Here is a 57,671-nt window from a genome sequence, read left to right as displayed (position 1 = left end):
AAGGCGGCGAAGGCATCTTCGTGCAAGCCAATGTGAGCGTTTCGGCAGACGTCCAAAATTACGTCGCCAAAGCTTTGGAGGCGTTCGGCAGCATCGACGTGTTCTTCAACAATGCCGGGATTATCCAAAAACCCAGCCTTTTGGAGGATGTAGAAGAGGCTGAATTCGAACGAGTCATGTCCGTGAATGTAAAGGGAGTATTTCTCGGTTTGAAATACGTGCTCCCGGTCATGGTCAAGCAAGGTGCAGGCTCTATTATCAACACGGCATCTACAGCCGGACTGAAAAGCGAGCACAGCATGTCAGCTTATTCCGCGAGCAAGCATGCAGTGGTGGGACTGACCAAATCGGCAGCAATCGAATACGCAAAAACGGGCGTGCGGATCAATGCCGTTTGCCCTGGCGGGGTGACTACCAGTCTGGTCGCAGGCTTGCAAAAAGACATCGAAGAAACCGGCCATGTACCTGAAATTCAATTTCCGCGCATCGGTCGCATGGCGGAAGCGGACGAAGTGGCAAACGTGGTCGCATTCCTCGCATCGCCTGGATCGAGCTATATGACAGGCTCTATCGTTACGATCGATGGCGGTTTGACTTTGTAATATGAGTCAGGTCGTGCAAGAGAGAAAGCCTCTAGCCAAAGCGGTCAGAGGCTTTTGGTTTATGCAGAGGGCGAAAGCTCCCCTATGGTTCTATTCTTGAACAGGAGCAGCAGGTACAAGTTTCACAGCTTGCGTCAACTTGCCTTCTTTTTGCAGCTTCGCAATGAGCTCATCGACAGTGATACCTTGTTCTTTTGCCATCTTCTCCAGATCAAACGTTGCTGAGAAGGTAGCGACTGCTTTCGTGATGATTCCTTTCTTCTCAAGCTTCGCAGTCAATTGATCCTCAGTAATACCTTGCTCCTTCGCCATGTCTTCGAGATTGATGATTTTCAGCATCGCCGTTTCGTTTTCATTCCCTTTCGCGTCGGCTGCCTTCAGGGGAATCGTCTTCATTACAAGTTTTCCTTCTTTCCCTTCACTGGCATCAATTGGCTTGATTTTGACAGTTTGAAGGGGCGTCAAATTTTTCAGTTCGCCGTCTTTTTTCAGCTGCGCGATCAGCTCTTCGACGGAGATGCCTTTTTCCTTTGCCATTTGCTCCAAAGAAAGGGCAGGCATAGTAACGAGTTGAGCTTTCACCGTATTCGTGCTGCTCACAGGCTTGCTTGGTACCTCTGCTGCGAAAGCAGAGCCTGCCATTGCGGATACTGCGAGTGCCATTACTGCCATTGCCATGTTTTTCATTTTCATTTCTTATTCCTCCTAAAATGGGTTGTTGTAAGTGGTGAGCCGGATTGTCCATCTCGGCTACACAACAAAGGTAACCCGGGCTTGTGTCCGTCAAATGACCGAAAAAAGAAAATAATGTGGAAGGGCTTCTTGCATTTTTGAAGGGGTCTTGTCATACTGTAAAAAAGAACCAGTTTCGATCTGAAGCAAGTCAACGCTTTCAACAAGTGAATAAACAAAAGGCAAAGGTGCCATGAACATGAGGAGAATTCCTTACGTTTTGGCGCCTTTTTTGGCGTTTTCGAGCAAGGATTGGACGGAGGGGAGTGACGCAGATGGAAAAACCCATTCGGGCAACACCATTGGCTGTTCGGACGATACCGAATGTCGACTCACAATTTGCCGAAAAGCTGAATTTGCCCGCCCGTATCCGAAGTCTAGGGCTGTTAACCTCAACCATCGATGATGTGGGCTACACCGCGATCGATGAAGCGACGAAAAAGGCAGCCGTGGAGGTCGTGTACGCCAAATCGTTTTATGCGGGCTCAGGTCACGCGTCAGGTCCGTTGTCCGGCGAGTTCATCGGAATCATCGGGGGGGCCACGCCATCAGAGGTGCAGAGCGGACTGGATGCGGCTATCGCCTTTATGGAGAGTGGAGCCTGTTTTTATTCCTTGAATGACGAGGGCACACATGCCTATTACGCCCATGTCGTCTCTCGCAGCGGCAGCTATCTCTCGCAGGTAGCGGGTGTTCCGGAGGGAGAGCCGCTCGCGTATTTGATCGCGCCTCCACTCGAAGCCGTGTACGGGATCGATGCTGCACTGAAAGCGGCGGATGTGCAGATCAAGCAATTCTTTGGACCGCCGACAGAGACGAACTTCGGGGGAGCGCTGCTCTCCGGAAGCCAGTCCGCTTGCCGGGCAGCTGCTGACGCCTTCGCTGATGCGGTGAGAAGCATAGCTGCCGCACCGGTCAAGCTATAACGTAGGGAGTATCCCTTTGGAAAGGGGGAAATGGGAAGATGCGAGCGCATGCGTATGCACTTGGCATGATTGAAACCTTGGGGCTGCCCGCGCTGATCGCTGCCGCTGACGCTGCTGCCAAAGCTGCAAATGTGAAGGTCGTCACCTACGAAGGCGCGGATGCAGGGATCGTGACGGTCTACGTGATCGGGGATGTGTCGTCCGTGCAGGCCGCCGTTGATGCAGGAGCGGATGCAGCAAGGCGTGTGGGAAGATTGCTGCATTCTCATGTCATCCCACGCCCTGACGAGAATGTGCCGAAAATGGTGAAAAACCTCATCAGTCAGGCAAAGAACCAGGAAGAGTCGGTATCTCTCCCGGAAGAAGTGCCGGAAGGGGGAGGTGAGTTAGAAACATGACGTTGGATGCGGATTTGTACGCGATACAGGAAGTGCGGAATCATCTGACGCAGGCAAAGGACGCGCAAAAAAAGTTCGCTGCGTACAGCCAGGAGCAGATCGATGCGATCGTGGCAGCGATGTCGCGGGCAGGTGTAGATGCTGCAGAAAGGCTGGCGGCACTGGCCGTTGAGGAGACCGGCTTTGGCAACATCCGGGACAAACAAATCAAAAACCAATTCGCCGCAGAGCGTGTGTACGAGTGGATCAAAAACGCACGTACAGTTGGCCTCATTCGAAAAGATGAGGGAAACAACGTCTGGGAAGTGGCTGAGCCTGTCGGAGTCGTAGCCGGAATCATACCTTCGACGAACCCGACATCCACGGTTATTTTCAAATCGCTGATCGCTCTCAAGGCACGGAATGCCATCGTTTTTTCCCCGCACCCGTCTGCTGCTGCCTGTACGCTTGCGGCTGCCAAGGTCATGGATGAGGCGGTTGTGCAAGCAGGTGCGCCTGCGGGCTTGATCCGCTGTATCAGCAAGCCCACCCTATCCGCTACGCATGAGCTGATGGTCCATAAGCTGACTGACCTGATACTCGCCACGGGCGGCTCAGCGATGGTCAAGGCAGCGTACAGCTCGGGAAAACCGGCTTATGGAGTAGGGCCGGGAAATGTGCCGGTCTATATTCATCACAGTGCGGACCTACCTGCCGCGGCCAAGCGAATTGTCCAGAGCAAATCGTTTGATTACGGAACGATATGCGCGTCTGAGCAGGCCATGGTCATCGAGGAGTCGGTCAAACGTCCGTTTCTAGCAGCATTGAAGAGGGAAGGTGCCTATTTCCTGAACGATTTCGAGCGGGAGAAGATAGCAGATCTCCTCATGGTCAATGGCTCCCTCAATCCCAAAATCGTCGGTCGATCTCCCCAAGCTATCGCCCAAATGGCAGGCATCCTGATTCCCCAGGAGACAACTGTGCTGATCGCAGAAGAGGTGAGTGTAGGGAAAGCCTATCCGCTGTCGATCGAAAAGCTTGCCCCGATCCTCGCGATGTATACGGTTCGTGATCAGCAGGAGGGCTTTGCCCGTTGCCATGAACTGCTTACCCTGGGAGGGCTCGGTCACACTGCAGGGATTCATTCGCAGGACGACGCCGTCATTGCCGCGTACGGCCTTGCGATGCCCGCATCGCGAATCACCGTGAATACAGGAACGACGTTTGGTGGGATCGGCGCGACAACCGGGATTCAGCCGTCCTTGACGCTGGGCTGTGGATCTTTTGGCAACAACATTACGTCGGACAACATCGGTCCCGAGCATCTGATGAATATCAAGAGAGTTGCTTTTGGTATCCGGGAGATGCAAAAAGCGGCGGCAGCAGAACCTAAGCCGCAAGCGCTCCGCGAGGAAACGGAGTGGGGCATTGGCCTTAGCCGCGAAGAGATCAAAACCATCATCAAGTCTGTCTTGACGGAAATGACGTCTTAAACCACGACAAATTTGTCTATACATGTAAGGAGGAATGGAAATGGCAGGAGAAATGTCCGCATTGGGAATGGTGGAAACAAAAGGGCTGGTAGGAGCAGTGGAAGCAGCTGATGCCATGGTAAAGGCAGCAAACGTGAAGCTGATCGGAAAGGTCCACGTGGGTGGCGGTCTGGTGACTGTCATGGTTCGCGGAGATGTAGGCGCTGTCAAAGCTTCCACGGACGCAGGTGCCGCTGCTGCCGAAAAAGTGGGAGAGCTCATATCCGTACACGTGATTCCGCGTCCGCATGGAGACATTGAATTGATTTTGCCAAAGCTCGAAGGATAATCCCGTATGGCAGTCATCACGGAAGCATCCCTCAGAGCCATGCATAAAACAGGAATACCGAACCCCTTTTATCTGAGGAAGGGGGACAAAATAACCCCCGCAGCGGCAGATTACTTGAAGGGAAGAGGGATACAAGTGAGTGCCTTTGAAGAACAACAGCAGCCTTCCACCGATCAAGCTGCCGAGGCGATCTCGGAGATTCCCATCGGCGTATCCAATCGTCATGTGCACTTGTCGCCGGAGGATGTAGCGAGGCTTTTCGGGGAAGGACATCAACTGACCCCGATGCGCGAGCTGTCGCAGCCTGGCCAGTTTGCCAGCCAGGAGACCGTGACGCTGGTCGGTCCAAAAGGAAGCATCCACGGGGTCCGCATTCTGGGACCAGCCCGTGGTGCGACGCAGGTAGAGATTTCCCGTACAGATGGTTTTGCTTTGGGTGTTCACGCGCCCGTGAGAATGTCTGGTGATATTGAAGGCACTCCCGGAATGGTGCTGGTAACAGCAAAAGGAACCGTCGTGTTGACGAAAGGCGTGATCGTAGCCAAAAGACACGTTCATATGTCGGAGGACGAAGCGCGGCTTTTTCAAGTAAAGGATGGGGATACGCTCATTCTGGAGACGCAGACGGATCGCCCGATTTTATATCCGGATGTCGTTGTTCGCGTCAGTCCGCGATTTGCGCTTGATTTCCACGTAGATTTGGATGAAGGCAATGCTGCCAATCTGAAGACAGGTGATCGGGTAAAAGTCATCGGAAAAAACGGTCAGCTTTACCCGGGGTATCGGAGGTGAGACTTGGTGGACGTCCGAGAGATGGTCGCATCCATTACCAAAGAAATTCTGCAATCGCTGCAGCAGGAAAAGGTCAAGCAAGCTCCACGTGTGCTGTATGTTTTTTGCGACAGCCAGGCGCACGAAGCCTTTCTGGATCATTTTATCCATTTGAAGAACAACGGAGTTTGCCACGACCTTTTGTTCCTGGATGGCGAGACGTCCTCCTGGCTGGGCATGCACAAAATCGAATGTGGAGGAGCGGGAAAAATCTTGGCGGCGGATGAGTTCGCCCCCGCTCCTCTGGAAGTGCCGAAAGATTACGACGGTATCGTCATACCGGAGCTGGATCTCGACAATGCGGCTCGTATCGCTGCAGGACGCAAAGGCACGATCAAGGCAGAAATCGTTTTTTCTGCATTGGTTCTGGGGAAATTCGTGATCGCGGGATCGGATGTGCCCGGTATCAAGCGTGCAGATCGGCGTACCTTGCAGACACTGACATTGCCACCTGCGTATGAAAGGCTGTTCCAGCGTCATGTACAAGAGCTGACGGAGCTGGGTATCGAGTTTGCCCCACAAAAACGTTTGGCAGAGCGTGTCGTCTCCAAGCTGAGGTCGCAGCTGCCAAAGGAAGGGGAGCAGGCTGGCAAGCCGACAGCGACCGCTTTGGACGAGTCGGAAGCCGTATTTTCCGGCAAGCTGTTGACCGCCGACTGGATCCGCTCACAGCCGCAGCTTCGCCATACGACGCTGCATGTGAGGCAGGGAGCGATTGTCTCCCCGTTGGCGCACGATAGCATGCGCGAACGAGGAATAACCGTCAGCTACATAGAGAGAGGGTGAGCTGCACATGTTTTTAGGGAAGGTCATAGGAAGTGTGTGGGCGACCCAGAAGGAAGCTGGCATGGAGAATCTGAAGCTGATGGTCGTTCAGCCCATCGATTGGCGCGGTACGGATGCCGGGCAGACGGTTATCGCAGCGGATCGGATTGGCGCAGGGATAGGCGAGCAGGTCATCGTCTCGCGAGGTACGCCAGCTCGCATCCTGTTTTCTAACCAGAACGTCCCGATCGATGCGGTGATTGTAGGGATCGTCGACTCGTATGAGGTACCTGGAGCCTCGGGAGGTGCAGATTAGCATGGAGCAGGAGCGTTCGCGGGTCATACAGGAATTCGTGCCGGGAAAACAGGTCACGCTGGCGCACGTGATCGCCAATCCGGATGAAATGCTTTATACCAAGCTCGGTATCAAAGAGGCGGGGGCGATCGGTATTTTGACGCTAACTCCCACCGAGACCGCTATTATTGCGGCAGATATCGCGACGAAGGCTGCCAGTGTGGAGCTGGGCTTTCTCGACCGTTTTACAGGCTCGCTCATCGTAGTCGGGGACGTCTCGGCAGTCGAGATGGCAGTAGAGGCTGTCAATACAGTGCTCAGCCAAAAGCTGAGATTTACGCCGGCGCTGGTGACCAAGTCATGAGAAAAAGAGTGATGGTGATTGGAGCGATCGAAGCGGGAAAGTCGACGCTGGTGCAAGCGCTGTTCAACGACGAGCAGCCAGCCAGAAAGACACAAGCGCTGGAATATCGGGACTGGCTGATCGATACGCCGGGAGAGTACAGCGAAAACCCGATGTTTTATCGAACGCTGATGGCCACTGCCTTGGAAGCGAGCCTGATCGTCATGGTGCAGGACGCTACTCGTGAGCGCAATGCCTTTCCGCCTGGCTTTTCGCTTGGATTTGCCCAGCCCTGCATCGGCGTCATTACCAAAACGGATCATCCGGCTGCGGATCTAAAGAGGGCAGAGGCTTGCTTGCGGCAGGCGTTGGGGGACGGGCTGATCTTTCCTACCTCCTCGCGTACAGGGGACGGGATAGGTGAACTGAAGGCTTATTTACAAGCCCATAGGAGTAAATAGGGCTCTTTTCTCTCGGGGTTTATTGTGGGAAAATTAAGATAATAAAAAGCGAGCTGGTGAAAAGAGGTACGTATGCGAACGGTATGGGAACTTTGTAGACAGGCTACCTCCATACGAGAGGAAGATATCCCGATTATTGAGGATTTGGCTTCCAAGCTCCAGATCTTTGCGGATTTGTCCCAAGCAGACATGTTCATCGATTGCCTGGCGAAGGATAAATGCACCGCGCTGGTGATCGCACAGGCGTCACCGAAGACGGCACGGTCCCTCTACAGCGGCTCCGTCGTAGGGCAGCTGGCGACGGCGGTGAACGAGCCTGCGGTCATGTATTGTCTGACGACGGGCAAGGCAGTGATTGGATCGCGCGGCGTTTCCCAGGAGCAGTTCGTCATGCGGCAGAGTGTCGTGCCGATTACCAATGGCAAGGGGGATACGATCGGCACCCTCATTACGGAACAGGATATTTCCAAGCAGGTCGAGCAGGAACGAAATGTAGAAATGCTCAAGGAAACGACGGAGCAGCTAAGTGAGACGCTGATCCAGTTTGCCGTTCCAGACATGCCGATTTCATCGCTGATGCATGAGGGGATGATTCTGTTTGACCAGAGCGGGATCATCACCTATGCCAACAGCCGTGCCGAGAAGCTGCTTTCCTTGATCGGTTTGGAGGAGCCTGCAAAAGGCGAGAGCATCGAGCGTATTTTTTCTTGGCGAGTTTCCCCGGAAAACTTTGTACGGCATGGTGGGTACATTCAGGAGGAGCTGTCGAGAGGAAAGCATTTTCTGCTCATGAAAGCTGTCTCGGCTGTACGCAAGCCCGACATTATCGGGGGAATCATCCTGCTGCGGGATATTTCCGACATACGGGAAAAGGAAAAGCAGCTGATGATCAAATCGGCTGTCATTAAAGAAATTCACCATCGCGTCAAAAACAATCTGCAGACGATTTCGAGCCTCTTGCGTCTGCAAATGAGGCGCTCGTCCTCCAGCGAGCTGGAAAAGGTGTACAGGGAGAGCATCAATCGGATCAACAGCATCGCGATCATACATGAATACCTGGCGCAGGATGGACTGGCACAGATCGATTTCCAGGAGATTTTGACCAAAGTATCGAAAATGATCGTCTCCTCCATGCGGCCCTCCGAGCAGGCCATACAGGTCGTCGTGAAGGGAGAATCCGTCTATCTGCCGTCAGATAAAGCGACCTCTTTTGCCCTGATCGTCACCGAGCTCGTCCAAAACTGCATGATTCACGGGTTTCGAGATCGGCAGGAAGGGAGAATCACGCTGACACTCGTGACCAAGGATGATTTTATCAGCCTGTCGGTCACAGACGACGGAGTGGGACTGCCGGGCGGAGAGACGGTACAGCAGAAAGGTCATTTGGGACTGAAAATCGTGGATACTTTGGTCAAGGAAGACCTGGAAGGCACGATACACTTTCGCAATACGGGAGAGGGTACCGAGGTGACGATCCTGTATCCAGTTCCAAGGGAGGGTGACGATGACACAGCCGAAGATTATGGTAGTGGATGATGAACCCATCATTCGCATGGATTTGCGGGAGATGCTCGAAAAAGAAGGGTATCTGGTAGTGGCTGAAGCGAAAAATGGGGAGGAAGCTGTCTCTCTCGCTCACCGTCACAAGCCTGATCTGATCATTATGGATGTGAAGATGCCTGTTTTGAACGGGATCAAAGCGAGTGGCATCATCCGCGGCTTTTCCGACAGCTCGATCCTGCTTTTGACGGCTTACAGCCAGAGGGAACTGGTTCAGGATGCGTGCAAAGCTGGGGTGACTGCCTATCTGGTGAAGCCCATCACGGAGGAAGACCTGATACCGGCTGTAGAAATTGCACTGAGCCAAAGGGAGCGGGTAGTTTCGCTCAAACAGGATGTTCACACGCTCAAGCAAAAAATCGAGGATCGGAAAATCATCGAAAAGGCAAAGGGCAAGCTGATGAGCACCATGTCGCTCGAGGAAGAGGCTGCGTATAAATGGCTGCAGCAAGCAAGCATGCAACGGCGCATGCCGCTTGCCAGGGTGGCAGAGGAAATCTTGTCCAAAGAGCAGCTCATCGATCATGGAGCCAAGTGAAGTGAATAGGAATGCGAGCAAAGGCGCTTGGACGAGTCGGCAGCAACATACCGACTGTTCAGGCGCTTTTTAGGTCAAGGGTCGGAGGAGGTTTTGTATGGATGAGCAATGGATCCAAAGCGTTGGAATCGACGTGGGAACCAGCACGACAAAAATGATCGTCAGCCGTCTGCGCCTGGGGCGAATGTCCAGTACGTTTTCCCTGCCCCGTTATCAGATCGTGGAGCGTCAGCTGCTCTATGCCAGTGCCGTTCATCCCACCCCTCTTATCGGCGCTGACGAAATAGACGCAGGAGGAATCGGTGCGATTCTGGCAGCGGAGTACGAGAGGGCAAGGATCAGCCTCTCCGCCATTAAATCAGGAGCGGTCATCATCACGGGAGAGACAGCTAGCAAGAAAAACGCGGAGCAGATTGTGCATCTTTTAGCAGAGCGTTCGGGAGACTTCGTCGTGGCGACAGCGGGTGCAGACCTGGAAGGCGTGCTTGCCGGGAAGGGAGCAGGTGCGCAGAAAAGGTCCCTGTCCATCCAAGGAACAGTTGTGAATGTGGATATAGGTGGGGGTACGGCGAACGCAGCTTATTTTTACCGGGGAAAAGCCATCGCTACCGTCACCTTTCACGTAGGAGGGCGCCTGATACGGCTGGATAAACGAGGAATGGTTCAGTACGTGTCACCCAACATCACGTCTTGGCTGATGGCTAAGAAGCTGCGAGTCCAGCCCGGTATACAGCTCACAATGGAGGAGATCGGGGAAATTGCCGGGGAAATGGTGCGGGATATGCTGAACTATGTAACGGGACGAGACAGGCAAGAGTCTGGGTTGCTGGTCCTTGGTCATCATCTGCGAGAAAGGATACCCATCGAGGAGTTGTCCGTATCAGGAGGGGTGGGCCAGCTGATGACGGAGCGGCCCGTTCATACGTTGGCCCAGGTCAGCGCATACGGAGATTTTGGACCCATGCTTGGGTATGTTTTGCAGCAGGAGAGGAAAAAGGGGACTTACCCGCTGCGATGGAAAGACCCGGAACAGACTGTCAGAGCCACTGTGATTGGTGCAGGCATGCAGAGTACGGAGATCAGCGGTTCTACGGTACATATCAAGCCGGAGCTTTTGCCGATCCGCAATATCCCGATTCTCAAGCTGGAGCTGACAGCTGATCATCTGCATGATTCCAGCAGGCTGCATACAGAGGTAGCGGCTGTGTACGACATGGGCCAGCGCTTGTTTGAGAGAACGACAGAGATCCCGTTTGCCCTTTCCTTATCTGGCATCCGCTATTGTTCCTATCAGCAGCTTCAACGGATCGCAGACGAGCTGGCGCTTCCATACCGTCATCAGTTTGCTGACAGTCCGACCATGGTTGTCCTCTGTGAGTCGGATATGGCAAAAGCACTCGGGCAAGCTTTGGAGCTGCGATGCAAGGGAAAGCCGCACATCATTTGTATCGATCAGGTACGCGTCGAGTACGGCGACTACATCGACTTGGGCGAACCTATCTCCGGCACGATTATCCCGGTCGTCGTCAAAACGCTAGCCTTTGATGAACGCACTTCGATAAAGGGGGGAACGAGATGATCACGAAAACAACGGTACTCGGGCAGACCTATCAATTCCGCGACCTCAAAGAAATCTTCGCCAAGGCGAACGAGGATAAATCGGGGGATCAGCTGGCGGGTATAGCCGCCGAGGACTCACGTGAGCGTGTAGCAGCCAAACAGGTGCTGGCCGATCTGACGTTGGCGGATATCCGCAACCATCCGCTGCTGCCGCCAGAGGAGGACGAGGTCTCGCGCGTGATTGAGGCTGGCATCAACGAGAAGATCTACAGCGAAATCAAGAACTGGAGCGTGTCAGAGCTTCGTGAGTACTTACTGAGCCATCAGGCGGGAGAAAGTGAGATCAGGCGAATCAGCCGAGGGCTGTCCAGCGAAATGATCGCGGCCACAACCAAGCTGATGAGCAATCTGGACCTGATTACGGCTGCGGCAAAAATACGGAACATTACGCACTGCAACACAGCGATCGGACAGCAAGGAGTGCTGGCATCGCGTGTTCAGCCCAACCATCCCTCCGACAGCATCCAAGGCATCAAGGCTGCCCTGTACGAAGGGCTCAGCTACGGGATTGGCGATGCTGTCATCGGGGTCAACCCGGTCATCGATACGTCCGATAGCGTCAAAGACATCTTGCTGATGACCAAAGAGGTGATGAACAAGTGGGAGATCCCCACCCAAAATTGTGTGCTTGCCCATGTCTCTACCCAAATGCGTGCCATCCGGCAAGGCGCGCCAGCTGATCTGATTTTCCAGAGCCTTGCGGGAAGCGAAGCGGGCAACCAGGCATTCGGGATCGACGTTGCCCTTCTGGATGAGGCCGATGAGCTGATGCGAAAGGAAGGCACCTCTACCGGTCCGAATATTTGGTATTTCGAGACGGGGCAGGGCTCCGAGCTGTCCTCTGAGGCTCACTTCGGCATCGACCAACTGACGATGGAAGCCCGCTGCTATGGGCTTGCCCGCAAGTATCAGCCTTTCATCGTCAATACGGTCGTAGGCTTTATTGGCCCTGAATATTTGTACGACAGCAGACAAGTCATCCGGGCAGGGCTGGAGGATCACTTTATGGGCAAGCTTCACGGTCTGCCGATGGGCTGTGACGTGTGCTACACCAACCATATGAAGGTCGATCAGAACGATATGGACAATTTGGGCATCCTGCTCTCGGCTGCAGGAGTAAATTTTGTCATCGGAGTAGCTATGGCAGATGATGTCATGCTTAATTATCAATCAACGAGCTTTCACGATATCGCCGCTTTCCGGGAGGTGCTCGGTTTGCGTCCGGCCCCGGCGTTTGAGAAGTGGCTGGAGAAGATGGGGATCATGGAGCATGGCAAGCTGACGGCGATCGCCGGAGATCCAACGATTTTTATGTAACCTAGGAGGGGTTCGGTTGATGGAGCAGCAGCTGGAATATTTGGTCGACAAAGTCGTCGCAGAGCTGCAGAAAAAGCTGAGTGAAAGGGCGAGGAACGGTTCGGCGAAAGCTTCGGCGAAAGCTTCGGAAGCATTCGCTGGTTCCGAGTCTCCTGTCCACGTAGTTGAAGAGGAGCGAGGGGCGAATGTCCCGAATCCGAAGTGGCAGGAAGGCATGCAGGAGCTCTTGGACAGCACGCCTGCCCGGATCGGTGTGTGGCGTACCGGTGTCCGTCCCTTGACCCGGACCATGCTTCAGCTCCGGCGTGACCATGCAGCGGCGGTCGATGCAGTGTATGGCGAAGTGCAGCAGTCGCTGCTCGACGAGTTTTCCCTGTTTACCGTGGAGACGCAGTACGACAATACCGAGAATTACTTGAAGCGTCCGGATATGGGACGAATCCTCAACGAAGAAGGAGTGCGGCTGCTCCTGGAGCGCTGCCAAAAGAAGCCGCAAGTGCAAATCGTCGTATCGGATGGGCTGAGTGCCAGTGCCGTCGATGCCAATCTGCGAGATGTCCTGCCAGCTTTGCTGGACTCGTTAACCAGCTATGGATTGAGCTGCGGCACCCCGTTTTTCGTCAAAGGAGGACGTGTCGCGAGCATGGATCACATCGGAGAACTGCTGCAGCCGGAAGTGCTGGTGCTTCTCATTGGAGAGCGCCCTGGTCTGGTGACGGCCCACTCGATGAGCGCCTACATGTGCTATCGCCCGCGCAAAGGCATGGTGGAATCGGAACGCACTGTCATTTCCAACATCCATCGTCAGGGGACATCGCCCATCGAGGCAGGCGCTCATATCGGGACTATTTTGAGCAAAATGCTGGAGCAAAAGGCGAGCGGAGTCAAGCTGGTGCTTTGATGAAAAAGGTACAAGGAGACCCAAGGGGTTTCCTTTTCTATTTGTGCAGCCCGTTTTTAAGAGGCATAATAGATTTGAGGATCAAGTCGAAAGGGATGGGACAAACATGAAACTGATTGAGAACAGCAAGGGAATCCTGACGAGCTGCATGGCTTTGAAACCGGGCGAATCTTTTCTAGTTGTCGCCGACGACGTAAAACGCGAGCTGGGGCAAGCCCTGTGGGAGGCTGGCAGAGAACTGGGTGCCGAGTCCGTCCTGATGGTGATGCAGGAGCGCGAGAAAAGTGGACAGGAACCGCCGGCAATCGTGGCAGAAGCGATGAAAAACGCTGACGTTGTCGTTTGTGTAACCGAGCATTCGTTGACGCATACCAAGGCGCGAAAAGAGGCGGCTGCCAACGGGACACGCCTTGCGACCATGCCTGGCATTACAGAGGATATGTTTTTAGAAGGGGCAATCGCTGCTGACTATTCCCAAGTGAAGAGCTTGACGGAGAAAGTAACGGAAATGCTCAGTGCAGCAAGTACCGTACGTATTGAAAAAGAAGGCAAAAGCTTGCAGTTCTCCATCGCGAGTCGGCCCGGTGTTCCAAGTACGGGAATGTATGTGAATCCAGGCGAATCCGGCAATCTTCCTTCCGGGGAAGCCTACATCGCACCTGTTGAGGGCTCGGCGCATGGCCAGATTGTGGTCGACGGCTCCATTTCCGGAATCGGAAAAGTGGACAGCCCGGCGCTGCTGACTGTGGAAAATGGCCGTATCACTTCTACAGAAGGAGCTGCCGGCGAGAGACTGCTGCAGATTTTGGGCGAGCAAGACGGGCGCATGCTGGGTGAATTCGGGATCGGTACCAATGACAAGGCCCGCATTACCGGAGTTGTTTTGGAGGACGAAAAAGTATACGGGACGATTCACGTAGCATTTGGCAGCAACAACACCTTTGGTGGCACCATCGTCGCGGGTGTTCATATCGATTGTGTCGTCAAAGAACCAGACGTGTATTTGGACGATCGTCTGATCATGAAAAAAGGTCAGCTGCTGGACTTGGTATAAAAGCAGGCAATAGAACCCCATGTATGTAAAGCAAAAACCCCTCTTGGATAGAGAGGGGTATTCGTTTTTGAGGAAAGAGATTTACTTGAACGAAGCGTAGCCTTCGTCGACCATGACCACGCTGCCGTTGATCGCGCTTGCTTCCGGAAGAGACAGCAGATAAACCGAGTCCGCGATTTGCTCGGGCTGAGTCAATTTGTTGCCCATGACTTTTGCTTTCATCGAGTCAAGCATACCGGAATCTTTGTAGCCTTGAATGATAGGCGTATCCACTGCACCAGGTGCGACCCCTACCACGCGAATGCCGCACGCAGCCAGCTCCAGAGCAGCCGATTTTGTCATCATGATCACGGCACCTTTTGTGGCGTGATAAGCAAAGGTACCTGGAGAAGCCAAGAATCCGAAAACGGAGGCCGTATTGATAATCACACCTTTGATGCCAAGCTCCCGCATTTTTTTGCCGGCTGCCATAATGCCATGAGCAACCCCGTGCTGATTGACGTTGATGACAGCATGGTAATGGCTCCATTCCCAATCAGGGACAGGCGTTTGGCGACCGATTCCTGCATTGTTGAACATGACATCAATTCGACCGAAAGTGGCAACGGCTTTTTCCACTAAAGCCTCAACGTCCTCATACTTCGAAACATCGGTTTGTACGAAGATCGCTTCGCCGCCTGCTGCTTGAATCATTTGGACGGTCTCTTCTCCAGCTGCTGCGTGAAAATCCGCTACGACGACCTGATCGCCTTTTTGGGCAAATTTCAGGGCTGTCTCTCTTCCGATTCCGCTCGCTCCACCTGTAATGACGGCTACACGTTTTTGTGCCATATACAATCCCTCCAGATCGGTGAAATCTTCTTCTCTTCAAGAGTACTACTTGTGCTTGTTAAATAAAATGTAGATATAATTAGTAGGAGTTAAGTTCTTCTTAATAAGGTGATGAAACAGTTGAACATGGAACAATTGGAGTACGTAGTCGAGGCAGCAAAAACGGGCTCGCTATCCAAAGCGGCGCAGCGTTACTATGTTTCCCTCTCAGCCGTCAGCCAAGCCATATCCATACTGGAAGCGGAGCTGGGGCTTGTCATTTTTACTCGTTCACGCGGAAAGGGCGCGACTCCGACTCCAGAGGGGAAAGTAATCATTTCCAAGGCGCAGGAAATCCTGTCAAAGGTAGAGGAGCTGCGGGCAGAGGCAACCGCCTATAGCAGTATCGTGAGCGGTGAACTGCGCATCGCGACGATTCCTGGGCCGATGCATTTACTGATTCATGACGTGTCGACTTTTAAAAAGGAATTTCCCAAGGTCAAAATCCAACTGTTTGAAAAAGGTCCTCATGAGATCTTGCAGGGGCTGGATCAAAATCAACTCGATATCGGCCTGCTCGTGCTCTCTGAGGACGTGATCGGGCAGGACTCGCAGCTTTTGTTTCAAAGGATGTTTGAAGGCAAGCTCGTGGTAGGGGTCAGCAAGTATTCGCCGCTTGCTCTGGAAAAGAAGATTTCACCGGAGCAGCTGGCGGCACAAACACTCATTTTGTATGAAGATGACCAGATCCGTGCCCACATCCAGAGACTGGAGGCAAACTATGGGCAATTCGATATCCTGTTTACCTCGAATAATGTGCAGGCGATCCAAAATGCGGTCTTGTCAGGGATAGGGGTAACCGTCGGCCTGGACTATTCCTTTTCCAAGCATGTGTCTACAGGCAGCCAGGATATCGTCGCCATAGAACTGGATTTACCTGACGAGAAACCCATCTATTATGGCTGGGCGATGCGAAGGGGAAAGCAGTCCTCGCCAATCGCCAAGAAGTTCATCCAACGACTCGACCTCGGCTGAGGTTTTGGGCTTGCTGCTCGTGCGCTGGATGGCCGAGATGAAACTTGGTTGGAAATGGTGTAAAATGGGAGAAATCATGAAGGTGGATGTGGGGTAATGCTGTTGCTCGAACAAATCGTCGCGGTCATCTCGATCGGCAATGTCATGTTGGCCGCTGTCCTGATCTTTATGGAGCGGCGCAATATCGCAGCTACCTGGGCGTGGTTGATGGTGCTGCTGTTTTTACCAGGAATCGGTTTTATCGTTTATTTGATATTCGGTCAAAAGCTGAGCAAAAAGAAGCTGTATCGTCTGAAGGAGGGGGAGTTTTCGCACTTTCGGACAGCTGTTGATAAACAGAAGTACTTGCTGGAAAACGGAAAATTGGAAGTGAACGACCCTGCGATGGAGCGGCATCGCGACATGATTTACATGAACGTGGTCAGTGATGGGGCGTACTATACGCAGGATAATGCGATTAAGGTGTTTCTGGAAGGAAACAGCCTGTTTGCCGACATGTTCGAACAGATTGAAAAAGCGCAGGAGCATATCCATTTGCTGTACTATACGATTCGCAACGATGAGCTGGGCAGCGAGCTGATGAACATCCTCGTCAAAAAGGCATCGGAAGGCGTGCAAGTCCGGCTCCTGTATGACGCAGTAGGATCAGCAGGGATTCCGTCTCGGTTTTTCAAGCCTTTGCTGGCAGCGGGAGGAGAAGCTGTCCCTTTTTTCCCGGCATCGTTTTCCTTCATCAATTTTCGGGTGAACTTTCGCAACCACAGGAAGCTGACGATCGTGGACGGGAAGATCGGATATGTGGGTGGCTTCAACATCGGAGACGAGTACGTAGGCAAGAAAAAGCTGGGGTATTGGCGAGACACGCATTTGCGGATTGAGGGAAAAGCGGTGTACATGCTGCAAGCGCGTTTTTTCCTCGACTGGAACCTGTCCTCACCCAAACGCATGGCAGAGGCTATCACCTATTTCCCGGAGACGCACGGGCCAGCAGATGGGATTGGCGTGCAGATCGTGTCCAGCGGCCCCAATTCGGAAAAGCATCAAATCCTGCATGCCTACTTGAAAATGATCTACAAGGCACGGCAGACGATTTACTTGCAAACGCCTTATTTCATACCGGATGAAAGTATTTTGACTGCGCTTAAAATGGCAGTGATGTCTGGTGTGGATGTGCGGGTGATGGTACCGGGAAAGCCGGATCACCTGATGGTTTTTTGGGCGACTCATTCTTATCTGGGAGAGCTGTTAAAAAGCGGGGTTCGCTGCTACCTGTATGAAAAGGGCTTTATGCATGCGAAGACCATTGTAGTGGACACCCAAATTTCATCGGTCGGTACAGCCAATATCGATATACGCAGCTTCAAGCTGAACTTTGAGACGAATGCCTATTTATATGACACACGGATGGCGGAAAAGCTGGAGGAGCTGTTTATCGCCGATCTGGCTGACTGCCGGGAGCTGACGATCGAGGAGTACATGAACCGTCCGATGCGCTCACGGATACAGGAATCACTGACGAGGCTGCTGTCACCTATCTTTTAAAAAAGAAGACCCACTCATTGCTTGTGGTCAAGACCCCATTTAGTGGACATTGAAAAAAGCCCTAGGCAGTAAGCTGGCGTCGGTACTCTACCGGCGTCAGCTTTTTCAGTTTTCGTTGCGGTCGACTTTCGTTATAAAATTGGATATATTCTTCAATTCGTCTTTGTGCCTCATCCAGATTTCGGATATCATAAGGGTAGAGTCCTTCCGTTTTGAGATGCGAGAAGAAGCTCTCCATAGAGGCATTATCGTAACAATTGCCTCTCCTCGACATGCTGATTTGGGCGCCAACCGTAGGCAGCATGTCGTGGTAATCGTAGGACGTGTACTGGCATCCTTGGTCGCTATGAACGATCAGTCCAGTCACGTCTTTCGTCTTTTCAAAGGCTTTCGTAAAGGTTTGAAGGACGAGTTGTCTGTCATTTTTAACGTCCATGTGATAAGCCACGATCTCGTTATTGAATAAATCTTTAATGGCCGATACGTACAGCCAAGTATCTTTCACACGGTACTGCGTGATATCGGTTACCCACTTTTGATTGGGAGCCTGTGCTCTGAAATCACGCTGCAGTACATTCTCAGCAACTCGTCCTCCTTCAGATGAAGCATAATGATTACGATGCTTGCGACGAATTCGAGAACGGAGTCCCATTTCTTGCATCAAACGCAGAACCTTCTTATGATTGATCCACACTCCATGATCGTGCAGCAAAAACAATTGGATTTGTCGATATCCATATTTCCCATCATACTTCGTATACACACTCAAGATGAGATCTCTCACCGGTCTGTCTCGATCAACATTCTGTCGCTTTACATACGCATAGTATCCACTTCTTGAAACGCCAAACAGCTTGCAAAGTTCCGTGACGCTGTACTCGCCAACTACTGCTTTTATGATGGAGTACTTCTGTGCTGCACCTCCCGCATCCAAATTTCCCAACACTTTTTTAGCATGTGATTCTCCCGCCTCAATTGTTGAACATATCGATCCTGGTCGATATACGCCTGGCGTCGACCTCGCTGATCGAGAAAGCCAAACTCTCCAAGTTGTTTATACTTTTTCATCCATTTCTTTACACGGTCTTTATCTTGAATACCAAAGTGCTCGGTGATCTGCCGATAAGTCCACTTTTCCTCGAGATGTAAACGAATCGCCTCCATTTTCATGGATTCAGGATACGACTTATACTTCTGACCTTTCATTGCCATAAAAATACACCCCCTAGAATTACATCGGATTTCCCTAGGGGTTTTTCCAATGTCTATTCTAAGGGGTGCACTTCACTTGTCCATGTGGCAAGGTGAGCGGGTCTTTTTGCTGTCCGAGAAGCTTAGGCTGTACCCAGCTTCACGCCCAGCTCGTTCAGGTACTGACGGTAGGCGATGCTGGCGCGGTCGCATTTCAATGACAGCTCTACTTGCAGATCGAGAGGGAGGTCTTCCGGCTTCTGATTTTCCACAATCGGTTTGTCCTGGGCAAAAATCATATCCTGGAAGCTGTTGATTTCCTCGTCGGTCATATTTGTTTCGTAGTTGAATGACAGAACACCATACGCCACAGATTGATTTTCATCAAGCGGCATGACAGTCAGGAGGATAGACATTTCGTTACTGGTTTCCCGGTCGCGTTTGGTGAATTTCACTGTCAAAGGGCGCAGGATTTCATAGGTGTAATAAACGTGCTTGGCTTGTCCGGTTCCGTCCGGGTCTGGCTGGAACACGGCAATTTCGTCCGTGCGTATCCCGTTTTCGTCGCGGTGGACGTGGTAGTCGCCGATCTCCATATGCGTCTCTACTCCGAGGTAGCCTGCATGCACAACAGCGAGGTGACCGACATCGAGGAAGTTTTCCACAATGCGAGGCGGCTTGGCGTTCACTGTTTGCGGACCCCAAATGACATTGCGATAGCCCGGGGCGTCAAATTCCGGCAAGGAGAAGAAGTCAGGAGCATTGTTGTTCAGATTGACCCAGACAAATCCATAGCGCTCCGCACAGCCAAAAGGAATCGCGCGGGCCTTTCCGGGAATCGCTTGATGGCTCGGCAGCTGTGGAATTTTGACACAGGCACCGGAGGCTTCATACTCCCAGCCATGGTAAGGACAGACGAGCTTGCCATCGCGTACACAGCCGAGAGACAAAGCAGCCCCTCTATGAATACAGAGGTCTTTGAAAGCATGGATGCCTTCAGCATTGCGAAACAGGACTACCCTCTCTCCCATAACAGTGACCTGGAGAGGACGGTCTTGCACGTCCACCGAGCGACAGGCAACAATCCACTCATTACGCAGCGCGGTATCTTGCACGATCATCTATGAGACACTCCTTCATGGATAGCTTGAAAGCATTAGGTCTTGAGACACTCCCCATTGTAGCGGCTCCATTTGGATTTATCAACAAAAAACCGAACGTAATTATGCTTAAGATGAATACAAAATGATTTTTGTTGCTAAAATCCAGAATGATAATTTATAATCTGCGATATAATGTTCGTTATTTGATCTAATCATTCATTCAGGGAGGCTATTTCAAAGTGGAACAACATCGCGAGAGCGCGGGACTCGTCGTAGGCGTCGATGACAAGATCAGTATCAGCAAAGCCTTTTTGCTCGGCATGCAGCATGTGCTGGCCATGGACTTGTATATTGCTCCTATTATTATTGCTGGCTTGCTGACCATGGACGCTTCGAGTACATCCTTTTTCATTCAAATGTGTTTTCTGGCAACGGGAATAGGAACGTTGATTCAGACCGGATTTGGTCTGCGCTTGCCTGTTGTGCAGGGGCCATCCTATGTACCGATTGGAGCTTTGGCCGCGATCGGTGGCAAGCTCGGCTTGAACGCGATGATCGGGAGCCTGATTCCGGGGGCTTTGCTGATGGCGCTGATGGGCTATCCGCTGAAATGGTTTGCCAAAGCTGTACGTAAGTTTATTCCGCCTCTCGTTGGAGGAACAGTGATCATCATCGTGGGTATCGCCCTCATGCCGATTGGAATGGGCAATATCTATCACGCACCTGGCGCTATTTGGACCAACGTATTCATTGCCGCTGTTTCTGCGGGTGTGCTGATGACCTGTATGCTGCTGGGTAAAAGAGCAAAAGTGGCAGGCACCTTTTTCCGCCTCGTGTCTGTTCTGATCGCGATTGCTGTCGGCACGGTCACCGCTGCGTTTTTTGGCACGGTAGACTTCAGCCCAGTAAAAGAGGCAAGCTGGTTGTCGCTGCCGAAGTTCTTCCCATACGGCGCTCCTGTGTTTGATCTCAGTGCCGTGCTGACCATGCTGTTTGTCTACATGATCATCATGATCGAAACGACTGGTACCTGGTTTGTGATATCGACGGTTACAGATAGTGAATTGACAGAAAAACGTCTGAATCGTGCGGCAGTAGGGGAAGGGCTGGGGTGTTTTATCGGTGCCTTGTTCGGAGGTACGCCTACGACCGGGTATTCCTCAAATGCTGGCTTGATCGCGGTAACAGGTGTAGGCAGCCGCATGGCAATCATGGCCGGTGGTATTATTCTGGTGGCGCTCGGTCTGGTGCCGAAGCTGTCGACGGCGATTACCTGCATCCCTGAGCCGGTTATTAACGGGATCTTCGGTATCGTTTGTGTAGCGATTGTCGCCAATGGGATTAAAGTGATCCAGCATATTTCGATCGACGACCGCAACATGATGGTCATCGGATTGCCGATCCTCTGCACCATCGCGGTAACCGTGCTGCCGAAAGAGGCGCTGAACGGTGTGCCTGATTTCGTGAACTACATTCTTTCCTCCGGGATCACCGTAGGGGCTTTGGCTACGGTCATCCTCAACGTGGTCATTCCCGAGAGCAAAGAGAAGAAGCAGGCTGTGAACCAGCAAGTGGCCTAAAGACAGCGAAAACCCGCTTCAGAGCAGGGGATTAGTCCCCATGAACCTGAAGCGGGTTTTTTTAAACTACGATTTCAAACGAATCCGTGATCTGGATACTATCCCGAACCGATTGAACCATCGGACAATTTTTATGAGAGGTTTCCATCGCCTTTTTTACTTTTTCCTCTTGCAGATGTTCTCCGCTGATTATGAAGTGAAGGTGGATTTTTTCAATTCGATTTGCCTTTTCCTCGTTTCGCACGACCTCGGCTGTCACCTTCATGTCACTGCACGGCATTCTCATTTTATCCAGAACCTTGCGCAGAACGCCGCTGCTGCATATGGCGATAGACGATACCATGAGCTGGTAGGGACGAAAGCCGTATTGCTCGTCGCCGGATACATGCAGGTCTCCATAAGACAAATGGGTCACAAATCCATTTTCCTTGGCTTCAAATTGCATAGCGATAGCCCTCCTCGTAGACGGTTTTCCCCCATTATACCCCACGCGCTACTTCAAAAGAGAGTGAATGCAACGCGGCAGCATGTCACGCAGTGTATCGAATGCGTAATCTACATCCAGGCGCTCAGTCCACTGATGGGCATCACGTCCGACCGGGCCGAGGTTCATGACAGGGACATCAAAGGCTTCCAGTGCCTGCAAAGGAATCGAATAGCCCTGATCCCACAGCGGCATGTTCGCGACAAGCGGCTGCATGGAGGCAGCTGGATACTGCAAGCCCGCGTAGCTCAAATCGGAAATGCCGCCGAAGTAGTTTTGCGGCAGCAGTGTGACCTGATGCTGCTCGGCTGCATAAGCTTCCATTTCCGCAGTCGTGCGCTGGATAAGCGGGTGACGACGTGAGCTGACCGCTGGATAGAAAGGGGGAGCGAAAAACAGGACGATCATCGGGGACAGCTCCTTGCACAAGATCGCCAGCTGATCGACGAGCTCGATGGTCATGTCCCGGTCATCCTTGTCGCCGCGGTTTGCCACGGCCTCCGCCTGTAGCTGGTTCAGGCGTTCTTCCCCATAGGTTTTGACTGCGTAGGCGTGGAGCTGCTCGTACGTCATGACCCGGATGGACAGGTCCCGCGGGGTAAATGGCGCTGTCTCGGCAAAAAGGCTCGCCTGTCGAGAATAGGTTTGGCTGATTTGGTCCGCTACCTGCCTTGCAGTTTGCAGCAGAGGCTCTACGATGTCCTCCATCTTTTTCTCCAGCAAAAACAGATTAAACAAAGTGACAGCACGGTGCGGGATTTGAACCGAATACTCTTTTTTCAGGTCCTTCTGAATCAGATTGGTAGGGGGAGGGGAGATTTCCCCTTCGACTACCTCGCAAAATGAGGTGTTGAGCTCGAGCGCGCAGGTGATCTGGGAGGCCATGAGGTTCCCGTTGAGACCCGCAAAAGGCTCGCCGACGTGCGTTTCTTTCCCGTAGCAAAGAAAGCCGGGGAGTACCTTTCCGATGGAGCCTGTGTACAAATACTTGTTTTGATCGCCAGGAAAACGGGTGAACATCGGCTCGGAGTTCAGCACGGTCTTGTAGTTCAGATCAAATTCCTCCGCGAGGGCGAGCAGGGCTGGAACAGCAGCGCGCATACCGACTGAGTTGACTTCCTCGTCTGGCACCGTCAAAAGCAGGATGTTTCCCTCAAATTCGCCCTCGCATGCCCGCTCGATCATCGACATGTGCAGAGCCAGACCGCATTTCATGTCCATCGTTCCGCGGCCGAACAGCCAGTTTCCCGACTGTAGATCTTCCTGTACCCCTGCAGGCATATCGGCGGCATTCGCATGAAACAGCGGCGTGAGCGCCTTTGGATCAAACGCATGCTTGCGCCATTCCCCGTAATCCTCTACATCGACGACGTCGAAATGGCTGACGAGAATGACGGTGTCCCGGACGCCTTCCTTTTTGACGAGCGCTGTGACGAAATGGCGCTCATCTTCCGTCGGGTTGGCACGTACGTGGTCGGGATGGGCTTGAAAATAGGGAAGGTTGCTCAGCTGCTCCACGAGATAACCAGGTACCTGTTTTTCTGCAGGAGAACCCGTGATGCTCGGGATACTGACGAGATTGCACAATAGATCGACCAACTGTTCCTTCGTTTGCCATTTGCCCATGTGAGATGCCTCCGTTTTCCATTATGTGAAATGAGTTTCCGTATCGTGGATAAAAAAATTAGGCGAGTCCGCCGATTCGATGCTGAATGTCGCTTGCTGCTTGCTTGGCCTTTTCAATCAGAAAAGCTAAGCGGTCCTCGTTGATCCGGTAGCTGGGTACGCCGATGCTGAGTGCGCCGACCACCTGGTGGTTGTAGCCGATGATCGGTACTGCGATGGAGGCTGTGCCCTCCGTTTTTTCACCGTAGCTGACGGCATAGCCATTTTGCTTGATAGCTGGCAATCGCTTCAGGAGCTCCTGCTGTGCTTCCGGCTCCGGGATGAGCTCTTCCACCATGTCCTTTGCGTCTGCAGGATCCATGTTGGCCAGAATGGTTTTGTTGGGCGCACCGATGTGCAGCGGAATTCGCTCTCCCAGATTGTCAATAATTCGTACACTGGTAGGACTCTCTACCCGTTCGAGGACGATCGAGCTCGTACCGTGAGGAAAGCTCAAATACACCGTTTCCTGCACTTCAGCAGCCAGCTTCTCCATTACCGAGCGGGCAACTGCACGTGTATCGATTTTGTCCACAAGACCCAGCCCGATCTCCATCCAGGTGTAGCCGAGCTTGTATTGCTTGGTCTCAGGAACCTGCATGATCAGTCCATGCTGCATCATGGTGCTGATCAAGCGATGAACGGTGCTGAGAGGGAGAGCTGTCTGGTCCGCGATCTCCGAAATCGACCAATGCGCCTTGCTATCGTCAGAGACCAGAACCGAAATGATGCTCATCGCCCGGTCAATCGACTGTACCAACGTATTTCCCCCTCTGATTCAACTAGAAGAATGCTTCGAATGTTTTTTATTCCCTACTATTTTCAATCTATCAGAATTTTTTGCGTATATCAACAAGAGTGATGCGAGCTATGTGCGTACGGGAACACCAAACAACTCCGACAAGTACGGATTGAGGAAAAGGCCATCGGGATCCATCTGAGTGCGAAGGGCGAGAAAATCTTCGAGGCGGGGGATGACCTGATGCAGCTGTTCCGCTTTCATGGTGTGCATTTTTCCCCAGTGCGGTCTGCCGGCATGACGCTGAAAAATGGCCTCGATCCTTTGAAAATATGGCTGATAGGGCATTCCTTTGTACATGTGAACAGCGATGTAGGCACTGTCACGCCCAAAAGCAGGGCTGAGCCAGATATCGTCGTTTTTCACATAGCGGCATTCAATGGGAAAGTGAACAGCGTATTGCTTCTCTTCGATGACCTGCAGGATTTCTTCTACGACTGCCTTCATTTTTTCGGCGGGTACGCTGTATTCCATTTCATAAAAACGGACTAGACGCGGCGTGGCAAACAGGTGGTGGCTCTGACCACTCTCATCGACTGTGGGGACGGCTTGAGCAGAGAGCTTGCTGACGGGCTTGCAGAGGGAAGGGATGAGGCGGCAGCCTTCGGACAGGAGCCAGAAGACGGCGTTTTCCATGACCATCTTTTTCATATAGCTCCAGGCCTGATTCACCTGGGAGAGCTCTGTCGTTTCATCCATGAATTTGACCTGGGCGGTATCGGAGTAGGGGAAGGCATAAAATTCGAAATGGCGATGCTCTTCCCGGAATGTATCGAGGGAAGATAGGCAATCGGCGACAGGCATGCGGATACTCCGGTAGCGCATCCGATAGGCGGGAACGACCAAAAGCCGTACGCGTACAAGAATGCCGAGCATGCCAAGCGATACTTGCAGAGCGCGCAGCAGATCGGGGTGCTCCTCCCTTGAGCACTCCAGCACTTCACCTGCCGCAGTGACGACAGTCAAACCGACGACCTGCGTAGAAATGCTGCCAAAGCGAATGCCCGTACCGTGTGTGCCTGTACTGATCGCACCGGCAATCGACTGGGCGTTGATATCGCCGAGATTTTCCTGGGAGTAGCCTTGATCAAACAAGAGCTGCCCCAAATCTTTCAGCTTGGTGCCAGCCCAGACTTCAACGGTACGTTCCGCAGGATCCACCGCGTACAGACCTGTGAGACGGTCAAGCGAAAGCAGGCAGTCGTCCGTTTGGGCGATGGGGGTAAAGGAGTGACCCGAGCCGACCACGCGGATGCTCCTCCCGCTACGTTTGCAGTCGCGAACGATGGACACGACATCCTCCAATGAGTCTGGCACAGTGACTTGCTTAGGTTGACTCTTGACGTTGCCAGCCCAGTTTGACCAGCGCTTTGCATCGGGCTTTACAGTGTACACAAACCGTCCCCCCTGTACGTAGTGACTTCTCGCACGATCTTTCCGCCTGACACGCAGTACAGTCGTGAAAAGCGTTCGCATAGCTCTCCTGCCTTCGCGTGGCGAAAAAATACCGGATCGCCCAGCTGCAAGGTTTCCGTTCCCCGATAGAGGATCGGAGTCTGGACCTCACCGGCACCTTCGTTGGGAAGCAGTTGTACCTTTTGGGGCAGGTAGGGAAGGGGGAGTCTGTCTTTTCCTGCTGCACCAGAGGCGATGTAGCCACCGCCTGCGCAGGTGTAGATATTTGCGGCAGGCTGTCGAACAATTTCCAAAGCAAACCCGGACGCGGGATGAAAGCGGAAGTCCTGATAGTAATCAAACAAAGCGGGTGAATAAAAACCGGAGCCGGCAGTCAGCTCCGTGACCGCCTCTTCCTTTCCAGTCAGGTGCAGGCTTCCGGTGCCGCCTCCATTCACAAAGCGGGGAGCTATCCCCAGCTTTTGAAGCTCGCTTGCCAGCATTGCGCGGCGCTCGGCAATTTCCCGTACGGAATGCTGCTTCAAGAGGCGGATGACGGTATTTTTGAAAAAGCGGCGAGGATATCGATCCCCGACCCCTGCAATCTGCGCTTCATAGCCCATGATACCGTCCAGGTACAGATGATCGGAGGAGGCGATACGGCGCACGACCTTTAGGGCAGCCTCGAGAGAACGGATCGGGGAGCGCCAGACGCCAAAATGCAGACCCAAAAGATCCGAAGACATGTCCACATCCAGGCAGACAGGCAGACGAACCCCAGTGCGGCGAGCGAGCTGTTCTACATGCTCCACATGCGAGAGGGAGTCGATCATCAGTGTAATGCTGCGGCCGTTTTTTACCTCGCCCGCAATCGCTTCCAGCCAGCTCTTTTCCCAAATCGGATAGCCCAGCAGCAGTTGGTCCATGCCGTGGGCGCACAAATGGAGCACTTCCGGTCCCGAGTAGCACATGATCCCGGTAAAGCACTCGTCCAATTGCAAAAGATGCTGGAGAATGGCGACGCTGCGTATCGATTTGCTCGCGATCCGGATCTGCTTTCCGTTGCTCTGAAGTCGCACTTGCTGGGCATTTTCCTCCAGCAGATCCAGATCGATAAAGGCAAAAGGCTTCGGAATTCCGGAAAACAGAGACTGATAATAGCGATAATCCCGCATGTGCTTAGCCTCACCCTTTTTATCAGCTTGTAATGACTATATGAGTGGTAAATTTCTACCTATTCCCTCTTTTTCTGTAGTTTCCTGCCGAACGGTGGAGAATGATTTGCGAGAAAAAACGAACGTTCGGAATTAATGTTCGGATTTTAGGTCTTTTATCGTGATTTTTTGTGCCTAATAGATGCTGATTTTTTGTAAACACGAATAAATGGGTGTACTCTTATTGACATGATTCACAGTAGCCGTTATGATACAAATTGTTGATAGCACATAACTGGTTTTGATGAATCTAACAATTCGTATATCCTCAGAAATATGGTTTGAGGGTCTCTACAGGGAACCGTAAATTCCCGGCTACGAATGGGGTTGTTCTTGACATACCCTATTCGTCGGCCGGGAATTTTTTGCATGCTCACAAGGGGGAAACGAACATGAAGAAGTATGATGTGATCGTGGTAGGAGCAGGTCCAGCAGGGATTTTTACCTGTTATGAGATGACTCGCAAATGGCCAAAAGCCAAGGTCTTGCTGATCGACAAAGGGCATGACATCTACAGCAGACGCTGCCCCATTTTGGAGGAAAAAATCAAGCTCTGTCCGCCGCCTGCAGGGAAAAAGGATTTTTCCGGATGCTTGCCAGCCTGTTCGATTACGAGTGGGTTCGGTGGAGCCGGTGCCTACAGCGATGGGAAATTTAATATTACGACAGAGTTCGGCGGTTGGATGACCGATTACCTGAGTCCTTCCACTGTCCTGAACCTGATTCAATACGTAGACTCGATCAACCTGGAGCACGGAGCGACAGAGATGATTACCGATCCGACGACGGAGACGATCAAAAGCATCGAGCAACGCGGCTACGCAGCGGGATTGAAGCTTTTGCGCGCTCAGGTGCGCCACTTGGGAACCGAGCAAAACCTGCAAATTCTGCAATCGATTTTTGAATACCTGAAGGACCGGATCGACATGATGTTTAAGACGGAAGTAGAAGACATCCTTACGGTCAAGGGAGAAACGGGGCATCAGGTAAAAGGAGTCGTCCTGAAAAACGGGGAGGAGTTCGAAAGCGATTTTGTCGTGATTGGACCTGGACGGGATGGCTCGGCTTGGCTGACGAGCATCCTGAAAAAGCGCCGTTTGAAAATGTACAACAATCAGGTGGACGTTGGGGTGCGCGTCGAGACCTCTGACGTCGTGATGCGCGAAATCAACGAGCATTTGTACGAAGGGAAGTTTATTTTCAATACGTCTGTAGGTACGCGTGTCCGCACGTTCTGCAGCAATCCTTCGGGGCACGTCGTAGTAGAGAACCACAGCGGAGTCATGGCGGCCAATGGGCATTCGTACAAAGACCCGGCTCTCGGCTCGACCAACACCAACTTTGCTCTCTTGGTGTCCCACACCTTTACCGAGCCGTTTGACAAGCCAAACGAATATGCTCGGGAAATCTGTAAACGGGCAAATGACCTGTCCAACGGCGGCGTGATCGTCCAAAAGTTTGGCGATATTATGCGCGGTCGCCGCTCGACAGAATCCCGCATTCGCGAAGGCTTCCTGGAACCGACGCTGAAAGAGGCTGTACCGGGTGACCTCGGACTGGTGCTGCCGTACAACACAATGAAGAGCCTGGTTGAAATGGTTGAGGCGCTGGATAAAGTGACTCCGGGGATCGCTTCTGAGCACACCTTGTTCTACGGGGTAGAAGCGAAATTCTACTCGGCTCGTCCAAAGCTCACGGAGGAATTCGAAACCGAAATCCAAGGCTTGTTCTGCGGCGGAGATGGGGCAGGGATTACCCGCGGTCTGGCGCAAGCAGGTGCCGCTGGGGTATGGATGGCGCGCAACATGATCAAGCGCATGCAATAGCAAACAGCATATTCCAATGAACAAGGCTTCCCCTCCTGCATGAACATCACTCAGGAAGGGAAGCCTTGTTGTTTTAAGAGATCGGGGAATCCTGTTCCGATTCGGATTCAGCAAGCTGCAGATTGTTGAGATTGTCGTTCATTTTTTGCAGGATGCGGTTAAACGTAGCCAGATCTTCCTCGGGAATGTCGCGCAGGGCAGCCTTTTCCAGCTGAATGGCGGCATCGAGCCACTCGGGAAACTTGGCTTGCGCCTGGGGGGAGAGGGATACGTAACGCTCCCGTTTGTCTTCCCCTTCCGCACGAATGACCCAGCCCATTTCCTCCAGGCGAGTCAACGTCCTAGTAATCGTTGGGGCTTCTACGTCCAGGTAATTGCTGATCTGTACCTGCGTCAACGTGCTCCGATAGTGCAGGCACATGAGGATTCCCCACTGGGAGCTGTAGAGCCCCATAGGGGAGAGTACATTGTTTAGTTTTTTGCTGAAAACTCTGGCAGTTTTGCTGATTTTATGTCCGTAATATTGCATGAGTATCCTTCCTCCATAAAAGCGGGTCCGATAATCCATACACTTGCTTAAGTAAATATGTACATTTTACATAGTAACAGTTCCATTCATATAAGTAAATACTTATTTGTTTAGCGGATAGAAGGATAAGCCTCGTTCGTCCACAGTTCTGCCATAAAGAAAGCTGACGACTGTTTTCCAGCGCATCAGCTCGTCTTTTCGTGTCGCTTCTTTCCTAACTCGCTGCCAAAATACTCAGAGGCCCATCCTCTTTGATGATCGGCTCCAAATCGTACACGGAGATGGGGAACATGGGGAATCCGACATAGTACGGCGTGATTTCGTAAAGCTGAAAATAGATGACCAGGGTTTTGTCCGCGAGATAAAAGTCCTGGTCGGGCTTGATCGTTGTAAAATCGCTCAGCGTCGGGATTTGTCTCTGCTTGATTTGGGCTTTGATCATGGTAGACAGGACTTTAATGTAGTCGCTGCCTGGTTTGAAGAGGTCCCGCAAGGCAAACAGCTTTCCGGTGTCGACATCTGCCGAGACGGATCCGAGGAAGGTCATCCCGTGAGCCATTTGCGGTGTGTAGGCGTAGTTGTTCATCGTGGCACTGAAGATGCCGCGCTGGTTATTCTTGATTTCGTAGCTGCCTTGCATCTGGGTGTTTCCTTGGACCTGTACTCTTTGCTGTTCGTGAATCAGGCCTTGGACGGTTTGCAGCAAGGCTCGGTTAATTTGTGTTTCAGCCTGCTGATTGGCAAGACCGGACAGCTGCGGGTAGTAGATGGATGTGCCCGGTCGCGTGATGGTGCGCGTCAAAACGGTAACGGGAAGGCGGTTCAATTCCACTTTTTTTAGTCCTTTCTTCTCTCAAATAGGTATCTGTCATAACAGCCTATTCGGATAGGGGGAAAGTGGTTTCTAGCGTTCGCATTTATTTCACATCCGCTGGAACTATCCACCATCTATAATGGAGGGGAAATACCAATCGAAAAGTAAGGAGGGACATTGATGATTCAGTTAATACGGAATACCTTGACGAACAAGGAAGGCTTTATGATCTTTGTTTTGTGGAATCATTTGTGGATGGCCGGACTGATCGCCTTCCAGGAAAACGTAAATTTCTGGATGGTCAGTTCGTTAGGCTTGCTGGTGACCTTGATCGTATCGCCCTATTATTTCATTCGTAGGAACAGCACGGTTATCCGTTATCTCGTCGCGATTGGACTCATGTTTTATGCTATTTCATTTGATCACTTTAGCTCAGAGCAGGAAGTTGCTTTTCTCGCCTTTATCGTAATGGGCTTTTTGGCTGCCTATCTGGACTGGAAGCTGGTGGTGTTTGCTGGGGTTACGCAGATCATCGCCACGCTCGTCGGCTTCTACACAGGCACCTATCAGATTTTTACCGGCGATTATACCGAAATCAACCTCGCTGTGCGGATTGTCGCTATTTTGATGATGATGGCAGCGGTGACGTACCTGTGTCTGGCTGGACAAGCATCGCTGCAGAGAGCGAACGCCGCTAGAAAGGAAGCAGAGGAGAAGGAACAGCGTTTGAAAGAAATGCTCGAACACATCGAAGTGATGACCGAGCAGCTGGATCGCACGACGGAGCACGTACATGTGCACGCAGAAGGAACCAAACGCAACACGGATGACATGATGCTCGCCTTTAAAGAGGTGGCAACGGGCATGGAGTCGCAGGCTCATTCGACGGTGAAGATCGAGGAGGAAGTCCAGTCGATCGATCAGGAAATCGTGGATGTCACGACGCAGACGAATGCTATGAAGGCAGAGTCTGACCAGAACAATCTGCGGCTGACGGAAAGTGTGAGCATGATGAATGAGCTATCCAAGCAGATGGATCAGATCGTGGAGGCTGTAAATGTGGCCGCTTCAACTATTCATCAGCTCAATCGTCAGGCCAACAAAGTCGAGGAAATCGTAGGGGCCATTAACCAGATCGCGACGCAAACCAACCTGTTGGCGCTGAATGCGGCGATCGAATCTGCCCGTGCAGGAGAGCATGGCAGAGGCTTTGCTGTAGTCGCAGATGAAGTGCGGAAGCTGGCCGAACAAAGTGCGACGGCCACACAGGAAATCACGGAGATTTTGAAGTCGCTCCATCAGGAAAGCGAGAATGCGGTCCTCCAAATTGGAAACGGGGAAACCTCTGTCTCCAAAGGAAAAGAGCTAGCCGTAAAAACGGTTGAATCAATTGAAGCCGTGCGGGCAGGAATGGTTCACTTCCTCGCAGCTGCAGAGCATGTGCGTTCCAGCATGGACCGGGTCAAGCTGCGCTCGAGTGAAGTCGCGATGGAAATGTCGACGATCACTGCCGTCACTGAAGAGTCTGTAGCCAATCTGGAGGAGCTGTTTGCCACCGCAGAGAATCAGCATCAAAGGGTACGGGAAATCACCGAAGAACTGGGTGAGCTCAATACTTTATCGCATCGGCTCCAGCAGACATTTCACAAGCAGTAAAAAGATTTGAAATAATCATTGCATTTTTAAAAAATTCTGCTAGAATATATCTGACTATAATCCTATAGATTTACTGCCTTATCTAGAGCGGCGGAGGGACTGGCCCGATGAAGCCCGGCAACCACTGTACCTTGTACAGACTGGTGCCAATTCCTACAAGACAGGGAAATGTCTTGAAAGATGAGGAAGAGGACCGTTCAGGACGCAAACTCTTCCTCAAAGGAAGAGTTTTTTTGTATTTCAAACGTTTTTTGTCTTATTTACGAACGTTAACTGTGGTTTTTGTTGAAATGTACGTAATTACTGTTGATTTTTTGGCGTAAAAACCGTACATTACATAAGTAAATAGATAAGAACGAATATAATGCTCCAGTTAGAGAGGGGAACACCATGAAGAAATTATTGTTGGCATTGACCACATTCGCCGTTTTGGCAGCAGGATGCTCGGCAGGAGGCAGCAGTGCTCCAGCAGATAAAGCAGAGGGACAAGCAGCAGGACAAGAGGGAGCGGCGAAAAAACGCATTGCCCTGATCCTGCCAGAAAAAATCGGGGTGAACCCGTTCTTCCAGCAAATGGATGAAGGCGCTAAGAAAGCCGGTCAAGAGTTTGGCGCAGAAGTAAAAAGCATCGAATCCACTGACCATGGCGCGATTGAAGAAAACCTGCGTGTAGCAGTGGCGGAAAACTACGATTTGATTATCACGTCTTCGTTTGAATCTGAAGATGCCTTGAAAAAAGTAGCCGCCGAAAATCCGGATAAAAACTTCGCGATCATCGACACCGTTGTTGATTTGCCAAATGTACGCAGCGTTACCTTCCGCGAGCAGGAAGCGGCTTACCTGATGGGAGCAGCGGCTGGACTGGCAACGAAAACAAACAAAGTGGGCATGGTTGTCGCCATGGATATTCCTCTCCTGAAAAAATGGACAGGCGGTTTCCAGGAAGGGATGAAAGCGACCAACCCGAATGCAGAATTCCTCGTAAACTACGTGGGCAGCTTCTCTGACCCGGCAAAAGCGAAGGAGCTTGCTTTGCTCCAGGCTTCCAAAGGCGCTGACTTCATTAACGGCGCTGCAGCTGTAGGGGATCTGGGTGTTTTTGAAGCAGCGAAAGAAAAAGGCTTCTTCACTTCCGGACAGGACGTTGACCGTACCACGATCGACCCTGAGCACATCGTTTTGTCCCAGCTGAAAGGTACAGATGCAGCAGCATACGAGACCGTGAAATCTTTCGTAGAGGGCAGCTTCAAGCCAGGCGTAGTGACCTACGGATTGAAAGAAAAAGGCGTGGGCGTAACCTATGTGACCCACGAAAGCAAAACGCCGCTGAACGCTTTCATCGGCCAAGAAGTAATCGACAAAGTGAAGGCTATCAATGACGAGATCGTAGCAGGTACGCGCAAAGTTCCTGACTCGTTCGAATAGCTGGCAGCATTCGTGCATTTAGGTGACCGACTACAGCTGTGTAGTCGGTCGCTTGTGTATTTCGGCTGCATCAAGAGGAGGAGGAGCAGGAATGACACATCGTTTGGAAATGAAGCAGATGACCAAGAAGTACGGAGAATTTACGGCCAACGATCAAGTGTCGCTCACCTTGGAGGCGGGCGAGGTGCATGCGATCGTCGGGGAAAATGGCGCCGGGAAAACCACGCTCATGCGGATGCTGTACGGGATGGAGCAGCCAACGGCAGGGGAGATCCTTCTCAACGGGAAACCGGTATCCTTTCGCGGTCCCAACGACGCGATACGAAACGGGATTGGCATGGTACACCAGCACTTCATGCTCTTTGGAGAGTTTAGTGTGGCGGAAAATATCGTGATTGGCTACGAGCCCAAGCAGGCAGGTTTTTTTCGGCGCAAGGAAGCTGTGGAGAAAGTACGTGCTTTAAGCGAGCAATACCGCATTCCGATCAACCCACAGGCACGGGTCTCTACCTGCTCGGTCGGTGAACAGCAAAGGGTCGAGATTCTCAAGGTGCTGTATCAGGGGGCGGATATCATCGTGCTCGACGAACCAACGGCTGTATTGACACCGTTGGAGGTAAAAGACTTGCTGCAGACGATTCGGAATTTGGCGGCAAGCGGAAAAAGCGTCATTCTGATTACCCATAAGCTGCAGGAGGTTATGGAGGTATCGGATCGCATTACCGTTCTTCGCGGAGGCCGTGTGACTGGGACCGTTTCCCGGCACGAGACGAATGTCGACGATCTGGCGAGGCTGATGGTAGGCAGAGAGCTGGAAGAGCTGAGCCAGCGCATCCCTTTGGAGGGAAAACGACTGCTGCATGTAGATCAAGTGACTGTGCGAGAGAAGCAAACCTTGCTGGATAACGTGAGCTTCGCCGTTCACCACGGTGAAATCGTAGGAATCGCAGGTGTATCCGGCAACGGACAGTCTGAGCTGCTGCAAGTGATCAGTGGATTGCGGCCTGTGCAGGCAGGGAAGATCCATTTGGCGGGTGCAGATGTGACCAATAAGTCCGTAGAGTCGATCCGTCAGGCAGGGCTGGCGCACATTCCAGAAGACCGCTATATGTGGGGAACCGCGAAGCAGGAAAGTGTCGAGGAAAACGCGTTGATGGGCTATCAGCGCAAGCCTGATTACTACCGGCGCGGCGTCATCCTGCGCGATGCGTTCCGCCAGGTGGTTCGCGGATGGGTAGACCGCTTTGCGATTAAAACCGGCTCCAGGCAGCTGCAAGAGCTGGCGGGCAATCTTTCTGGCGGGAATTTGCAAAAGCTGATCGTCACAAGAGAGCTGGGGCAGGAAACCCCCTTGCTGGTTGCGGCTGAACCGACTCGCGGCGTAGATATTGGCGCGATGGAATACATTCATCAAGCGCTTATCGAAAAGCGAAACAGCGGAGACGGCATCTTGCTCGTCTCGTCTGAGCTGTCCGAAATTCTCGCATTGTCAGACCGTATTTTGGTGATGTACAAAGGGCGGATCGCCGGAGAGCTGGCACGATCAGAAGCAACAGAAGAAAAAATCAGCGTGTTGATGGCAGGAGGAAACGTTCATGGCAGCGATCAGAGAGCTGTGTAAGTCATTGGTTCAGCCGATACTCGCCGTCATGATCGGGCTTTTGACAGGAGCGATCGTGATTGCGGCGGTAGGCGAATCGGTCATCGGGACGTATCAGGAAATGTGGAAGGGAGCCTTTGGCAGCTTTTATTTCTTCACTTCCACGCTGGCACGTGCGACACCGATCATGCTGATTGCGCTGGGGCTTGCTTTGGCCTTTCGCGCAGGCGTGTTTAACCTCGGAGCCGAGGGACAGATGGTGCTTGGTGCCATCAGTGCGACACTCGTCGCGATCTATTTGCCGGCACCAGGAATCGTGAAAATGCTGGCAGGACTCATCGTTGGGATTACAGTAGGCGGGTTGTGGTCCCTCTTGGCCGGATTTATGGAGGCGAGGTTTCGCATTCCGCTGCTCATTTCGACGCTTTTGTTCAACTATATTGCCGTGCTGTTCGCCAGCTACCTGGTGACCGAACCGTTTCAGGATCGGACAGGCTCGGCGGCTCTTGCGCAGACCTTGATGCTCGATAAAAGCGCATGGCTTCCCAAGCTGTTCTCCGGGATGAGCGTGCACGCAGGCTTTTTCTTTGCGATGGCGGCAGCTCTCCTGTTGTTCTGGGTGATTCGGTTCACGCCATTTGGCTATGAGGTTAAAATGCTGGGTCAAAACCCGTTGTTTGCCCGGTACGGAGGGATTAACCCGATCAAGGTCATGCTGACGGGGATGTTTGCCAGCGGCGGTTTGGCTGGGTTGGCCGGAACGGTAGAAGTTTTCGGATCTCACTATCGTTTTGTAGATGGGGCACTGACCGTTCCGAACTTTGCCTGGACGGGCATGATGGCGACGCTGCTTGCGAACTCCCATCCGATCGGCATTATTTTCACATCGATTCTGCTTGCTGCGTTCCAGACCGGAGCGATGGGGGTAGAACGAAATACGGAGGTTCCACTGGAGCTGGCGAGCGTCATCCAGGCGGTGCTGATTCTGTTTATTTCTGCCAAGTTCAGCTATGACTGGTGGAAAAAACGCAAGGCAAAAGGGGGAGAATCACATGGAGCTGCTTGATTGGTCCCTCGTCAGTTCAACTATTCGGATGGTTACGCCGATCCTGCTGGCGGCATTGGGTGGAGCGCTGTGCGCGCGTGTAGGCATTTTTAATGTAGGGCTGGAAGGGCTGGTCCTGGTCGGTGCCTTTTCGGCGATTGTGGGCAACCACTTTACGGGAAGTTTGTTTTTGGCCATCTTGTTTGCAGCATTGGTTTGTGTGCTATTCTCCCTATTATTCGCCTATATGACGATTGGACTTCGGGCAAACGAAATCGTCGTGGGGGTAGCGATCAACTTTTTGGCGCTCGGCTTGACGACGTTCGCGCTGCGAGCGATCTTTGGAGTGAAGGGCGCGTTTTACGATAAAGAGATGGCGGGACTGCCCAAGCTGGACATTCCGGTGATTAAGGATATTCCGGTGCTGGGCGACATTTTTTCCGGGCATTCACCGCTGGTATACCTCGCCTTTATCGCGGCGATTGTGCTGTATCTGTTCTTTTACCGGACCGTCACCGGGTTTCGTGTGCTTGCTGTCGGTCTTAATCCGGTAGCCGCTCGCAGTCTCGGTCTCAAAGTGACAGGGCTGCAGGTGCTGGCGATCACGATGTGCGGAATTCTGTGCGGACTTGCAGGGGCGCAGCTGTCTTTGGGGCAGGTGACGATGTTCACGGAAGGAATGACTGCGGGGCGTGGATTTATCGCCTTGGTAGCGATGATGATGGGGCAATCTCATCCCCTCGGAATTCTGGCGTCCAGCTTCCTGTTCGGCTTGATGGATGCACTCAGTATCCGTCTGCAAGGCCTTTCCCTTCCGACACAGTTTACCTCTATGCTGCCTTACGTATTGACGATTATTGCGATGTTCTTTGTCAAAGAGAAAAGTCAGGCAGGGGGCAGGAGGTAAAGCTCCCGCTGATCACAACGAGAGAATCAAAAGGAGGAGTGCGTGATGAACAAGGCAGAGCGTATCAAACGAATGAAGGTGCCGACAGTCGATCCGGCATTGGCAAAGCGTCTCCCGCCTGGGCAAGTGCTGACGGAGCGTTTTCCGATTCTGCATGAAGGAGAAGTGCCTGTCTACGACATGAACGAGTGGACCCTGCGCGTATTTGGGGAAGTCGATCGGGAAGTGACCCTGACTTATCAACAGATCATGGAGATGCCGCAGTCGACAGTTACCCGGGATATTCACTGCGTGACGCGTTGGTCCCGTTTTGATAATGCCTTTACAGGGGTTCGCTTCCGTGATTTCATGCAGGCGATCGGAGTGACGCCGAAAAGCTCTTTTGTCATGCTGCATGGCGACCAAGGATATACGACCAACCTGCCTCTCAGCGATTTGGATCGTGATGATGTCCTGTTGGCGCATTCGTTGGACGGAGAGCCTCTGACGGACAAGCATGGCTGGCCGCTGCGTCTCGTCGTGCCGCATCTGTATTTCTGGAAAAGTGTGAAGTGGCTGCGCGGCTTTGAATTTATCGACGAAAACAAACCTGGCTTCTGGGAGCAAAACGGCTTTCATATAAATGGAGATCCGTTCTTGGAAGAGCGGTTCTCCGGAGAAGCGTTGCCGATTCCGGAAGACGAGTGGGAGAAAAAGGAGTTTGATTAAGATGCTGACGAATCTGAAGATAAATCCCGCTGAGCTGCCAAAGCGCGTCATTGTGTGTGGGGATCCGAAGCGTGCCGCTTTGATCGCGTCCAAGCTGGGCAATCACCGCCAGCTGGCGGAAAACCGGGAATATCATAGCTACGCAGGGGAATGGAAGGGCGTTGAGGTGGCGATTGTCAGCCATGGCGTCGGTTCGCCAGGGGCGGCAGTCTGCTTTGAGGAATTGGCTAAAGGCGGAGTAGAAGTCATCATCCGTGTGGGTACGGCTGGCTCCTATCAACAGGTGATCCAACCGGGCAGCCTCGTTATCAGCACCGCAGCTGTTCGCCAGGATGGACTGACCAGCCAGCTCGTGCCTCCGGGATTTCCGGCAATCGCAAATCGCCAAGTGGCAGGGGCGCTGGTCGAAGCAGCAAAGTCTAGCAATTCCGGTCTCCACATCGCAGAAGGCATCACGTTGACGCTGGACGTTTTCTACAACGGCGTATTGGAATTCCCGCACAAGCTCTATCAAAAAGCCGGAGTACTGGCTGTCGAGATGGAGAACTCCGCGTTGTTTGTCATCGCAGCCTTGCGCGGCATGAAAGCCGGATCTATTCTGGCCATCGACGGTTTTGCTGATGCTGACCTTTTGCAGGATTACAATCCGCATACGGAAACTTTGGCCAAGGCCATTGAGGCAGAAGCCTTGATCGCGCTGGATGCCGTCATTAGCGTGCAGTGAAAAAAGGAAAAAAGCCCAGGACATTTGATAGTGTCCTGGGCTTTTGCTATGGCGTGGAGATTTCGCTAATCTTCGTTGAAACGGTCTAGCATCGAAATGGCATCAATCAGGTGGTTGTTAAAAATTTGGCGGGCCACTGACAAAAGCTCGATAATCATCGGGTCACGCAGAGAGTAGGTCACTTTGTTGCCGTCTTTTGTTCCGTAAACGATGTTTTTGCTTCGCAGGACGGCGAGCTGCTGGGAGACGGCTGACCCCTCACTGCCAATCAGGGTTTGAAGCTCGTTTACATTTTTGTCTCCCTCGGACAACAGCTCCAAAATGCGAATGCGCAACGGATGACCCAAGGCTTTAAAAAAATCAGCTTTAAACTGTTGCAGTTCTAAATTCAATGAAAGAATCCTCCATCTTTAAGAATCCGCAGGCAGCTCCCGGTTCTGGGCAGCTGCAGTCTGCCTGATGTTTCCCTGATCGGATAGTGCGGAACACTCACGAAAGACAAAATGCTGACAGCCCAGGCATTTTGCATGATTCAGTCTGGTCAGGGCACTGTCGATGGCCTCTCCTGTGTGCGCGAAATCGTTCTTCGCCCCGATTCTTTCGTAGAGGCCAGTGCGTTTCAATAGAGCTTTGGGTTGATCCCGCAATCCGGAAAATAGCACCGTTTTGCCTTGCGAGTGAAAGTGCCGGACAATGCTCGCCAGACTTGCCTCCCCTGTCGTGTCCAGAAAAGGAACTCCTCCCATACGCAGAAGCAGGATACCGGACGAAGACGCAGCTGTGCTGAGGATAGACTTTTCAAGCAAGCTCGCATCCCCGAAGAACAAGGGGCCCTCAATCGTGAAGATACTGATTTGCGGGCAGTCGTGCACGGCTGAAACCATGTGAGGCATGACCTTCTGGTGTTTGCTGTCTGGATCTGGCAGTGCTTTGGCAATCATCAGCGATCCGCTCATCCGTTTGACGAAAAGGAGAATGGCTAGAACCAGTCCAACCTCAACAGCAAGGGTTAAATCGGTAAATACGGTCAGAAGAAAAGTAATCAATAGAACGATGGAATCGCTGGTCTTGGTTTTGAGTATACGAAGAAATTCCCTGCGCTCGCTCATGTTCCATGCCACCAGCATCAGGATAGGTGCCATGCTTGCCAGCGGAATGTGTGAGGCGTAGGGAGCAAATAAGACCAGAATCAGCAAGACGATGAACCCGTGAATCACACCGGACAGAGGAGAGGCAGCGCCGCTTCTGATATTGGTAGCTGTACGGGCGATGGCTCCTGTAGCCGGAATGCCGCCGAACAGGGGCGTGATAATATTTGCGATCCCCTGGCCGATCAACTCCCGATTGCTGTTATGCCTTTGATTGGACATGCCGTCAGCTACTACTGCAGACAGCAAAGACTCGACAGCTCCCAAGAGAGCGATGACCAGCGCAGGATTCAATAAGGTCTGGATGCGCTCGAGCGTGATTTCGGGAAAATGAAAAGAAGGCAGTATGCCGGGAAAAGCTCCAAATGTGGAACCGATCGTGGCGACGTTCTCTTCAAATAATAGCACAGCTACGAGAGTGGAGATAACCAAGCCGATGAGTGAACCAGGGACTTTTGGGAAAATCCGCGGCGTCAAAAGGATGAGAGCGAAGCAAATGCACGCTGTCGTGATGCTGTACAGGTTGAGAGTGGAAAGATGAAGCACGATCTCCTTCATATTGGAGAGGAAGTCCTCATGCTTCTGAATGTCGCGAAGGCCCAGAAAGTGTACGATTTGCCCACTGAAAATGATCACAGCAATTCCTGCGGTAAACCCGACGGTCACCGGTCGAGGAATGTACTTGATCAAAGCGCCGAGCCTGAGTACCCCCATGATGACGAGCAGTATCCCTGCCATGAGTCCGGCTAATAGCAGATTTTCATACCCGTATTGCATGACGATGGCAAATAAAATGGGGATAAACGCTCCAGTGGGGCCGCCGATCTGAAAGCGCGAGCCTCCGAACAGGGAAATCAAAATGCCCGCAACAATGGTGGTGTAAATGCCGTACTCCGGTTTGACTCCAGAGGCGATCGCAAACGCCATCCCGAGTGGCAGTGCGATAACAGCTACAATGAAACCAGAAACACAATCCTTTCGAAACGACTGCATCGAATAGCCTTCGAATCTTCCTGTCCACTTCATGATAGAACCCTTCTTATCTTTGAATATTTGATTATTTGAATATAGATTATGATAAGAGCGGTTCACTCATTCTGTCAATTCACATTTCCTTTTCCCTTTTTTAACATGTCCTTCATGTTCCCTTAACGCTGCTGGATTACCATTCTAAGTGACAAGTGAACAGCTTCCCTCGGTTGGAGCCATGGAGAAACCCCCGACAGCAACACCCAAGCACTTTCCTCGAGAGTTCTTCGGCATTGTTGTTTCGCAGGGTTTTTTGCTATGCGCAAAGGAGGACAAACAAATGAATGCAACGGAATTCCTCGCAAGACTCGATCACTACAAGCTGATCGCTTCGGTGAAGGAAGCGAAGTACCTGGAAAAAGCCGCAGAGGCAAATCTGAGTGCAGTCGTTCTCTCCATCGGAAACATCGGGGTGATCAAAGGGTACGTCGACTTTTTCAAAAGCCGCGACATTCCCGTGTTTATCCATTTGGAGCGTGTCGGCGGAATCAGCTACGACCGGGAAGGAATCGCCTTTCTTTCCCACTATGTGAAGCCAGATGGAATCGTAACGACGAGGAATACCTTGATCAAGCTGGCAAAAAAACAAGGTCTGCTGACGATACAGCGACATTTTCTGGTAGACAGCGATGCGCTGAAGTCAGGTCTTCATTCCATTCAGGAAACGCAGCCTGACGCTGTAGAGCTGATGCCGGGTCTATTGCCAGAATTTCTCGAAGAATACAGAAGCATGCTGGATACCCCGATTATTGCAGGTGGTCTGATCCGCAAGCGAGAGCAGATGGAGCGTGTACTACAGCATGGTGCGACAGCTGTTTCCGTAGGTAGCCCCTCATTGTGGAAGGAGAGTTTTGTACATGATTCACGCCCTGTTGTTTGATCTCGACGGGACACTTTTGGACAGCCGAGACGCCGTGATCGATGCCGTTGCCCATACAGCAGAAAAATACGCACCCGGTCATTTTAGCCGGGAGGAGCTGCTCGGACGCTTTGGGGAATCGTTTGACGACTTTCTCGCAGCCGTAGCAGAGGCAGCGGGTATGCCGGACAAAAAAGAAGTGCTCGATGACTATTTCGCCTATGTCCGGGAACATCACGAGCAGCATGTGAAGCTCTTTCCGTTTGTGCGCGAAGGCTTGGAGAAGCTGCTGGCGGCAGGCTATGAACTGGCGATCGTCACTAACAAGCAGCGCGAATTTGCACTGGCCGGGCTGGAGCTGGCAGGAATTGACCATCTGTTTGCGTCGATTGTCACCGTAGACGATGTATCCCAGGGCAAGCCTTCTGCTGAGCCTGTCCAAAAGGCGCTAGCTGAGCTGGGCAGACGCCCGGAGCAGGCCATGATGATTGGCGACAGCCGTTTCGATGTACTGGCGGCTGTGGAAGCAAACGTACAGGCTGTCGTGCTGGAATGGTATGGACCAGAAGAGTGGCAGCATGCCGTTCCGGATTACCGCTTCGTCGATTTTGAAGCCTTTGTTGATGAGATGCTGGCTGTAAAAATGCAAGGAGGGATCTGATCCAGATGGCACGTGTGGTGTTAAATCAAGTAACCAAATCATTCGCCAATCAACAGGTCGTAAAAGGGATTAATCTCCTGATACCCGATGGATCGTTTACGGTTCTGGTAGGACCTTCGGGATGCGGGAAATCTACGACGCTGCGGATGATCGCCGGGCTGGAGAGCGCAACAGGCGGCGAGATCTTGATCGGGGATCAAACGGTCAATCAGCTGCCGCCGGGAAAAAGGGACGTAGCGATGGTATTTCAAAACTACGCCCTGTACCCAACGATGAACGTCTACGACAACATTGCCTACGGATTGCGAAATCGTGGCACCTCGAAAAAAGAATGCCAGGTTCTCGTAGAGGAAATCGCGGAGATCGTCGGCTTGACCCAGTACCTCAAACGCAAACCGTCCCAGCTCTCGGGCGGTCAGCGTCAGCGTGTGGCATTGGCGCGGGCCATGGTGAAGAAGCCAAAAGTGTTTTTGATGGACGAACCGCTTTCCAACCTCGACGCGAAGCTGCGCAACCAGATGCGGGTAGAGCTGACGAGTCTGCATAAGCAGCTGGGCAGCACGTTCATTTACGTGACGCATGATCAGGTGGAAGCGATGACGATGGGCGATCAGATTGTCGTCATGAGTGAAGGCAATATCATGCAGGTAGCAGCGCCACTGGAGCTGTATCAGGAACCGGACAACCTGTTTGTCGCCCAGTTTATCGGCTCTCCGGCGATGAACATTGTGAAAGATGAGGAAAACAGTGCGGTCGTATGGGGATTCCGCCCCGAGAAGGCACAGCTGCTTGCCGAGTCAGCAGCACCTGCCTCATCGATCGAGCAGCGCGTCTTGCGAGGAACCGTGATCTCGCGTGAAATTCTGGGTGCGGAGTCACTTTGCCACGTGGAGACGGAAAAAGGACGCATCGTCGTCAAAGTCGATACGGAAATTTCGATTCAAATGGGAACCCACGTACAAGTGGTTGTAGATGCCGCTAACATTTACGAGTTTGATCGGGCAACCGGGAAACGGATAGGGAAAGGTGCTGGACGAGTGGGTCAGCATGCATTGGCTGGAGGGATGGTCTGATGCACAAAGCGGTAGCTGCACCAGAGCTTTCCGGAACGAGTAACCAAGCAGCCCGAGTCTCTGTCGATTGGGTAGAGCGGCTTCGACCATACCTGTATGTCGCTCCTGCTATGCTGTTTTTTGCCCTTTTTTTCTTCTTTCCCATCGGTTATGTGATTTACTTGTCCTTTTTTGACTGGTCCTTGCTGAACCTGGAAGAGATGGAGTGGGTCGGGCTCGGTAACTTTACGGCGTTGATGGCGGAGGAAGATTTTTGGCAGGTATTGGGCAATACACTCATCTACACCGTCGTCACGGTTGGCTTGGGGATCCTCCTGTCCTTTATGCTGGCGCTCTGGCTCAATCGGAAGGCAAAGGTATACGGGATTGTCCAGGCAGCTGTCTTTAGCCCGCACATCGTGTCACTCGTCTCCATCGCGATGCTGTGGATGTGGCTCATGGACCCGCAGTACGGTCTGTTGAACGCCATTCTGGAAATGGTGGGATTGCCCGGGTACACGTGGCTGTCAGACACGAAGAGCGCGATGGTCTCCCTGATTCTGGTCAGCATTTGGAAGGGTGTGGGGTACAACACGCTGGTCTTCATCGCCGGGATGCAAAGTATCCCGAAGGATATTTACGAAGCGGCGGACCTCGACCACTCTCCCTGGTGGCGGACGCTGACGCGCATTACCATTCCGATGCTTTCACCCACGATGTTTTTCTTGCTCGTCATCAATACGGTCTCGTCCTTTCAGGTGTTCGACACGATTTACATCATGACGCAGGGGGGGCCGGTCAACAGCACCAACATGCTCGTCTTTTACATCTATGAACAAGGTATGGACTTTTACAACGGCGGTGCCGCCTCAGCCGCGTCAGTCATTCTGCTAGCCATGGTAGGCTTTTTGACCTGGCTGCACTTCCGCTTGATGGAGAAAAGGGTTCATTATCGGTGAGACATTCAACCAGAAAGGAGACTCGCTCATGTTGCAAGTAGGAAGAACCGCATGGAAAACGGTAGAGTGGGTGCTGCTGGCAGCTGTCGGACTCGTCTTTGTCTTCCCGTTTCTGTGGATGTTCTTGACTGCCTTTAAAACCATGCCGGAGGTCTATCAGTTTCCGCCGACATGGTGGCCCGAGTCCTGGCAATTCGAGAACTTCCGTATCGCTTGGAGCTCTGGACCGTTCGTCACCTACGTCATGAACAGCATTTTGGTGGCTGGCGGCATCCTGATCCTGCAGTTTCTGATTGCGGTACCCGCTGCCTATGCCTTTGCCCGGTATCGTTTTCCGGGACGCAACCTGCTGTTTGGTCTGAGTCTGATTGCCTTAATGATTCCGTCACAGGTGATCTTTTTGCCGGTCTACGTGGAGATGAGTCACTGGGGGCTAGTGAATACTTTGTGGTCGCTGATTCTCCCGTTTGGCGCCAGCGCATTTGGAATCTTTCTCTTGCGCCAGGCCTTCATGCAGGTACCTGATGAAGTCATCGAGGCTGCGCGACTCGACAGCGCCTCAGAATGGAAAATCATGTGGACCATCATGGTGCCAATGGCAAAGCCGGTGCTCGTCACCTTTGGATTGTTCAGCTTTATCTACCACTGGAATGATTACTTCTGGCCTCTGATCATGACGAACAGTGATAGTGTGCGTACACTGCCGATCGGGATTTCGATGCTGAAGGCAGCGGAAGGCGGCAAGCAGTGGAACGTCATTATGGCAGGCAACATGATTCTCGTCCTGCCCATCCTCGTCGTCTTTTTCTTCGCACAGCGGCACATTATCAGCGCGTTTGTCTATCAGTCCAAATAAGCGGGACCCATTAAAAGGAGGATCTATTCGTGAAAAAGTTACAGGTATCCATGTTGGCGTGTGTACTTAGTGTGACAGCAGTTCTGGCAGGGTGTGGAAGCAGCAAGGAAGCGGCAGGCACGAATACGCAATCGGGTGGAAGCGCAGCGCCGCAAGGACAGGCAGCAAGTGCTGGCAAACCGGTGGAAATCGACTTCTGGTATGCGCTCGGCGGCAAAAACGGGGAATACATCGAAAAGATGGTCAAGGACTTCAACGCCTCGCATAAAGATATTGTGGTAAAGCCTGCGTACCAAGGAAGCTACTATGAGAACCATTCCAAGGTACTGGCCTCTGTATCTGCCGGGAACCAGCCTGATGTGACCATGGTAGAGGTAGGATCGATCGGTGCGTTCGCAGATGCGAAAGTGCTGGAGGATCTGGGGCCATATGCAAACGGTGCAGAGAAAAAGTACATTCCTGGTCTCTTAGGGAACTCCTATTGGAAAGACAAACTGTACGCGATTCCTTTCAACCGCTCGACACCGCTCTTGTACTTGAACCGCGACATGCTGAAGGCAGCAGGGCTCGACCCGAATGGACCGAAAACATGGGAGGAGCTGCGTCAATTCTCTCAGGCTATGACGAAAAAAGAAGGAGACAAGACAGCCACCTACGGCTTCTCTACTCCAATTGACATCTGGTTCTACGAAGCGCTCGTATTCCAAAGCGGCGGTAAAATCCTGACGGACGACAACAAAGAGCTGGCGATCAACACAGAAGCGGGTAAAGCGCCGCTGGAATTCTGGACAGGGATGTTGAAGGAAGGCGTCATGAAAGCACCTCCAGGTGAGAAGTACAACGCATGGGATGTTGCCAAACAGGATTTCCTCAATCAACAAGTCGGCATGATTTTCACTTCGACAGGGGACTTGCGCTCTTTGAAAGAAAATGCCAAATTTGATTTGGGAACAGCTTTCCTGCCAGCAAACAAAAACTTCGGTGCACCAACAGGCGGAGCGAACCTGGTCATGCTGGCTAAATCCAGCGATGAAGAGAAAAAAGCTTCCTGGGAATTCATGCAGTGGATGACAGACACGAAGCAAACGATTCCGTTCTCTCTGGAATCCGGCTACATGCCTGTAACGACCGAAGCAGTGGAGTCCGAAGATATGAAGAAGGCCTATGAAAAAGAGCCGAACTTCCAAGTGGCAGTAAAGCAGCTGGAATACGCTTCTCCACGTCCGATGGTACCTGGCTATAAAGAGCTGCAGGAAGTCATCATGACGGAGATCCAGCGTGCCGTTTTGGGTCAGGCTAGCGTAGACGAAGCCATCCAAAAAGCGACGGAAAAAGGGCAAAAGCTGCTGAAAAAATAAATAGATTTGGGGAGTGAGCAACATGAACATTTGCATGGCACACCGCGGTTGGTCAGGCAAGGCGCCGGAAAACACGATGGCAGCGGTACGCCTCGCATTGGCAGAGCCAGCGATTCAGGCAATGGAGATTGACGTGCAGCTATCCAGCGACGGAGTTCCTGTGCTCATCCACGACTTTACGCTCGGACGCACGACAAATGGCAAGGGACTCGTCAAGGATCACACGCTGGAGCAGCTGCGCGAGCTCGATGCAGGCGGCTGGCTGGACGAAAGGTTCGCAGGAGAGCGCATCCCGACGCTGGATGAAGTACTGCAAGCGGTCAAAGGTCGCTGCACGCTAAACATCGAGCTGAAAGCGACGAGCGACATGTATCCGGGGATTGCCGAGAAGGTATTGGCTCTCTTGGAGCAGCATGATATGAAGCAAGAGGTCTACCTCACGTCTTTTGACCACGAGCTGATTCGTCATGTACGTGCGCTGGATGAAACAGTAGTAACCGGTCTGATCGTAGGAGGCCGTCCCGTGCTGATGCTGGAGCAGCTGCAGGAAGCGGGAGCGAATATCCTTTCCATGGGCTATCCGTATTTGACTAAAGAACTGGCAGTGGAAGCGATTGAAAAAGGGTATAAAGTGGTCGCATGGACCTTGGATGATCCTGAGCACATCCGTACAGTGATGTCATGGCATCCAGACGTACAGATTTGCACGAACCATCCTGATCGCATGCTTGAGTTTGTGTAAAAGTACGAAAAGCAAAAGCCGCCTGTGTGGATGTCTCAGGCGGCTTTTCTTGTGCAAGAGCGGAATCAGGCTAGCTGGCCCAATTCAATGGCAGGTATTTCCCTCGGTTTTTTCACAGTCAATCGTACACCTCCATTGACCGAACTGCTTATGATAAGAAAAAGGCAGCTTCGCCAAGGAGTGACTGCACCATGATGCATCCCGATACCGAGTTGCGCTATATCAATGATCAAATCGGGTATGGCGTGTTTGCGACCAAATTCATTCCCAAAGGGACAATCGTGTGGGCGATGGATGATCTGGATCAGGTATTGGATCCGGCATTCGTGGAAACACTGGATCCATTACGAAAACAGGACGTGCAGAAATATTCGTTTAAAAATCAGTTCGGAAAGTACATCCTGTGCTGGGATAAAGCTCGATACGTGAACCACAGCTTCCATGCGACATGTGTAGCGACGATGTACGATATGGAGCTGGCTGCACGCGACATTCATCCAGGTGAAGAACTGACAGACGATTACGGAACGTTGAACTTGGATGAACCCTTTGATTGTTTACCGGAGGAAGGCACGGATCGTTTGAGAGTGATGCCAGACGATCTGCTGCGCTACTATCGACAGTGGGATGAGATTGCGGCGGGAGCGTTCGAGCATTTCAATCATGTGGATCAACCGTTGTTACATTTGATACGTCCCGAGCACAGGAACAAGCTGAGCGCCATTCTGAATCATCATCTGCCTGTAGATTCTGTGATTCAGCTCTATTACCGGCCGCCGTCAAGAAAATAACAGCGTGAGTGTTTGACATCGGGCCGGTCACACGGCCCGATTTTGTTGAACTATGGAAGGAGAATCAGTATTATGGAATGTAAAGGTGAAGTGAAAGGTTGATTTCATTGGAAAACAAGGTAGCGTCATCTAACTTTATCCGAAATATTGTGATTGATGACTTGCAAGAAGGCAAAGTAAAAGAAGTCATTACCCGATTTCCTCCAGAACCGAACGGGTATCTTCATATTGGACATGCGAAAGCAATCATCCTGAACTTTGAATTGGCTCACGAGTTTTCCGGGAAAGCACACTTGCGTTTTGACGACACGAATCCGGTAAAGGAAGATACCGAATACGTCAACGCGATCAAGGAAGACGTGAAGTGGCTGGGCTTTGATTGGGACGGGCTGTTCTTCGCTTCTGATTACTTTGAGGAAATGTACAATCGTGCCGTTCTCCTGATCAAAAAAGGAAAAGCGTACGTGGATGACCTGTCGCCAGAGGACATGCGCAAGTACCGTGGGACGTTGACGGAGCCAGGCGTGGATAGTCCTTTCCGCAATCGTTCTGTGGAGGAAAACCTCGACCTGTTTGCACGGATGCGCAACGGTGAGTTCAAGGACGGGGAAAAAGTTCTTCGTGCCAAGATCGACATGGCTTCTCCAAACTTCAACATGCGCGATCCGGTTCTCTACCGCATTTCCCATGCCTCCCACCACAACACAGGGGATAAATGGTGCATCTATCCGATGTATGACTTTGCTCATCCACTGGAGGATGCCATCGAAGGCGTGACGCATTCGCTCTGTTCCCTGGAGTTTGAAGACCACCGTCCTCTGTACGATTGGGTCGTGGCGGAGTGCGAAATGGAGCATGTGCCACGTCAGTATGAGTTCGCTCGTCTGAATTTGACCAATACCGTCATGAGCAAGCGGAAGCTGAAGCAGCTCGTGGACGAAAATATTGTAGATGGCTGGGACGATCCGCGCATGCCTACCATTGCAGGATTCCGCCGCCGCGGTTACACACCTGAGGCGATTCGTGCGTTCGCTCGCGAAGTAGGGGTAGCCCGCAGCAACAGTACCGTCGATGAGAAAATGCTCGAGCATTTCATTCGGGAAGACTTGAAGCTCAAAGCGCCACGTACGATGGCTGTCTTGAACCCGTTGAAGGTCGTCATCACCAACTATCCAGAGGGCCAAGTGGAAATGCTGGAGGCAGAAATCAATCCGGAAAACGAAGAAATGGGCAACCGCCAAATTCCGTTTTCCCGCGAAATCTACATCGAGCAAGACGATTTCATGGAGAACCCGCCAAACAAGTATTTCCGCCTGTTCCCTGGAAACGAAGTGCGCCTGAAAAACGCGTATTTCATTAAGTGCAACGACGTAATCAAGGATGCAGATGGCAACGTGATCGAGATCCATTGCACCTATGACCCGGAAACGAAGAGCGGAAGCGGCTTTACCGGACGCAAGGTCAAAGGAACCATCCATTGGGTGGAAGCTACGCAAGCGGTTCCGGCTGAATTCCGTTTGTACGAGCCTTTGATTCTCGATGAAGAGGAGAACGAGGGGACGTTCCTGGATAACATCAATCCGAATTCCCTGGAAGTGCTAAACGGTTTCGTAGAACCAAACATGAAGGAAACAAAACCGCAAGACAAATATCAATTCTTCCGCCATGGCTATTTCAACGTGGATTCAAAGGATACAAACGGTGACAAGCTCGTGTTCAACCGCATCGTATCTCTGAAGAGCTCGTTTGAACTGCCAAAGGCGTAAGAGGAAAATGCAATAGCAATAAAGAGACGCTGCTGGCATGGGGAACTGTGCCAACAGCGTTTTTTTAACGTATAGGAATTTATAAGCTTTAGGCTTATGCATTCCGGAGCGCATGACGAAGTGGTTTTAGTGGATATTCAGTTCATAATAGGTATAATGATTCATATTGTGAATAAAAGGGGGACAGGTAGTGAACGGAACAACGGAGCTTCAGCGCAGCTTGAAATTATGGCATATCGTGGTGATCGGTCTGGGATATATGGCGCCCATGGCTGTTTTTGATACGTTTGGCATTGTAGCACAAGAGACGGGAGGACATGTCCCGGCAGCGTATGCCGTTACTCTGCTCGCGATCTTGTTTACAGCCGCAAGCTACGGGAAAATGGTGCGCGTCTTCCCTTCCGCAGGGACCGCTTACACGTATACGCAGGAGACGATTCATCCCTATGCCGGATTTTTGGTGGGATGGGCCTCTTTGCTCGACTATTTGTTTTTACCGATGATCAACGCGCTCTTAACCGGTGTGTACTTGTCATCTGTATTTCCTGATGTCCCGACACATTGGTGGATTGTTGGCTTTATTCTCCTCATAACCTTGTTGAACGTATTTCGGGTCACCGTGACAGCATCGGTGAATTCCTTTCTGGTATTGTTTCAAATATCCGTTGTGGTGGTTTTTGCGGGATTGGCGATTCGCGGCTTGATGGGGGGAGGCGGAATCGAGCAGGTGTTTACGGTGCGCCCGTTTTTCTCGCCGGATTTATCGTTTGCGGCGCTGCTTTCGGGAGCCTCGATTCTTTGCTTCTCTTTCCTCGGGTTTGATGCGGTGACGACACTGACGGAGGAAACGGTCGATGCGAAGAAAACAATCCCTCGTGGTATTTTCCTCGTCGCTTTATGTGGTGGAGCGCTGTTTATCACAGCATCCTATTTTTCACAGTCGCTGTTTCCAGATGCTTCGGTCTTTTCTGACCCGGAAGCAGCGTCAGCAGAAATCGCGCTTTCGATCGGGGGAACGATTTTTCAGCTCGTTTTTTTGGCAGCTGCCTTGTCGTCTACACTGGCGTCCGGGCTTGTTTCCGTCACCAGTGTTACACGTTTGCTGTACGCGATGGGGCGCGACGGCTACCTGCCGAGAAAGTGGTTTGGCTATATTCACCCCCGCCTGAAAACACCGTTGTACAATGTTTTGTTGGTCGGCGTGCTGATGATGGGGGCGCTGTTTTTGGACTTGCTGACGGCTACTTCGTTTATTAACTTCGGGGCATTGATCGCCTTTAGCTTTGTCAATCTCAGTGTCATTGCTCATTATGTATGGAGGCAAAAGCGCCTGCGGGTGACCCAGTGGTGGAGCTATCTTCTCTCGCCGTTGATTGGAGCCACGTTTATTGGCTTTCTATGGGTCAATCTGGATATCAAGTCGATGATTCTCGGTTTGATGTGGACATTTGTTGGCTTCATCTATCTGCTGTATCTGGTGAAAGTGAAGCATACCAAGCTGGAGCGAATGAAGTTCGAAGAGTAGCGGGGGGAACATTCATGGAGCGGTCTGTATTTACGTCGATCAAAACAGTGGAAAGAGACGGATTTGTCATGGAGTACGGACTTGCCGGGCATAAACATGCGCCCACGCTGCTGCTGCTTCATGCCATCCGCAATACGAAAATGCTGTTTGCCGGGATTATCCCTGATTTGGCAGCGCATTTCCGCATCGTTGCGGTCGATCTGCGGGGACACGGACATTCTGTGGAACAGTCGACCTTTTCTTTTGATGCCATCGTAGACGATTTGATAGGATTGCTGGATGCAGAATCACTTGATCAGGTAACGGTGGTAGCTTCCTCGTTTTCCAGTGTGCCTGCGCAGATGCTGGCCGTTCGGCGACCGGAGCGCATCGCCAGACTCATCCTGCTGGACGGAGGCTACTACCGGCTGGGAGAAGTGCCAGGCTTCCAGCTGGAGCAGGTCGTGGAACGCTTGGCATTAGCGAGGTTTTCCAGTGTGCAGGAGGCAGAGCGGCAATTTGCGGACCGCTATGGAGAGGGGCAGCTTCCTTCAGGCTGGATGACATCCGAGCTGGAGGGAAAAGAAGATGGCAAGCTGGGGTACCGTTTGCCGCGAGAGGCATTTATCGGCTATTTTAGCGACTACGCTGCGTTTGATAAAGACGCGCTCTTCCAAGCGCTCCCTTGTCCGGTTCTGGTGCTTCTCGCAGATGAGCGATTTTTGCCTGACGATGAACAGCGGGCATTTCACCGGGCGGCAGTCGCTTTTTATCAACAGACCGTAAAACACGCAAAGATTCACTCCATCCCAGGGGCGCTGCATCTCTTGATGGTGTCACATCCAGAGGAAACCGTGCAAGAAATCAGATCGTTTCTTGCAAAGTAAAGGGACAAGCCAAATGCTTGTCCCTTTTTTGTTTGCGTTTTTATTGCTTCGCTTCTCGCATGAGTTTGTGAATCGCTGGGGCATTGGCATCCTGTCCGGTTTCACGAAGGTGTTTTTTGACCTGCTCGAACGCATCGATTCCCGGTTTGGAAGTGACAGTCAGTACACGTGTATTTTTGCCGTACAGCTTGTGAATTTGTGCCCGGGCCTGTGAAAGAGTCGTGTTGAGATCACTTCGGCCCAAAGTACCAGCCGTTCCAGGTGTCGTATGTTCATTTCCGCGTGCCGAGCTGCCAGTGAAGTTGCTGAGAAGATGGGTTTGCATCGGATCCATCTGATTGACCGATTGGCTTCTTACTGTCGCAGGGCAAATGACGACTGCGTCCTTGAGAACCAAGGCCTGAATGCCATGAACGCCAGCAGCATTCAATTGAGCCTCGAGCTTCGTAGAAGGGCCATCGCTGTGGAGATGGGAGCTTCCGATGCTGCTGTAGACATTGGTGCCCATTCCGTTAGAGGTAGTCCCGAGTGAGTTGGTCGTCATTTTCTTTTCTCTGTCTACGCTGGGTATGACGATATCGCCAGGTGCTGCATGATTCTGCGTCCGTGCCGGCTGTGGCTGTGGTGCAGCCTGATTGTTACAGGCGGTCAACAGAAGCACCAGACCCAATCCGCCAGTCCCCATCCATTTCCCGATTCGATTCATATTCGATCCCTCCAAAGTTGCTTTCTACATACTTTTATCCTGCGCTGTCGATTCTCTGAGTATTTGAGGAGGTTATTGGAAAAAATGTAGGCAGAGCTTGTTTAGTTTGTCGAAAAAATGCACAAACAGGTGAATAGAGACATCAGGAGGTGGAAGTGTTGGCACAATCAAACAATGGAAGTGAACAACCAGTATCACGGAGGAACTTTCTGAAAAACTCCGGGCTTGTGCTCGGTGGACTGGTTGTGGGGGGCGTAGCAGGCAGCCTTCTCAACAGACAGCAAGCACCAGCACCGCAAGTTCCTGGAGCAACACCTGCTCCGGCAGCCGATTTCAATCAGGCATTGATGTTCTTCACTCCCGAGCAGTTCAAGGTAGTCGATGCAGCCTGCGAGCGAATATTCCCCGAGGACGAGAGTGGACCAGGGGCAAAGACGCTTGGAGCGGCATACTTTATCGACCATCAGCTGGCGGGAGATTGGGGCTTTAACGCACGCGATTACATGCAGGGTCCTTTTTATCCCGGGGAAGTGACGCAAGGCTATCAAGGCAGGCTGAAGCGGCGGGAGATCTTCGAAATTGGTATTCAAGAAATGAACAACTATAGCAACAGCACGCAGAAGAAACGGTTTTATGAGCTCACTCCGGAGCAGCAGGATGCCGTATTGAAGGCATTTGAATCCGATGAGGTCAAATTGACCACGATTTCTGCCAGTGCTTTTTTCAAAATGCTTCGTGCAAGTACGCTGGAGGGCATCTACTCAGACCCGCTTTACGGCGGCAACAAAAACATGGAAGGCTGGAAAATGAGAAATTACCCAGGTAATCAAATGGCTTATACCCAAGTCATCGAGAAGGACGAGTTTGTAAAGATGGCCCCTTTGAGCTTGCGGGATCATCAACATTAAGGGGGACAAACCAATATGGCCAAAAAATTGCCGAAAGTCGACGTGGTCATCGTAGGGGTTGGTTGGGGCGGAGGAATTATCGCATCTGAGCTGACCAAGCAAGGCTTGATTGTCGTCGGTCTGGAACGAGGAAAAGAAAGAAAAACAGAAGATTACTTCATGGTGCACGATGAGCTGCGCTATGCGATGCGCTACGAAATGATGCAGGACTTGTCCAAAGAAACCATCACGTTCCGCAGCAAAACCAGTGTGCGGGCACTCCCGATGCGTTCGTACGGTTCCTTTTTGATTGGGACGGGCTTGGGTGGCTCAGGTGTTCACTGGAATGGGCAGACCTTCCGATTCCTGCCCTATGATTTTGAGATCCGCAGTAAAACCATTGAGCGTTATGGAGAAAAGAAAATTCCAGACGGCATGACGATTCAGGACTGGGGGATTACGTACGACCAACTGGAGCCGTACTTCGACAAATTTGAGCGGATGGCGGGCATTTCTGGTGAGGAAAATCCGCTGGGGGGCAAGCGTTCACAGCCGTATCCAACGCCGCCGATGAAAATGACGCCCAGCATCAAAATGTTTCAGGAAGCGACCAAAAAGAAGAACCTGCATCCTTATATGATGCCGTCGGCGAATCTGTCGGAAGCCTACACCAATCCTGATGGAGTCTCGCGGGCTGCTTGTCAGTACTGCGGTTACTGCGAGCGCTTTGGCTGTGAATACGGAGCCAAGGCAGATCCAGTCGTAACCGTCATTCCGATTGCGAAAAAGACAGGGAAATTCGAAATTCGTACCCACTCTCATGTTCGGCGCATTTTACATAATGGGAATAAAGCGACAGGCGTCATGTACACGGATGTAACGACGGGAGAAGAACTCGAGCAGCCAGCGGATATCGTTGTGTTGACCAGCTATGTCTTCAACAACGCGAGACTGCTGCTCATGTCCAAGCTGGGGCGTCCTTATGATCCTGCGACAGGCAAAGGTGTCATCGGAAAGAACTACGCTTACCAGGTCATTCGTGGGGGAGCAGTCGGCTTCTTTGACGATAAGGAGTTCAACCTGTATGCGGGCGCAGGCTCTCTCGCCATGTGTCTCGACGATTATAACGGGGACAACTTCGATCACAAGGATCTGAACTTCATTCATGGAGCGAACATCAGTCTTTCGCAGCTGGGATTGCGACCTATCGCAAACAACAAGGTTCCAGAAGGTACACCAAGCTGGGGGAAAGATTTCAAGGCTGCGTCTCTCAAATATGCGAACCGGTTCCTCTCGGTGGGGGCGCAAGGAGCTTCCATGCCGTTTCGACACCACTTCCTGGATTTGGACCCGACATACAAAGACGTATTTGGCGACCCGCTCATTCGCATCACGTACGATTTCGAAGAACAGGATCGTCAGCTTGCCGCCTATTGTGCCGACAAGTGCGGAGAAATTGTCAAGGAAATGGGAGCCTCCGGGAAAATTGAAATCAATAACAAGCTGGGACCGTACGATATTACCCCTTACCAATCCACACACAACACAGGTGGCGTGATTATGGGAGCTTCGCCGGATACATCAGCTGTCAACAACTATCTGCAAATGTGGGATGCCGAAAACGTGTTTGTGGTAGGTGCTTCCTCCTTTGCCCACAATAGCGGTTACAACCCTACAGGAACGATGGGGGCTCTCTCTTACCGAGCGGCGGAAGGCATTCTGAAGTACCGGAAGAGCGGTGGAGGCATCATTGTGTAACGGGCTGTTTCCTTTTTTGCAAAACGAAAATGCAGATGTGAGAAAAGTCGTTGGTTGAACTGACGGCTTTTTTTCATTGCTGATTCATTGATCTTTGCATTCCTGCGAAAATACCAAGGGAGTAAAAAGCAGGAATGCTTATTTCATGCGCTTTTTGCCTTTGGCATAGTCCTTGCTATATCAATGCGTTACCAGAGAATAAAGGAGAGACGAATCATGACAAACAAGTGGGGATTGGATACCGCCATCATTCATACAGCACAAACACCGTGCCAGAAGACGGGAGCTGTGGTGTCGGCGGTCGTTCCAGCAGTGGCTTACGCATTTCCTGACGCGGATGCGGCAGCGGCGTGTGTTGCCGGACAAAGGGAAGGCACGTATTACGGACGCTATGGAAACCCAACGATCCAGACATTGGAGGAAAAGATTGCTGCCTTGGAAAGCGGTGAAGCAGCTTTGGGCGTCAGCAGCGGGATGGCGGCCATTTCCGCGTCTTTGCTCGCTTTTCTCCAGCAAGGCGACCATGTCGTGTGTACGCGAGACGTCTATGGAGGAAGCCACAAGTTTCTCACGACGTTGGCCCCTCGCTACGGTATTCAAGCTGATTTTGTCGATTGCACCGATCTTGCGGCAGTGAAAAAAGCCTTTTTGCCCCAAACCAAGGTGCTGTACCTCGAGACGCCATCGAACCCGTGCCTGACCGTTTTGGATATCACGGAATTGTCCCGGATCGCCCATGAGCACGGGATCATGGTCATTGTGGATAATACGTTTATGACTCCCTATTTGCAAAGGCCGCTGGAGCTCGGAGCAGATGTCGTCGTGCACAGTGCCACGAAATATTTGAATGGGCATGGAGACGTGATTGCCGGATTTATCGTGGGCAAACAAGAGCATATCCAATTCATGCGCAAGCACATCATGGGTGATTTGGGGCAAAACTTGAATGCCTGGGATGCCTTTCTGATCCTGCGTGGCTTGAAAACATTGGGCCTGCGAGTCAGACAGCATGTCCAAAATGCGGAGGCAGTAGCGCAGTTTTTGGAGAAGCATCCTGCTATCAGCCGCGTGTATTACCCGGGACTGGCTTCCCACCCGCAGCATGAGCTGGCGAAGCGGCAAATGGCGGGCATGGGAGGGATTGTTTCCTTCGAGGTCAAAGGGGGATACGAGGCAGCCAAATCTTTCATTAACGCCCTGCGCCTGGCTATGATATCGTTTAGTTTAGGAGACCCGGAAACGTTGGTGCAGCATCCGGCTTCCATGACGCATTTTTCCATTCCTCCAGAGGAGAGAGCCAAGTTCAACATCACGGACGGCCTGATTCGACTCTCTACGGGGTTAGAAGATGCAAAGGATATTATCGGAGATCTGGAGCAAGCGCTGTCTCCTTTACTGACAGCTGCTGCACACAAGTAGGGCGTAGGAACGGAATGCAGGAGGGCCGATCATGACCGAATTTTCCCGCATAGCGGATTTCATACAATCATACGCAGACAATATTTCCAAGGTACTGGGACTGGATGTCACTATTCTGGATGAACAGGGCATCCGTGTGAGCGGGACCGGGTACTACCAGGAACTCATTGGGCTGCCTGCGCCGGAAGGGTCGTTCTTTCGAATGATTTTGCAGACCGGACAGCCGGGTATGATTTTTGATATGAAAAAAAACGAGTCGCAGTGTATGAACTGCAAGTTTTTACAGCAATGCCGGGAGCTGGCCACGATCGGTTTTCCTGTGCACAAGCGGGAAAAGACAGTTGGAGTCATTGGGATCATCGGCTTCTCGCCCGAGCAAAAGGAAAAAATGCTGCATCACTCGGAAAAGTGGACGCCGTTTTTGCAGCATATCAGCTCTTTAATCGAGCACAAGCTGCTGGAACTGGACGCCGAGCGGGAAAAGAGCTGCCACATCCAGGAGGAGGTTCCCGAAGCCACTGCACCTCCTGTTTATTTCGCACAGTTGATTGGTGCGGAGACGGGTTTGCGGGATGTGATAGCCAAAGCGAAAAAGGTAACGAACAGCATTTCAACGGTATTGATTCGCGGGGAAAGCGGGACTGGCAAAGAGCTGTTGGCCAGAGCGATTCACAGCGAGGGACAGCGGAGCCGGTATCCCTTTGTCGCTATCAACTGTGCGGCAATCCCGGAAACCTTGCTGGAGAGTGAGTTGTTCGGTTATGAAGGGGGAGCGTTTACAGGCTCGAGGAGAGAGGGAAAGCCCGGGAAGTTTGAGCTGGCCCATCGAGGAACGATCTTTCTCGACGAGGTTGGGGACATTCCTTTGTCTCTTCAGCCCAAGCTGCTCCGGGTGCTGCAGGAAAAAACAGTCGATCGCGTGGGCGGGATAAAAACGATCGGTATCGATGTAAGAGTGATTGCGGCGACACATCGGGACTTGGAGAAAATGGTGCGGGAAGGGACGTTCCGGGAAGACTTGTACTACCGGCTCAATGTCATTCCCCTCCGCTTGCAGCCGCTGCGAGAGCGTAGACAGGATATTCCGCTCTACC

The 57,671-nt window shown here is 52.0% G+C and carries 57 protein-coding genes and 2 riboswitches (2 of these 59 cut by a window edge); of the genes, 42 read left to right on the top strand and 15 right to left on the bottom strand.

The features are described 5' to 3' along the window. On the top strand, positions 1-602 hold the 3' portion of the coding sequence (locus EDM59_RS27675; protein ID WP_122926587.1) for an SDR family NAD(P)-dependent oxidoreductase. Its footprint begins 154 nt before the window's first position; only the last 602 of its 756 coding nucleotides appear in the window; its start codon lies beyond the left edge, outside the window; the stop codon is at positions 600-602. Positions 603-692: 90 nt separating this feature from the next. On the opposite strand, the gene EDM59_RS27670 is transcribed toward EDM59_RS27675, so the two are convergent. Next, the gene (locus EDM59_RS27670) at positions 693-1,295 is read right to left on the bottom strand and encodes a hypothetical protein (protein ID WP_122926586.1); all 603 of its coding nucleotides are present in this window, start codon (positions 1,293-1,295) and stop codon (positions 693-695) included. A 314-nt stretch (positions 1,296-1,609) separates the two neighbouring features. On the opposite strand from EDM59_RS27670, the gene eutL reads away from it, so the two are divergent. The 15 genes from eutL to EDM59_RS27595 all read left to right on the top strand — a co-directional run bounded on the left by eutL (position 1,610) and on the right by EDM59_RS27595 (position 14,143). Next, positions 1,610-2,260, top strand: coding sequence for an ethanolamine utilization microcompartment protein EutL (eutL, locus tag EDM59_RS27665; protein ID WP_122926585.1), 651 nt, complete (start codon positions 1,610-1,612; stop codon positions 2,258-2,260). Positions 2,261-2,298: 38 nt separating this feature from the next. Further along, positions 2,299-2,658: a BMC domain-containing protein gene (locus EDM59_RS27660; RefSeq protein ID WP_122926584.1), complete on the top strand. Its 360-nt coding sequence runs from the start codon at positions 2,299-2,301 to the stop codon at positions 2,656-2,658. After that, on the top strand, positions 2,655-4,130 hold the full coding sequence (locus EDM59_RS27655; RefSeq protein WP_122926583.1) for an acetaldehyde dehydrogenase (acetylating): 1,476 nt from the start codon (positions 2,655-2,657) through the stop codon (positions 4,128-4,130). The genes EDM59_RS27660 and EDM59_RS27655 overlap by 4 nt, the downstream gene beginning before the upstream one ends. Positions 4,131-4,170: 40 nt before the next feature. Then, complete coding sequence (gene eutM / locus EDM59_RS27650; RefSeq protein WP_092268402.1) at positions 4,171-4,458, top strand: ethanolamine utilization microcompartment protein EutM; 288 nt, start codon at positions 4,171-4,173, stop codon at positions 4,456-4,458. 6 nt (positions 4,459-4,464) lie between these two features. Continuing rightward, positions 4,465-5,250, top strand: a complete 786-nt coding sequence (gene pduL, locus EDM59_RS27645; protein WP_122926582.1) for a phosphate propanoyltransferase — start codon at positions 4,465-4,467, stop codon at positions 5,248-5,250. A 6-nt stretch (positions 5,251-5,256) separates the two neighbouring features. Then, entirely contained in the window at positions 5,257-6,075 is an 819-nt protein-coding gene (locus EDM59_RS27640; RefSeq protein WP_122926581.1) for a hypothetical protein, read from the top strand. A gap of 7 nt (positions 6,076-6,082) precedes the next feature. Further along, complete coding sequence (locus tag EDM59_RS27635) at positions 6,083-6,370, top strand: EutN/CcmL family microcompartment protein (protein WP_092268399.1); 288 nt, start codon at positions 6,083-6,085, stop codon at positions 6,368-6,370. Position 6,371: 1 nt separating this feature from the next. Further along, positions 6,372-6,713, top strand: coding sequence for an ethanolamine utilization microcompartment protein EutS (gene eutS, locus EDM59_RS27630; protein ID WP_122926580.1), 342 nt, complete (start codon positions 6,372-6,374; stop codon positions 6,711-6,713). Beyond that, on the top strand, positions 6,710-7,153 hold the full coding sequence (locus EDM59_RS27625) for a EutP/PduV family microcompartment system protein (RefSeq protein WP_122926579.1): 444 nt from the start codon (positions 6,710-6,712) through the stop codon (positions 7,151-7,153). The genes eutS and EDM59_RS27625 overlap by 4 nt, the downstream gene beginning before the upstream one ends. A gap of 72 nt (positions 7,154-7,225) precedes the next feature. Then, on the top strand, positions 7,226-8,689 hold the full coding sequence (locus tag EDM59_RS27620; protein ID WP_122926578.1) for a sensor histidine kinase: 1,464 nt from the start codon (positions 7,226-7,228) through the stop codon (positions 8,687-8,689). Next, positions 8,658-9,251: an ANTAR domain-containing response regulator gene (locus tag EDM59_RS27615; protein WP_122926577.1), complete on the top strand. Its 594-nt coding sequence runs from the start codon at positions 8,658-8,660 to the stop codon at positions 9,249-9,251. The genes EDM59_RS27620 and EDM59_RS27615 overlap by 32 nt, the downstream gene beginning before the upstream one ends. 97 nt (positions 9,252-9,348) lie before the next feature. Continuing rightward, the gene (locus EDM59_RS27610) at positions 9,349-10,830 is read left to right on the top strand and encodes an ethanolamine ammonia-lyase reactivating factor EutA (RefSeq protein ID WP_122926576.1); all 1,482 of its coding nucleotides are present in this window, start codon (positions 9,349-9,351) and stop codon (positions 10,828-10,830) included. After that, positions 10,827-12,188 (top strand): ethanolamine ammonia-lyase subunit EutB, encoded by a 1,362-nt coding sequence (locus tag EDM59_RS27605; protein WP_122926575.1) that lies wholly within the window; start codon positions 10,827-10,829, stop codon positions 12,186-12,188. The genes EDM59_RS27610 and EDM59_RS27605 overlap by 4 nt, the downstream gene beginning before the upstream one ends. A gap of 19 nt (positions 12,189-12,207) precedes the next feature. Further along, a complete protein-coding gene (eutC, locus tag EDM59_RS27600) occupies positions 12,208-13,089 on the top strand; it encodes an ethanolamine ammonia-lyase subunit EutC (protein ID WP_122926574.1) in 882 nt (293 codons plus the stop codon). Positions 13,090-13,195: 106 nt separating this feature from the next. Beyond that, positions 13,196-14,143, top strand: a complete 948-nt coding sequence (locus EDM59_RS27595; RefSeq protein WP_122926573.1) for an aminopeptidase — start codon at positions 13,196-13,198, stop codon at positions 14,141-14,143. A gap of 81 nt (positions 14,144-14,224) precedes the next feature. Here EDM59_RS27595 and EDM59_RS27590 read toward each other — a convergent pair whose 3' ends face one another. After that, a complete protein-coding gene (locus tag EDM59_RS27590; RefSeq protein ID WP_122926572.1) occupies positions 14,225-14,974 on the bottom strand; it encodes an SDR family NAD(P)-dependent oxidoreductase in 750 nt (249 codons plus the stop codon). Positions 14,975-15,100: 126 nt separating this feature from the next. Between EDM59_RS27590 and EDM59_RS27585 the strand changes: the two genes are divergently transcribed. Both EDM59_RS27585 and cls read left to right on the top strand, forming a co-directional pair. Beyond that, positions 15,101-15,988, top strand: a complete 888-nt coding sequence (locus EDM59_RS27585; RefSeq protein WP_246011276.1) for a LysR family transcriptional regulator — start codon at positions 15,101-15,103, stop codon at positions 15,986-15,988. 96 nt (positions 15,989-16,084) lie between these two features. Further along, positions 16,085-17,530 carry a cardiolipin synthase gene (cls, locus tag EDM59_RS27580; protein WP_122926571.1) on the top strand — a complete coding sequence of 482 codons (1,446 nt, stop codon included), beginning with the start codon at positions 16,085-16,087 and terminating at the stop codon, positions 17,528-17,530. A 61-nt stretch (positions 17,531-17,591) separates the two neighbouring features. On the opposite strand, the gene EDM59_RS27575 is transcribed toward cls, so the two are convergent. The 3 genes from EDM59_RS27575 to EDM59_RS27565 all read right to left on the bottom strand — a co-directional run bounded on the left by EDM59_RS27575 (position 17,592) and on the right by EDM59_RS27565 (position 19,842). After that, the gene (locus tag EDM59_RS27575; RefSeq protein ID WP_246011270.1) at positions 17,592-18,476 is read right to left on the bottom strand and encodes an IS3 family transposase; all 885 of its coding nucleotides are present in this window, start codon (positions 18,474-18,476) and stop codon (positions 17,592-17,594) included. After that, positions 18,425-18,742: a helix-turn-helix domain-containing protein gene (locus tag EDM59_RS27570; protein WP_122923884.1), complete on the bottom strand. Its 318-nt coding sequence runs from the start codon at positions 18,740-18,742 to the stop codon at positions 18,425-18,427. The genes EDM59_RS27575 and EDM59_RS27570 overlap by 52 nt, the downstream gene beginning before the upstream one ends. A gap of 122 nt (positions 18,743-18,864) precedes the next feature. Next, entirely contained in the window at positions 18,865-19,842 is a 978-nt protein-coding gene (locus EDM59_RS27565) for an aromatic ring-hydroxylating oxygenase subunit alpha (protein ID WP_122926569.1), read from the bottom strand. Positions 19,843-20,063: 221 nt separating this feature from the next. Between EDM59_RS27565 and EDM59_RS27560 the strand changes: the two genes are divergently transcribed. Beyond that, a complete protein-coding gene (locus EDM59_RS27560; protein ID WP_122926568.1) occupies positions 20,064-21,404 on the top strand; it encodes a uracil-xanthine permease family protein in 1,341 nt (446 codons plus the stop codon). A 61-nt stretch (positions 21,405-21,465) separates the two neighbouring features. On the opposite strand, the gene EDM59_RS27555 is transcribed toward EDM59_RS27560, so the two are convergent. From EDM59_RS27555 to EDM59_RS27535, 5 genes are all read right to left on the bottom strand, one after another. Further along, the gene (locus tag EDM59_RS27555; RefSeq protein ID WP_122926567.1) at positions 21,466-21,849 is read right to left on the bottom strand and encodes an OsmC family protein; all 384 of its coding nucleotides are present in this window, start codon (positions 21,847-21,849) and stop codon (positions 21,466-21,468) included. A gap of 48 nt (positions 21,850-21,897) precedes the next feature. Beyond that, positions 21,898-23,514 carry a M20/M25/M40 family metallo-hydrolase gene (locus EDM59_RS27550; RefSeq protein ID WP_122926566.1) on the bottom strand — a complete coding sequence of 539 codons (1,617 nt, stop codon included), beginning with the start codon at positions 23,512-23,514 and terminating at the stop codon, positions 21,898-21,900. Between the two features lie 58 nt (positions 23,515-23,572). Beyond that, positions 23,573-24,313 (bottom strand): IclR family transcriptional regulator, encoded by a 741-nt coding sequence (locus tag EDM59_RS27545; protein ID WP_122926565.1) that lies wholly within the window; start codon positions 24,311-24,313, stop codon positions 23,573-23,575. 108 nt (positions 24,314-24,421) lie between these two features. Then, the gene (locus tag EDM59_RS27540; RefSeq protein WP_122926564.1) at positions 24,422-25,747 is read right to left on the bottom strand and encodes a D-arabinono-1,4-lactone oxidase; all 1,326 of its coding nucleotides are present in this window, start codon (positions 25,745-25,747) and stop codon (positions 24,422-24,424) included. Then, positions 25,735-26,922 (bottom strand): amino acid deaminase/aldolase, encoded by a 1,188-nt coding sequence (locus EDM59_RS27535; RefSeq protein WP_122926563.1) that lies wholly within the window; start codon positions 26,920-26,922, stop codon positions 25,735-25,737. Before EDM59_RS27535 ends, EDM59_RS27540 begins: the two co-directional genes overlap by 13 nt. A 277-nt stretch (positions 26,923-27,199) precedes the next feature. Next, positions 27,200-27,299, top strand: a riboswitch (purine riboswitch). 54 nt (positions 27,300-27,353) lie between these two features. Here EDM59_RS27535 and EDM59_RS27530 point away from each other — a divergent pair. Further along, complete coding sequence (locus EDM59_RS27530; RefSeq protein ID WP_122926562.1) at positions 27,354-28,787, top strand: NAD(P)/FAD-dependent oxidoreductase; 1,434 nt, start codon at positions 27,354-27,356, stop codon at positions 28,785-28,787. Between the two features lie 73 nt (positions 28,788-28,860). On the opposite strand, the gene EDM59_RS27525 is transcribed toward EDM59_RS27530, so the two are convergent. Both EDM59_RS27525 and EDM59_RS27520 read right to left on the bottom strand, forming a co-directional pair. Next, complete coding sequence (locus EDM59_RS27525; protein ID WP_122926561.1) at positions 28,861-29,316, bottom strand: MarR family winged helix-turn-helix transcriptional regulator; 456 nt, start codon at positions 29,314-29,316, stop codon at positions 28,861-28,863. 214 nt (positions 29,317-29,530) lie between these two features. Next, a complete protein-coding gene (locus EDM59_RS27520; protein WP_122926560.1) occupies positions 29,531-30,148 on the bottom strand; it encodes a DUF3298 and DUF4163 domain-containing protein in 618 nt (205 codons plus the stop codon). Positions 30,149-30,310: 162 nt separating this feature from the next. Between EDM59_RS27520 and EDM59_RS27515 the strand changes: the two genes are divergently transcribed. From EDM59_RS27515 to EDM59_RS27485, 7 genes are all read left to right on the top strand, one after another. Next, entirely contained in the window at positions 30,311-31,786 is a 1,476-nt protein-coding gene (locus EDM59_RS27515; protein WP_122926559.1) for a methyl-accepting chemotaxis protein, read from the top strand. 75 nt (positions 31,787-31,861) lie between these two features. Further along, positions 31,862-31,973: riboswitch (SAM riboswitch) on the top strand. A 203-nt stretch (positions 31,974-32,176) separates the two neighbouring features. Next, on the top strand, positions 32,177-33,211 hold the full coding sequence (locus tag EDM59_RS27510) for a BMP family lipoprotein (protein ID WP_122926558.1): 1,035 nt from the start codon (positions 32,177-32,179) through the stop codon (positions 33,209-33,211). 91 nt (positions 33,212-33,302) lie between these two features. Further along, positions 33,303-34,832, top strand: a complete 1,530-nt coding sequence (locus EDM59_RS27505; RefSeq protein ID WP_122926557.1) for an ABC transporter ATP-binding protein — start codon at positions 33,303-33,305, stop codon at positions 34,830-34,832. Continuing rightward, positions 34,807-35,877, top strand: a complete 1,071-nt coding sequence (locus EDM59_RS27500; RefSeq protein ID WP_122926556.1) for an ABC transporter permease — start codon at positions 34,807-34,809, stop codon at positions 35,875-35,877. Before EDM59_RS27505 ends, EDM59_RS27500 begins: the two co-directional genes overlap by 26 nt. Continuing rightward, a complete protein-coding gene (locus EDM59_RS27495) occupies positions 35,864-36,763 on the top strand; it encodes an ABC transporter permease (RefSeq protein ID WP_122926555.1) in 900 nt (299 codons plus the stop codon). Before EDM59_RS27500 ends, EDM59_RS27495 begins: the two co-directional genes overlap by 14 nt. A 45-nt stretch (positions 36,764-36,808) precedes the next feature. Then, the gene (locus tag EDM59_RS27490) at positions 36,809-37,471 is read left to right on the top strand and encodes a sulfite oxidase-like oxidoreductase (RefSeq protein WP_122926554.1); all 663 of its coding nucleotides are present in this window, start codon (positions 36,809-36,811) and stop codon (positions 37,469-37,471) included. A 1-nt stretch (position 37,472) separates the two neighbouring features. Then, on the top strand, positions 37,473-38,195 hold the full coding sequence (locus tag EDM59_RS27485; RefSeq protein WP_122926553.1) for a nucleoside phosphorylase: 723 nt from the start codon (positions 37,473-37,475) through the stop codon (positions 38,193-38,195). 65 nt (positions 38,196-38,260) lie between these two features. Here EDM59_RS27485 and EDM59_RS27480 read toward each other — a convergent pair whose 3' ends face one another. Together EDM59_RS27480 and EDM59_RS27475 are read right to left on the bottom strand one after the other, a co-directional pair. Then, positions 38,261-38,587 carry an ArsR/SmtB family transcription factor gene (locus tag EDM59_RS27480; RefSeq protein ID WP_122926552.1) on the bottom strand — a complete coding sequence of 109 codons (327 nt, stop codon included), beginning with the start codon at positions 38,585-38,587 and terminating at the stop codon, positions 38,261-38,263. Positions 38,588-38,605: 18 nt separating this feature from the next. Continuing rightward, the gene (locus tag EDM59_RS27475) at positions 38,606-40,369 is read right to left on the bottom strand and encodes a SulP family inorganic anion transporter (RefSeq protein ID WP_122926551.1); all 1,764 of its coding nucleotides are present in this window, start codon (positions 40,367-40,369) and stop codon (positions 38,606-38,608) included. Between the two features lie 283 nt (positions 40,370-40,652). On the opposite strand from EDM59_RS27475, the gene EDM59_RS27470 reads away from it, so the two are divergent. The 11 genes from EDM59_RS27470 (at position 40,653) to EDM59_RS27420 (ending at position 51,807) form a co-directional block, all read left to right on the top strand. Continuing rightward, entirely contained in the window at positions 40,653-41,252 is a 600-nt protein-coding gene (locus EDM59_RS27470) for a glycerol-3-phosphate responsive antiterminator (protein WP_122926550.1), read from the top strand. Beyond that, on the top strand, positions 41,230-41,892 hold the full coding sequence (locus EDM59_RS27465; protein ID WP_122926549.1) for an HAD family hydrolase: 663 nt from the start codon (positions 41,230-41,232) through the stop codon (positions 41,890-41,892). Before EDM59_RS27470 ends, EDM59_RS27465 begins: the two co-directional genes overlap by 23 nt. 5 nt (positions 41,893-41,897) lie before the next feature. After that, on the top strand, positions 41,898-42,965 hold the full coding sequence (locus EDM59_RS27460) for an ABC transporter ATP-binding protein (protein WP_122926548.1): 1,068 nt from the start codon (positions 41,898-41,900) through the stop codon (positions 42,963-42,965). Next, positions 42,965-43,903: a carbohydrate ABC transporter permease gene (locus EDM59_RS27455; protein ID WP_122926547.1), complete on the top strand. Its 939-nt coding sequence runs from the start codon at positions 42,965-42,967 to the stop codon at positions 43,901-43,903. The genes EDM59_RS27460 and EDM59_RS27455 overlap by 1 nt, the downstream gene beginning before the upstream one ends. 28 nt (positions 43,904-43,931) lie before the next feature. Then, positions 43,932-44,759, top strand: a complete 828-nt coding sequence (locus tag EDM59_RS27450; RefSeq protein WP_122926546.1) for a carbohydrate ABC transporter permease — start codon at positions 43,932-43,934, stop codon at positions 44,757-44,759. A gap of 50 nt (positions 44,760-44,809) precedes the next feature. Then, positions 44,810-46,117 (top strand): ABC transporter substrate-binding protein, encoded by a 1,308-nt coding sequence (locus EDM59_RS27445; RefSeq protein WP_122926602.1) that lies wholly within the window; start codon positions 44,810-44,812, stop codon positions 46,115-46,117. Positions 46,118-46,139: 22 nt separating this feature from the next. Further along, the gene (locus EDM59_RS27440) at positions 46,140-46,859 is read left to right on the top strand and encodes a glycerophosphodiester phosphodiesterase (RefSeq protein ID WP_122926545.1); all 720 of its coding nucleotides are present in this window, start codon (positions 46,140-46,142) and stop codon (positions 46,857-46,859) included. 191 nt (positions 46,860-47,050) lie between these two features. Continuing rightward, a complete protein-coding gene (locus EDM59_RS27435; protein WP_122926544.1) occupies positions 47,051-47,650 on the top strand; it encodes an SET domain-containing protein in 600 nt (199 codons plus the stop codon). 98 nt (positions 47,651-47,748) lie between these two features. Beyond that, on the top strand, positions 47,749-49,416 hold the full coding sequence (locus EDM59_RS27430) for a glutamine--tRNA ligase/YqeY domain fusion protein (protein ID WP_122926543.1): 1,668 nt from the start codon (positions 47,749-47,751) through the stop codon (positions 49,414-49,416). A gap of 190 nt (positions 49,417-49,606) precedes the next feature. After that, a complete protein-coding gene (locus EDM59_RS27425) occupies positions 49,607-50,941 on the top strand; it encodes an APC family permease (protein WP_122926542.1) in 1,335 nt (444 codons plus the stop codon). 14 nt (positions 50,942-50,955) lie between these two features. Then, a complete protein-coding gene (locus EDM59_RS27420; protein WP_122926541.1) occupies positions 50,956-51,807 on the top strand; it encodes an alpha/beta fold hydrolase in 852 nt (283 codons plus the stop codon). Positions 51,808-51,847: 40 nt separating this feature from the next. On the opposite strand, the gene EDM59_RS27415 is transcribed toward EDM59_RS27420, so the two are convergent. Then, the gene (locus EDM59_RS27415; protein ID WP_122926540.1) at positions 51,848-52,513 is read right to left on the bottom strand and encodes a hypothetical protein; all 666 of its coding nucleotides are present in this window, start codon (positions 52,511-52,513) and stop codon (positions 51,848-51,850) included. 158 nt (positions 52,514-52,671) lie between these two features. On the opposite strand from EDM59_RS27415, the gene EDM59_RS27410 reads away from it, so the two are divergent. The 4 genes from EDM59_RS27410 to EDM59_RS27395 all read left to right on the top strand — a co-directional run. Continuing rightward, positions 52,672-53,421 carry a gluconate 2-dehydrogenase subunit 3 family protein gene (locus EDM59_RS27410; protein WP_122926539.1) on the top strand — a complete coding sequence of 250 codons (750 nt, stop codon included), beginning with the start codon at positions 52,672-52,674 and terminating at the stop codon, positions 53,419-53,421. A 15-nt stretch (positions 53,422-53,436) separates the two neighbouring features. After that, on the top strand, positions 53,437-55,158 hold the full coding sequence (locus EDM59_RS27405; protein ID WP_122926538.1) for a GMC family oxidoreductase: 1,722 nt from the start codon (positions 53,437-53,439) through the stop codon (positions 55,156-55,158). A 213-nt stretch (positions 55,159-55,371) separates the two neighbouring features. Further along, a complete protein-coding gene (locus EDM59_RS27400) occupies positions 55,372-56,577 on the top strand; it encodes a trans-sulfuration enzyme family protein (RefSeq protein ID WP_122926601.1) in 1,206 nt (401 codons plus the stop codon). A gap of 31 nt (positions 56,578-56,608) precedes the next feature. Beyond that, a protein-coding gene (locus EDM59_RS27395) for a sigma-54 interaction domain-containing protein (protein WP_122926537.1) crosses the window boundary here: on the top strand, positions 56,609-57,671 show its 5' portion. The gene runs 389 nt beyond the window's last position; only the first 1,063 of its 1,452 coding nucleotides appear in the window; the start codon lies at positions 56,609-56,611; the stop codon falls past the right edge of the window.

Origin of the sequence: Brevibacillus nitrificans (genome assembly GCF_003710965.1) — a bacterium.
Taxonomy (GTDB): domain Bacteria; phylum Bacillota; class Bacilli; order Brevibacillales; family Brevibacillaceae; genus Brevibacillus; species Brevibacillus centrosporus.
The sequence above is the reverse complement of the archived record's forward strand: the minus strand, read 5'-3'. Positions and strand labels throughout refer to the sequence as shown.

Coding starts and splice junctions, on each gene's coding strand:
- EDM59_RS27525 (WP_122926561.1), bottom strand. CDS start 29,316: ATGCAATATTACGGACATAAAATCAGCAAAACTGCCAGAGTTTTCAGC.
- EDM59_RS27590 (WP_122926572.1), bottom strand. CDS start 14,974: ATGGCACAAAAACGTGTAGCCGTCATTACAGGTGGAGCGAGCGGAATC.
- EDM59_RS27420 (WP_122926541.1), top strand. CDS start 50,956: ATGGAGCGGTCTGTATTTACGTCGATCAAAACAGTGGAAAGAGACGGA.
- eutL (WP_122926585.1), top strand. CDS start 1,610: ATGGAAAAACCCATTCGGGCAACACCATTGGCTGTTCGGACGATACCG.
- EDM59_RS27435 (WP_122926544.1), top strand. CDS start 47,051: ATGATGCATCCCGATACCGAGTTGCGCTATATCAATGATCAAATCGGG.
- EDM59_RS27585 (WP_246011276.1), top strand. CDS start 15,101: ATGGAACAATTGGAGTACGTAGTCGAGGCAGCAAAAACGGGCTCGCTA.
- EDM59_RS27495 (WP_122926555.1), top strand. CDS start 35,864: ATGGAGCTGCTTGATTGGTCCCTCGTCAGTTCAACTATTCGGATGGTT.
- eutC (WP_122926574.1), top strand. CDS start 12,208: ATGGAGCAGCAGCTGGAATATTTGGTCGACAAAGTCGTCGCAGAGCTG.
- EDM59_RS27475 (WP_122926551.1), bottom strand. CDS start 40,369: ATGAAGTGGACAGGAAGATTCGAAGGCTATTCGATGCAGTCGTTTCGA.
- EDM59_RS27570 (WP_122923884.1), bottom strand. CDS start 18,742: ATGGCAATGAAAGGTCAGAAGTATAAGTCGTATCCTGAATCCATGAAA.
- cls (WP_122926571.1), top strand. CDS start 16,085: ATGCTGTTGCTCGAACAAATCGTCGCGGTCATCTCGATCGGCAATGTC.
- EDM59_RS27505 (WP_122926557.1), top strand. CDS start 33,303: ATGACACATCGTTTGGAAATGAAGCAGATGACCAAGAAGTACGGAGAA.
- eutM (WP_092268402.1), top strand. CDS start 4,171: ATGGCAGGAGAAATGTCCGCATTGGGAATGGTGGAAACAAAAGGGCTG.
- EDM59_RS27670 (WP_122926586.1), bottom strand. CDS start 1,295: ATGAAAATGAAAAACATGGCAATGGCAGTAATGGCACTCGCAGTATCC.
- EDM59_RS27470 (WP_122926550.1), top strand. CDS start 40,653: ATGAATGCAACGGAATTCCTCGCAAGACTCGATCACTACAAGCTGATC.
- EDM59_RS27450 (WP_122926546.1), top strand. CDS start 43,932: ATGTTGCAAGTAGGAAGAACCGCATGGAAAACGGTAGAGTGGGTGCTG.
- EDM59_RS27565 (WP_122926569.1), bottom strand. CDS start 19,842: ATGATCGTGCAAGATACCGCGCTGCGTAATGAGTGGATTGTTGCCTGT.
- EDM59_RS27405 (WP_122926538.1), top strand. CDS start 53,437: ATGGCCAAAAAATTGCCGAAAGTCGACGTGGTCATCGTAGGGGTTGGT.
- EDM59_RS27615 (WP_122926577.1), top strand. CDS start 8,658: ATGACACAGCCGAAGATTATGGTAGTGGATGATGAACCCATCATTCGC.
- EDM59_RS27415 (WP_122926540.1), bottom strand. CDS start 52,513: ATGAATCGAATCGGGAAATGGATGGGGACTGGCGGATTGGGTCTGGTG.
- EDM59_RS27660 (WP_122926584.1), top strand. CDS start 2,299: ATGCGAGCGCATGCGTATGCACTTGGCATGATTGAAACCTTGGGGCTG.
- EDM59_RS27620 (WP_122926578.1), top strand. CDS start 7,226: ATGCGAACGGTATGGGAACTTTGTAGACAGGCTACCTCCATACGAGAG.
- EDM59_RS27530 (WP_122926562.1), top strand. CDS start 27,354: ATGAAGAAGTATGATGTGATCGTGGTAGGAGCAGGTCCAGCAGGGATT.
- EDM59_RS27625 (WP_122926579.1), top strand. CDS start 6,710: ATGAGAAAAAGAGTGATGGTGATTGGAGCGATCGAAGCGGGAAAGTCG.
- EDM59_RS27485 (WP_122926553.1), top strand. CDS start 37,473: ATGCTGACGAATCTGAAGATAAATCCCGCTGAGCTGCCAAAGCGCGTC.
- EDM59_RS27500 (WP_122926556.1), top strand. CDS start 34,807: ATGGCAGCGATCAGAGAGCTGTGTAAGTCATTGGTTCAGCCGATACTC.
- EDM59_RS27655 (WP_122926583.1), top strand. CDS start 2,655: ATGACGTTGGATGCGGATTTGTACGCGATACAGGAAGTGCGGAATCAT.
- EDM59_RS27535 (WP_122926563.1), bottom strand. CDS start 26,922: ATGCGGGATTATCGCTATTATCAGTCTCTGTTTTCCGGAATTCCGAAG.
- EDM59_RS27445 (WP_122926602.1), top strand. CDS start 44,810: ATGTTGGCGTGTGTACTTAGTGTGACAGCAGTTCTGGCAGGGTGTGGA.
- EDM59_RS27555 (WP_122926567.1), bottom strand. CDS start 21,849: ATGCAATTTGAAGCCAAGGAAAATGGATTTGTGACCCATTTGTCTTAT.
- pduL (WP_122926582.1), top strand. CDS start 4,465: ATGGCAGTCATCACGGAAGCATCCCTCAGAGCCATGCATAAAACAGGA.
- EDM59_RS27510 (WP_122926558.1), top strand. CDS start 32,177: ATGAAGAAATTATTGTTGGCATTGACCACATTCGCCGTTTTGGCAGCA.
- EDM59_RS27490 (WP_122926554.1), top strand. CDS start 36,809: ATGAACAAGGCAGAGCGTATCAAACGAATGAAGGTGCCGACAGTCGAT.
- EDM59_RS27460 (WP_122926548.1), top strand. CDS start 41,898: ATGGCACGTGTGGTGTTAAATCAAGTAACCAAATCATTCGCCAATCAA.
- EDM59_RS27465 (WP_122926549.1), top strand. CDS start 41,230: ATGATTCACGCCCTGTTGTTTGATCTCGACGGGACACTTTTGGACAGC.
- EDM59_RS27440 (WP_122926545.1), top strand. CDS start 46,140: ATGAACATTTGCATGGCACACCGCGGTTGGTCAGGCAAGGCGCCGGAA.
- eutS (WP_122926580.1), top strand. CDS start 6,372: ATGGAGCAGGAGCGTTCGCGGGTCATACAGGAATTCGTGCCGGGAAAA.
- EDM59_RS27605 (WP_122926575.1), top strand. CDS start 10,827: ATGATCACGAAAACAACGGTACTCGGGCAGACCTATCAATTCCGCGAC.
- EDM59_RS27595 (WP_122926573.1), top strand. CDS start 13,196: ATGAAACTGATTGAGAACAGCAAGGGAATCCTGACGAGCTGCATGGCT.
- EDM59_RS27455 (WP_122926547.1), top strand. CDS start 42,965: ATGCACAAAGCGGTAGCTGCACCAGAGCTTTCCGGAACGAGTAACCAA.
- EDM59_RS27610 (WP_122926576.1), top strand. CDS start 9,349: ATGGATGAGCAATGGATCCAAAGCGTTGGAATCGACGTGGGAACCAGC.
- EDM59_RS27635 (WP_092268399.1), top strand. CDS start 6,083: ATGTTTTTAGGGAAGGTCATAGGAAGTGTGTGGGCGACCCAGAAGGAA.
- EDM59_RS27515 (WP_122926559.1), top strand. CDS start 30,311: ATGATTCAGTTAATACGGAATACCTTGACGAACAAGGAAGGCTTTATG.
- EDM59_RS27550 (WP_122926566.1), bottom strand. CDS start 23,514: ATGGGCAAATGGCAAACGAAGGAACAGTTGGTCGATCTATTGTGCAAT.